Origin of the sequence: Bdellovibrio sp. GT3 (assembly GCF_037996765.1) — a bacterium.
Taxonomy (GTDB): Bacteria; Bdellovibrionota; Bdellovibrionia; order Bdellovibrionales; family Bdellovibrionaceae; genus Bdellovibrio.
Genome location: NZ_JBBNAD010000004.1, coordinates 965980 through 1023650 on the forward strand (window position 1 = coordinate 965980; position 57671 = coordinate 1023650).

Here is a 57671-nt window from a genome sequence, read left to right on the forward strand (position 1 = left end):
CACTTTGTGACAAGACCTGCGCGAATGAGGATTTTGAGCGGGATTATAAAACCCGTCTGCAGGAGCTGGTGCAAAAGGCGATGAAAGAAACGCCCAAGTACGAAGTGCTCTCTGAAGAAGGTCCACCCCATGATCGACAGTTCGTGGTGTGCGTGAAAGTTAAAGAAGAAATCTGGTCCAAGGGGCGCGGACGCAGTAAAAAAAATGCCGAGCAAGATGCGGCGAAAAGCGCTTTAGATGCAAAGTTTAAGGAGACGAATTAGTTATGAGTTATAAAGCAGGGTTCTTGGGATTAATCGGGCAGCCAAATGCCGGGAAGAGCACATTGATGAACTTCCTTGTCGATGAAAAGGTGTCGATCGTATCTGCCAAGCCGCAGACCACTCGTCGTCGTATTTTGGGTATGTGGACCAGCGAAGCTGGTCAGGTCGTGTTTGTTGATGCTCCGGGTTTGATTAAAGCCGAAAAAGGTTTGAATGCATTCCTGGCAAAAGAAGCGGAAGAGGTTATCAGAAATTCGGATGCTCTTCTTGCGGTGGTCAGTGTTGATGAAGCAAAAGCGGATGATGCTGAAAAGATCATCAATCTTGTTGCTGCAGCTAAAAAGCCTTGGATTGGTGTGGTTACCAAAACTGACATCGAAGACAAAGCACATCGTGTTTTAATTCTAAAAAAGATGATCGAGGAAAAAGGTGGCAAAGCCATTTCTGTTTCCGCAAAAACTTACAAAGGCGATCTTGAAGAGCGCGAAGCGATTCTGATTGAGTGTCTGGATATTTTGCCAGCATCTCCGGCACCTTTGTATGATTCCGAGATTTTCACCAACGAAAACGTTCGTGATATGGCTTGTGAAATCATTCGTGAAAGATGTTTCGAAAACCTTCATCAGGAAGTTCCGTACCAAATCGCGGTGCGTATCATAAAATTTGATGAGACTGGAACTTTGCCAAAAATCTACGCTGAGATCCTGGTCGGACGCGAAAGCCAAAAAGCGATCGTTATCGGCAAGGGCGCTACCGTTATCAAACAAATCGGTATGGAAGCTCGCAAAGAAATTGAAAAATTGATGGACCAAAAAGTTTTCCTGGATTTGAAAGTTCAGGCGAAACCAGAGTGGTTTGATAACAAGCGCATCATGAAGGAGTTGGGTTATGTCAATGAATCAGAAGACTGAGTTTGCCCCGAAGGTGGCGATTATCGGTCGTCCCAACGTCGGTAAATCCACTTTATTTAATATTATTACTGAATCACGTAAGGCTGTGGTTAAAAACCAGGCCGGCGTTACTCGCGATATCATGATTGAACCCGTGGATATCTGGGGTAAGCAATTCGATTTGATCGACACTGGCGGTATTACTGAAGCCGGTGACTTGTTTTCCAAATTGATCAAAGAGCAGGTTTCTGAATTCCTGCACTCTGTGGATTACATCATTGCGGTGATGGATGGTCGTGCTGGTTTGATTCCAGAGGATCGCGACATCATCCGCGTGGCCAAGCAAACAGGGAAACCATTCTTGTTGGTTATCAACAAGGTGGACAGTGCTCAAGATGAAGAAATGGCGAAAACGGATTTCTATGAATTCGGTGTCGACATCGTTTCTGCTGCTTTTGAGCAGCGTCGTGGTATCGGTCAGATCCTTGAGTGGGTTGTTGATCAAATTCCGGAACAGGAATTTACTTACGACAAGGGCATGAAGATCGCGATCGTTGGTAAACCGAACGTTGGCAAGAGCTCCATCTGTAATCGTATCCTGGGTGTGAACCGCATGTTGGTTTCTGACGTTGCGGGCACGACTATCGATGCGGTAGATTCACCATTCGTTTATAACGATAAGAACTACACTTTGGTGGACACAGCGGGTTTGCGTAAATCCCGTCGTCGTGAAGAGGATCTTGAGATCATCTCTGCGTTTAAATCCCAAGAGTCTATCCGTCGTGCTGATTTGATTTTGTTGATGGTTGACGGGACGCAAGGTCCCACAGATCAGGACGCGCGTATTATGCAATCCATTCTGGAAGACCATAAGGGCGTGATCGTCGTTGCCAATAAATCAGATATCGGTGGTGCTGAAATCCCTGAATACCGCAAAACATTCCGTGAGCAATGTGAACGCGTATTCCATTTCTTCACTGACGTGAATATTGTATTTACCAGTGCGAAATCAGGTCAGGGTATCGATGACTTGTTTGAGATGATCGAGAAGGTCTCCGAACAAATTAACTTCCGTATCCCAACTCGCGAGATGAATGATTTCTTCTTCGAGACGATCCGTAAGACTCCGGCTCCGGTTTGGGGAACGACGAACGTGAAGTTCTATTACGTCACTCAAACTTACCAAAGACCTCCGGCATTTATCGCATTTGCGAATCATCCGGATGGCGTGACAAATTCATATCGCCGCTTCTTGATTAAACATATCAAAGAGAAATGGGATCTTCACGGATTGCCAATTCGTATCTTCTGTATGAAATCCCGCCGTGGTGCGAACATCGAGGAATAATGCTTAAGCGCGGCTCGTGGAGAACACGTTTTGGATTTTACCTTTTGGCTGTGGGCTCTGCCTGCGGCCTGGGTAATCTGTGGCGTTTTCCCTACGTGGTTGGCGAAAATGGAGGCGGTGCCTTCATTTTGCTTTATGTGTTTTTGTCCCTGGCGGTCGGAGCACCCATGTTGATTGCGGAATTGATGCTGGGTAAAAACACCCGCCGTTCCGTACTTGTGGCAACTGATATGATGGGGCAAAAGACCAATCGGATCTTCCGCTGGGTCGGGCGCATGGCCGTGATCGTCAGTGTTATTGTGTTCTCCTATTATGCGGTGATCAGTGGCTGGGTTTTGCATTTCATAACTCAGTTTTTCGTATCCTTGTTTCTGGATACGGAAGGCGCCACCAATAAAACCAATCTGGCAGCGTTGATGTCCAATGGCTGGTTGCAGGTGATGTTGGCTAGCGCCCATATTTTGATCACGGTTGTCGTGGTTTTAAAGGGCGTGCAAGAGGGACTGGAAAAGTGGATCAGCTATATGATGCCACTGTTTGCAGTTCTGGTTGCGGTGTTGCTGTTCAAATCATTCTCTTTGCCATCAACACCTGAAGTGATGCGCTTCCTGTTTTATCCGGACTTTTCAAAGCTTACTTTGTCTTCTTTGGGACATGCCATGGGGCACGTGTTTTTCACATTGTCCGTGGGTTTTGGAACGATGGTGACGTTTGGTTCATATCTTCGTGAGGAAGACCATGTACCAACGGCAGGCTTTCGTGTTGCCCTGGTGGACACAGTGATTTCATTGTTGGCCGTGGTGATGATCTTCCCAGTGGCGTTTCAGGCCTCCAATGTCCCTTTGACAGATCCTGCATTGATGTTTGAAGTACTGCCCAGATACCTTTTGGGTATTCCAGGCGGGACGCTGTTTGGATTGGTATTCTTTGTTTGTCTTTATCTGGCGGCCCTGAATGCCAGTATTGGTTTGTTGGAAGTTGTGGTTTCCAACGTGGTCGATCGTTATAAAAAAATCGAACGTACCAAAGCGACTTGGTTTTCCGGGGCGGCAGCCTTGACCTTGGCGATCTTGCCGGCACTGTCCAGTTCAGTCTTAAATACAGTTCGTATTTCCGGGCACTCGTTGATTGAGTCGTTGGATTCCCTGTTGATCAATTGGCTATTGCCATTGGTGGCGCTGGGTATCCTGATCGTGTTTTATCGGGGCACGTCCGCGAAAGAAAAAGAAATCAGTTTTATCGACCGCGATAAATTCGTCAGTTATTCGATGTATTCACATTGGATTATGATTTTGAAGTGGGTGGCACCCGCAGTGATAGTAATTGGTTATACACTGCAGGTCATTGCCTGGTTCCAGGAACTCTAATTAGAAATTCATTCCCAGAATAAATAAGAAGTCATAGAAGTCACCGGAAAGATTTTTTTCCAGTTTGTACGAGCTATCCACGATGGTTTTGCTTTCGTCAGAGAAGTTCACATAGTGGTAAGCGGCTTGCAAACCCAGATAGGCTTTTTTGCGCATCAACGGAATTTCCACACCGGCGCCGATATCAAATCCCATTGTTGAGTCACGGCTGTAGGAATCGATGCCGGAAATCGTGTAGGTGCGATAGAACTGTCCAAAACCGCCCAGAAGGTAAGGATTTAAATCTGCCAAACCTCGGGTTACGTTTTGCGTGTTCATATAATATTTCAAGTCAAAGTTGATCGAAGTGATCGATACATTTCCTGTATATGTGGGACCGGGATTGCCGCCGCCGTCTAGGGTGCCAAATTTGACTGCATGGTCGCCAGTTTGAAAACCCAGGGTCATCGCCAGACTCAGGTCAAAAAAGTAGCTTAGATACAAGCCAAATGAAGGCGCCGCAGAATACTGATCAGCGAAGTTGCCGGTAAAACCGCGATAGCCACCAGCAAGACCCACAGTCAGAAAGCGCCCGTTGCGGAAAAAGTTAACGTCAGCTTCCTCATCAGAATCTTCATCGAATTCAGAATAGTCAGAGAATGGGTCAAAGGCCTCATCCGGATCGGATTGAGCAATCAAAAGATGTTTTTGATCTGAGCTTTGAGCTTGGGCATTGGAAGTCAAAGACAACCCTGCCACAAGCAATAATGCCAGAAGGCCAGAATGTAGAATATTTCCGGTGGTTTTCACAGTTCCCCCTGATTGTATTATCGAGTGAAACTGTCAAAAACTTCAGGGAAAATTAGCAAATTGACCCAATGAGTGTACCAGTGTCTCAAAGTGAAACACGGGGTATGTCTAGAGCGGTTCAGCCAGTGCTTTTTCGATGGCTTCCACGACTTTGTCAGAGGAAGGTTTGGTAATCGAAGTCCAGCGTTCAATAACCTGACCCTTGCGATTCACCAGGAATTTTTCAAAATTCCAGCTCACATCCTTAAAAATCAAACCGGGTTTTTGCTCCGTCAGGAATTGATAAACAGGTTGCTTGTCCTTGCCAGTGACCGGTGCCTTATCAAAAAATGGAAACGTACAACCGTACTCTTTCTTGGCAAAAGATTGAACCTCGGTGTTGTCTCCCTTTTCCTGTTTAAAATCATTGGAAGGAAAGGCCAATACAACAAATCCACGATCCGCATATTTTTTGTAAAGCGTCTCAAGATCCTTCAGTTGCGGAGTAAAACCACACTGCGAAGCCGTATTCACCACCAAAACAACTTTTCCACGATAACTGGAAAAATGAATCTTCTTCCCAGAAATATCATTCGCCGAAAGCTCATAAAAACTCTGCAGCTTAACCTCAGAAGATGACTTTTCTTCAGCGTACCCTAACGAAGAAACAAAAAGAGCGACCAAAACAAAACCCATTCCAAGATGTCTAAGCATATTCAGCTCCCGCATACCCCCAAGGCTAAGTCCGAAGACCCCGAAAAACAACTCCAATGAAGCACCCTCCAACTTGAAAGTGCCTCAAAAACCAGCACTTAGTAGGCGAAAGAACCAAAGAGCAGACTGTGCAGCGACCTCCGTGGGCGCATGGATGCGCGAACCCGCCTGCAAGGCGGGCCACGGTGAGCCCGGATGGCGTGTCGCGGAACAGTCTGCTCTTTGGTTCTTTCGCCGCAACCCCGTGCTTGTTAGCGAAGCCCATTTTCAAATGGCGCGGTGCGAATCTTTGACTTGGGAGCTTGATGAATTTCTAATTAATTTGAATATCTTAGCTAGGTTTTGGGGTGTTAGATGGAACTGCGCAGTCCCATAGTTATTGTTTCGGCATTTGGCAGAGGTCATTGGCTGGCTGCGGCCCTTTCACGCGAGGGCATCAAGACGACGCTTCTTGATGTTTCCTCCAAACTTGGTGTGTGGCCTTCTGAAGATTTGGAAGGACCATTTGGTTTTTTCCGAAACGAACGTATCAATGAATCCCAAATGGAAAGACTGTATTCCGATGATTCCTTCGAAGAGTTGCACAATGGTTTTACCATCTGGCTTCCTGAAGGACCGTTAGAGTGCAAGGGGCCTTTGACTAAATTCAAAGTTGATAAGTCATTTCTCAGCCCACAAGTGAAAGAAGTTCTGCTGTCAACTGCCAATGAGAAACTGCAAAGATCCATCAGCCGCAACGTCTCCTCATTCAATTTTGATCAAAGCTGGCTTTTGCATTTTGCGCATCAGTTGGCGGGAACAACCTTTAAGCCGAATGCTTTGGCGGCGACAGAGGGTGAAGCACTGCCGTTGTTTTCTTCGTTCCTTGTTCGTCAGGCCACGCGTGATGGTTTGGAAAAATCATTTGCGTGGTTGCGTGACAAAGGTGTGGATGTCATCAAGCCGCAAAAAATTGTCGATGCCTCTTTTGGGCCCGGCAAGACCGTCACGGGTTTGGAGATCGCTGGTGAGAATCAGGGTTTGCTAAAACTTGAGCAAGTGGTGTGGATGCTTTCCAGTGAAGAAACTTATTTCTTAAATGAACGTCTGGGGAAATATTTTTTCACAGAGGGTCCTCTGGAGTCCGAGTGGTGCTGGGTGCGTTACCGGGTCTCATTGCAGTCCTGCACAGAACGGGACTCTTTGCCGTTGCATACAGTTTTACTGGATGACGTAAATTCACCGTGGACACACGAGAATATGATGGTCCTGCAAAGAACCTCCTCCGCAGAGCAGTTCGATGTGTGGATGCGAATCCCCACGGTTCAGCGTTTCAATAAGGAATATCTGACCAATCGCAGTTTGCGTATGAAAGAGATTCTTTTGCGAAGAATGTCTTTGGCGCAACCGGAAGTTTTAAGTTTCCCGCAGGAATATTATTATACCTACGCCCAACTTGGTGCTCCACGTTTCCCGGTTTTTTCTGCAAAACAGAACTCACGCCGCGGAAGAGTGGCCTATGGGAATCTTCATCTTGATGGACCTGAAGTCTGGCCTCATTTCGCCTGGACGGCAATATTCTCCCGTTCTGAGTTGTCTTTGATGCATATCCAGAACTGGTGGAAAGAAAAACTGCTTAAAGAACAAAAAGAAAGACGAAAGGAAGCCGGTCAGTGATCGATAGATATACTCGCCCTGAAATGGGCCTTATTTGGGATGCAGATCAAAGATTTGGCAAGATGATGCAGGTTGAAGTGACCGTGGCGCAAGTGCAGGCGCAGTTGGGGTTGATTCCCAAAGTGGCGGCTAAGGCGATCACACAAAAAGCGCGCTTCAATGTAAAACGCATCAATGAAATTGAAAAAGAAACCAAGCACGACGTGATTGCCTTTGTCAGTAACGTTGCGGAAAATGTGGGTCCTCATGGAAAGTATGTCCACTTTGGGATGACTTCTTCGGATGTGTTGGACACCGCTTTCAGCTTGCAGGTTCGCGAGGCCGGACAGGTTCTGATGGCTTCTTTAAGCCGTTTGGAAAAATCCTTGTACCAGCTGGTGGTAAAACATGCGGAAACGTTGTGCGCAGGGCGCACTCACGGCATGTTTGCTGAACCCACGACTTTTGGTTTTAAAATGGCGGGATTTCTGACCGAGCTTCGTCGCAACAAAAAGCGTGTCAAAGAAGCTCTGGATAACATGAACATCTGCAAATTGAGCGGGGCTGTCGGAACCTATTCCAGTCAGTCGCCAAAGGTTGAAGCCTTGGTGGCTCGTAAGTTGAAATTGAAACCGGAACCCATCGCGACTCAGGTCATTCCCCGTGATCGTCATGCGGAAATGATTCTGGCTTTGGCAATGGTGGGTACAGGACTTGAAAGATTGGCTGTGGAGCTTCGTCATTTGCAGCGCAGTGATGTGGGGGAAGTGACAGAAGGTTTCACCAAAGGACAAAAAGGTTCTTCAGCGATGCCGCACAAGAAAAACCCCATCAGTGCGGAAAACATCACAGGTCTTTCGCGTTTGTTGCGTGGTTATGCGGTTTCTTCCATGGAGAACGTGGCGTTATGGCATGAGCGTGACATCAGTCATTCGTCAGTGGAGCGCGTGGTGTTTCCGGATGCTTTCATTGTTGCAGACTATGCTGTGCACCGTATGAGCGTCTTGCTGGATGGTTTGGAAGTTAATAAAAAACGCATGCTCGACAACATCGAAAGCTCGCAAGGGCAATTGTACAGCTCTCATGTTTTGTTGGCCCTGGTGGCTAAAGGCATGCGCCGTGAAGATGCCTATGTGTTGGTGCAGCGTCTTTGTCATTCCCTGGGTTTCGGTGAGCACTTGAAGGACAAGTTGATTACCAATGACGAAGCCCGCGAGTTGTTGAAGCCAAAGGAGATCGAAGAGATCTTCACTGGCAAGAAGCATAAGAAGTCCATCAAAGATATCGTGAAAAGAGTGAAAGCAAAATGACACGTTGGAATTTTATTCAAGAAGGTGACATTATCGACGTGGTGGCTCCGGGGTATCCGGTGCAACTTCCTGAAGTGGATGGTGCTCGTGATTTTCTACTGCGCTGGAAACTGCAGCCGCGCATTCCCAAGAATATTATTAAACCCCATTTTCTTCATGCCCACGAAGATGAAATGCGTTTTGCGTTTTTGAAGTCGGCGATTGAATCCAAGGATTCCCGGGTGATTTGGTGTTTGCGTGGCGGTTACGGCAGCAACCGTTTGTTGCCGATGCTGGCAAAACTTAAAAAGCCCAAAGAGGCAAAGTTGTTGATTGGTATCAGTGATATTACTTCCCTTCACACTTTTCTGATTCAAGAGTGGGGCTGGAGTACGCTGCATGCGCCATTGTTGGATCGCCTGGGGCGTGGTTTGGTTTCCCCTAAGCACGAAAAAGAATTGCATAAAATTCTTTTCGGCCAGGAAAAGAACATTGAGTTCAAAAAACTGAAGCCGTTGAATGATCAGGCACGTAACATAAAACTTCTAAAATCCCGCATTGTCGGTGGCAATCTTTCCGTGTTGCAAACCACTTTGGGAACTCCTTGGCAAATTGATGCCAGAAATTCCCTGTTGTTTTTGGAAGATGCGGGAGAGCGTGGCTACCGCATTGATAAAATGCTTGAGCATATGCGCCAGGCAGGGGCGTTGAAGCAATGCCGTGGTTTGATCCTGGGGGATTTTATCGGCGGTAAAGAGCCGGGAACGGATTCAGATAATTTTAAAAAGGTATTTAAACGTTGGTCGGAAGATCTTGATATCCCTGTGTTCCAGGGGTTGGAAGCCGGCCACGATGTTGTTCAGAGACCAGTTCCTTTCAACACTTCATGCGTTTTGCAACAGCAAAGCGGCAAGGTGCTGCTCTCAATTGATACAGGAGGAAAAGTATAATGAAATTTTCAGTTCTGGAAAAGAATCTGATCGCTAAACTTGAAGATCGAATTCGTGACACCACTCCCGGTGTAATGGTGCGCGCGTATCAGGGCGGTCGAATTATTTGTGACGTGGCTGTGGGGAATACCTATGCGTACTACGATTTGGCGAGTGTGACGAAGGTCATTTTCACTCAGCAAGCGATGATGTATGCATTTGAATTGGGTAAGTGGAATTTTGATAGCAAGGTTGTGGATTTTCTTCCGTGGTTTCAATCTCCGGATACAAAGATCACCGAGCTTTTGACTCATAGTTCGGGACTTCCTTGGTGGATGCCTTTCTATCAGGAAATCAATATGAATCAGTCTTTGGATAAGCGTCGCGAACAGCTGCGTGAGATTATCAAAGGTCTGAAAATTGAAAAATCAGAAACGGCTGTATATTCCGATGTCGGCTTTATGGTTTTGGGCTTTATCCTTGAAGTTATTTTTGAAAAACCTCTTTACGATGTCTGGGTGGATATTAAGAATAAATTCTACGCTGGTACGACGTTGGAGTTTCACCCGAATAACGTTTCCACAACCCGCCCTTCTTTGTTCGCACCTACTGAGGAATGCCCGGTTCGTAAGAAATTGGTTCAGGGAGAGGTTCATGATTTGAATTGCTGGTCTTTGGGTGGGGTCTCCACTCATGCGGGACTCTTTGGTAGCATTGATGATCTTGGCTGGTACTCGCTTCATTTGCGTTCTCAGCTTTTGGGGATTGCTCGCTATAGCATTCGCCAGAAAACGGCCCAACTGTTTGCAAAGCGCGCTTTGCCTGAGGGTAAGGGTGACTGGGCCATGGGTTACATGATGCCGACGCCGGGATCCGCAAGTTGCGGCAGTTATTTCTCTTTGGATTCCATTGGGCATACCGGATTCACCGGAACTTCTATTTGGTATGATCCAAAATTGGATATGAGTGTGAACGTCCTGTCGAACCGGGTTTTGTATGGCTCTGACAACAAGGCCTTTGCAAAATTGCGTTCGGAGATTCACAATTGGATTGTAGAAAATTATCGCCGTAGCGGAGTCTAAGGCAGGAGAGAAAATGGATTTGAAACCTGGTAGTCACATTCACTTGATGGGCATTTGCGGTACTGCGATGGCCTCTATGGCCGGTCTTTTGAAAGACCGTGGATTCAAAATTACAGGCAGTGATTCGAATCCGTATCCTCCAATGTCCACGCAGTTGGAAAGTTTGGGGATCACAATTCAAAAAGGATACAAAGCCGAGAACCTTCACCCGAAGCCTGATTTCGTTATTGTTGGGAACGTGATTTCCGCAAACAACGAAGAGGCTCAGGAGCTGGTAAAGCTGGGCGTGCCGTACACGTCTTTGCCTAAAGCGATGGGTGAGTTCATCATCGAAAATCGCGAAAGCATCGTGATCTCCGGAACCCATGGAAAAACCACAACGACGTCGATGATGTCGTGGGTTGCGGAAAATGCCGGTAAGAAACCGGGATTTTTGATTGGTGGTATTCCAAAAAATTTCTCGCAAAGTTTTAAGAATCCCGAAGGCAACTTGTTCGTGATTGAAGGCGATGAATACGACACCGCTTTCTTTGATAAAGTTCCTAAGTTTGTTCATTACAAACCAAAGCACGTGGTCCTGACTTCTGTGGAGTTCGATCACGCGGATATTTATAAAGATCTTCAGGCTGTGAAAGACTCTTTCGCCAAGCTTATGCATTTGATTCCGAAAGACGGGACTCTGCTTGCCTGTGCTGAAGATGCGAATGTGATGGAGTTGCGCAAACTTTGCAAAGCGACAAATTCATTCACTTATGGATTCCACGCTGACGCTGATTTTAAAGCCAAAGTGTTATTCCAAAATGAAAAAGGCGTGGGCTTTGAAGTTCACCATAAAGGTGAAATTCTGGGACCCTACAACATGCAGATCACAGGTGACTACAACATTCTGAATGCCACTGCTGTGGTTGCGATGTCAAAGTGCCTGGGCTTTTCAGAGAACAGAATCCAGATTGCCTTGGAATCTTTTGATGGTGTTAAACGTCGTCAGGAAATCCTGGGGGAGCCGAATGGCATCCTGGTGATCGAGGATTTTGCCCATCATCCAACGGCGGTTCGTGAGACCGTGAAGGGGATTCAGAAAAAATATCCAGGTCGTAAAGTCTTCTCGGTTTTTGAACCTAGAAGTGCAACGTCCCGTCGTAAAGTATTTCAAAAAGACTACGTCGAGGCCTTTAAAGGCTCCCACGAGGTCATGCTTGCCAAAGCCTTTGATCAATCCAAGATTGATGAAGAGAACCGCTTTTCGTCTCATGAATTGGTAAGTGACTTGAAAACTTCAGGCGTCACTGCAGAGGATTTCGATTCCGCTGATCAGATTGTGAGTGCATTAAAGTCCCGCGCCCACCGCGGCGATGTGATTTTGATCATGTCCAATGGGGGATTTGATGGGATCTATACCAAGCTGATGAAGACCTTGGAGTAAATTTTGATTATAAAAAAAAGCCCGGGAGACCGGGCTTTTTTGTTTCTATAATCCAGTGAATTTTATCGTCACGTTGGATGGCAGGAAGTAACCTTTGCGATCGCGCATGATAAAGACTGAAGTGTTGGGATCCGGTTCCAACAAAGTTCTAAGGCGTTTGATTGAAACGTAAATCAGATTGTCATGAACTTCAGGATTGTAGGCGTATCCCCAGACCTTCTCGATCAGATATGATTTTGAAAAGCGGTCGCCCGGATTATTTGCAAATAAATTCAGAAGATCAAACAGGATATGCTGATTTTTGAAATCCACATCTCCTTGAGTGCGGCTTTTCACTTTGAAAGCCATAGTGTCGATGGTGAGATCCGCAGAGTCCGCTTTATTGTGGTCTTTGATGAACTGACTCTTAACCTTTTGCAAGCGGTGAGGGGTGTCGCCGTCAATACCCTTCATTGCCAGAGATTTGTAAACGACAGCCTCACTGTGTTTCCCCAGCGCCTCATAAACCGAGGCCATGTGCACCAGAATGTACACATTCAAATAGTGCAAGGAGTACATCTGTGCTTTTTCGTAAGCTTTCCAAATGGCTTCCAGCGCGTCGTCGGCGCGTTTTTGACTTAGGAAAATATGACTTTTTAAAATCAGACAGCCTGTGTGGATTTCATCCAGCTTCAACTCTTTGGTCAGCAGCAGGGATTTGTCCAGGTACTTCAGGGCTTCAAGAGCATCTTGATTCATGGAAACCATCGCCAGCTCCTGAAGCAGTCGCGAAACTGTTTCCAAGTCCTGGTTTTGTGTGCACTCTTCCAGGGCTGTTAAAAAATATTCCTTGGCAGAAGCAAAATTTCCGACGGACATCTGCCATAGACCGATTACATGCAAAATACGCCCGTGTGTTTCTGTATTGGCCGGATCTTTTTCGTAGGCAAAGAGTTTTCTAAAGTAGGAATTATATTGGTCCAGTGTGCCCATTTCCGAGCTGGCCTGGATGAGATAACGAATTCCCACCAACCAGCTTTGTAAATCTCCAATGGCATCGGCCTCTGAGCATATCAGCTCAGAGTTTTCACATACCTGCGGGTAGTGACCACGCTGGTAGTTTAGTTTTGCCAAATTTAGATTTGCGGAGATTTCACTAAACATAGCGAAAGGTAATAGAGCCAGGTTCGGATTACGTCAAGATCTTACAGAAAGTGAAATCGGAAATCATTCCATTTTATGCGTTACATAAAACCGAACATTCAGGACCGGTTTTCTCAAATTGGGACAGAAAATAATCAGATTTAATTCCTCACTCTAAATATCCGATAAATGGACGTATTTAAAATGGAGAGAGAATGAAACAAGGTTCATGGTTTAAAGGTATCAAGGGTAAGTTGTTAGTGGCTGCACTTTGGCCTCCGGTGGGATTCGCAGTGCTGGGTTTTGTGGCATTTATGGGAGTGAGCTCTCTGAGTGGGATGTTGAACAAATCGTACACTGAAATGATTCCGAATGTGGAATCCCTGGGGCAAATCGAAGGAGGGCGCGCTCGCATCGGACAGTATCTTTGGGGCGCCTTGGCGAATCTTAACTTTGAGAAAAGACGCGATATCTATATCGAAAAGCTGGGACAGGCTCTGCAGGAGTATAAAGATTCAATTGCAAAGTATGAATCAGCTCCGTTTATGCCAGGTGAGGGCGATGTCTATCAACCTATGAAGGTCGGGCATGCAGCTTATGTTGCGAATGTCGAGGAGTTCATTAAGACACTGAAGTCTCCGACTCCTGAGAATTACGAGAAAGTTCGTGCCGCAGCGGCGGAAGGTACCTACCAAGCACAGTCGGTGCTAATCAAGAATACGACTTCAAAACTGAATAAAATGTATTCGGATGCGGTCGTTGCGAATAACCAATTTCAAAGAGCCGAGACTGAAAAAATCTTTAAATGGGTTGTTGGAATCGGTGTGCTTTGTGGACTGGGGGTTTTTGCGGGTCTGATGTTTATTGCATCTCGCTTAAGTAAAAATGTTTCTGAGGTTGTGCATCAGCTTTCAGACTCCTGCGGGCAAGTGAACTCGGCGATCACTCAGTTGACGGAAGCAGGGCAGGGTTTGTCGCAGTCTTCGACGACGTCGGCGGCTTCGCTTGAAGAAACTGTGGCGGCTCTGGAGGAAATGAGTTCCATGGTTTCCATGAATTCAGACAATGCGAAGCAAGCGGCGAGTTTGTCGCAGGCTTCACGTTCGGCGGCAGAGGATGGGGAGCAAGAGATGCAAAAACTTGTGACCTCGATGCATGGGATTTCCCAGTCTTCCAGAAAAATTGAAGAGATCATCAACGTCATTGACGATATCGCCTTCCAGACGAATCTGTTGGCATTGAATGCCGCGGTGGAAGCAGCCCGTGCTGGAGAGCAGGGGAAAGGATTTGCGGTTGTGGCGGAGGCGGTTCGCGGCCTGGCTCAGCGCTCGGCAGTGGCGGCTAAAGACATCAACGGTCTGATCAAGGACTCGGTGAATCAGGTTGAGGACGGATCGAAGATCGCTGACAAAGCGGGTGAGGTATTAAAAACGATCGTGAACTCGATTAAAAAGGTTTCCGATCTGAACAATGAAATCGCAGCGGCAAGTTCAGAACAAACAACGGGAATTCAACAAATCAGCAAAGCGATGAATCAGCTGGATCAAAGCGCTCAGGCAAATGCAGCGTCTTCAGAGGAAATTGCAGCCACGTCAGAAGAAATGTCATCCCAATCCAAACAGATGTACTCCGTGGTGATGGTGTTGTCAGACGTAGTCATTGGCGGGAAGACGGCTAATGCCGACGGAAATGAAGCTCCAGCGGTGGTGGCTGCTGCGCCGAAAGCAGAGAAAAAAACCACTCCGGCGAAAGTGGTTGCGAAGGTTCTGCCAATGAAGCCAGTGCAAAAAGCTGCTTCAAAAAAGGCAAACCATTCAGCAGAAGTAAAAGCCTCTGAAGTGATTCCCTTCGACGACGACACAAGAAAAGTAGGCTCCACCGACGGCTTCTAAAACGCCTAAAAGGCGCCTGCCGGTTTTTGGCAAATCAACGAGTTAAATTTAGTAAAGCTCAGTCGCAAGACTGGGCTTTTTCTTATTTATCCGGACCTTTTTCGGAAGTATAAATATTCTTCTTTTAAGGGCTCTTTCCATTAAAACCTTGTCTGTGGGATCAACCGACTGGTTAACCCATTTCAAAGTAAAGGAATGGGATTCATTAAGTATTTCGTCAGCAAGAATAGGGAAGTGCAATCTTCCTCTTCCAAGTTTCAAATTTAACGTGGAATAAGGATAGCTCTCGGCGCGGTCACAAAGCCTGGCTTCAACTGGATTTCGATAAACATACTTATAGACATTGGTTAAGTAGTGATTTTCATCGATTAAAGTGGGGTGAAAACGACGTCCCCAAAGTTGGTTTTCAATGTTTGCCTTCGAGTTAATACAACGGCTTGTATGACTCATAAGATAATTCATTGCCTCACTAAGATTTCCTTTTGGCGCACGAATAATGAGATGGAAGTGATTGTTCATCAGAACAAACGAAATGATCTCAATACTGTATGCATGTGAAATAAAGAATAAGTAGTCTTCGAAAATCGACCACACCTCCGGCATGGGAATTGGGAAGTAGTCGCGATTCCGGCAGCGGCCGGTGATGTGGAATGGGAGGTCTGTTGAGATTTGGCGATATAATCTGGGCATACTTAGATGGGAAGCAAAAATGAGTGCAGGGTGGGAGTGTGGAGCAATGCAAGGTAAAAGTGAATGTCTGGAATTCGGATGTTTGGCTTTTGGTGGGAAAGGCGGGAACCGGCTGGCGCCTTTTGGATGGGCGGTGCGTTAATTTGGATTTTCGGAGTGAAACGGGGGTGGGTCGTGCGGTAGGGTTTTCGCCTATGTCAGCGAATCTTACACCACTAATGAAGCAGTACTGGGACATTAAATCTGTTCACCAGGATAAAGTTCTCCTTTTCCGTATGGGCGACTTTTTTGAGATGTTCTTTGATGATGCGGTTAAAGCGGCTCCGGTATTGGGGATTGCTCTTACGCAAAGAAATAAAAAATCAGCCGACGAAACTCCGATGTGCGGTATGCCTCACCATTCTGTGGCGGGCCCCATCAACAAACTTCTTGCACACGGTTTTAAAGTTGCGATTTGTGATCAACTTGAGGATCCAAAAACAGCCAAGGGCATCGTTAAGCGTGGGGTGACTCGTGTTTTAACTCCTGGAATGGTTTACGACTCTGATACATTGGATGGCACGAAGCCACACTACCTGGTGAGCGTGGATCAAGACTCGATCAGCTTCCTTGATTCAACAACGGGTGAAGCCTTCTACTTTAAATCAAAAAACTCTCAAGAACTTTTGCGCTTTGTTCAGCTTTTGCCGGTGGCAGAAATTGTTATCGCAAAGGAGCATCAGGCACTGTTGGCAGGTTTAGAGCACATTTTGATCTCTCATCATGAAGAATTGATGGAGACTGAAAATGAGCTGCTGAAAAACGGCGCGCCGGCATCGGCTGCTCGTTTGTTAAGTTATGTTCGCCAATTGTCAGGGGAGGAGTCCTTAAAAACTCTTTCTCCATTTGTGGAAAGAGATCTTGAGCACCGTTTGGAAATTTCCAGCACGACGTTGCGTCACTTGGAAGTTTTCTCAACCTACAAAGGCGAAGGTCTTGGTAGCTTGTTTCATGCGATCAATCGCACTCAAACTTCAGCGGGCAGTCGTATGCTGCGCCAATGGTTAAGTTTCCCTCTTCGTGACATTAAAGCTATCGAAAATCGTTTGAACTCGGTCGAGTTCTGGCGCACCCACATGCTTGAATTGAAACGTGCCCGTCAAATCCTTGGGCAAATGGGTGATATCGAACGCCGTTTGGGAAAAATCTCACAACCTCAGTGTAACGGTCGTGATTTGCTGGCTCTCGCTGGCAGTGTTCACGCAGGTATCAGTGCTCTTGAGGTTTTCGTTCAAGCCAGTGGCTCGACGGCAAATTTCGATAACCTGCGCAATCTTGCGTATAAAATTGAAAGAACTTTGGTCGAAGATCCACCTTTGACAACGAAGCAAGGTTACTTGATTCGTACCGGTGTGACTGCTGAACTTGATGAATTGATCGAGCTTTCCACCAATGCGCAGGCCATGGTCGCGCGCATGGAAGCGGAAGAAAAAGAAAAAACCGGCATCACAAGTCTGAAGATCCGTTACAATAACGTTTTTGGTTATTACATCGAGATCACTAATACTCACAAAGACAAGGTGCCAGCGACTTATCAGCGCAAGCAAACTTTGACCAATGCGGAACGCTACTGCACTGATGAGTTGGTTGAGCTGGAAAGAAAAGTTCTTTCAGCGAACACCAAACGTGCAGATCTTGAGTTTGAGTTTTTCGAAGCGCTTCGTAAAGACATCCTGACTCAATGCCCGGCGCTTTTGACTTTGGCGCATGAATGCAGCGAGATGGACGTGATCTCAAGTCTGGCGTGGCTAAGTCTTGAAGAGAAATACGCACGCCCGCAATTTACAGAAAACGGGTCCTTACAGCTAAAAGCCAGCCGCCATCCGGTGGTCGAGCAAACTGTAAAAACAAATTTCGTAGCAAATGACATCGAACTTCACCCGCACTCGTGCTTGTTGTTAACCGGACCGAATATGGCCGGTAAATCGACATTGATGAGACAAGTGGCTTTGAATGCCATCATGGCACAAATGGGTTCCTTCGTTCCGGCTGATGAAGCAAAACTTCCAATCTTTGATGCGATCTTCACGCGTATCGGGGCCAGTGACCAGTTGTCTGAAGGTCTTTCAACTTTCATGGTTGAGATGACCGAGACTTCGGCGATGTTGAAAAATGCCACACAGAATTCTTTGGTAATTCTGGATGAGGTGGGTCGTGGTACCAGCACATTCGATGGAATGTGCTTGGCGCAATCCATCCTTGAGCATTTGTTGAGCGAAGTGAAGGCGTTAACATTCTTTGCAACTCACTATCACGAATTGACGTCCTTGGATCAAAGTTATGGTCAGATCACCAACTCCCACATGACTGTGGCTGAACGTAACGGCGAAATCCGGTTCCTTCATACTTTGGTGAAAGGTCCAGCTTTGAAATCCTATGGTGTTCAGGTGGCAGAGCTTGCTGGCTTGCCAGCGACAGTCACCAAGCGTGCTAAAAGCCTTTTGCGTGAGATTGAATCCAAACGTGTTCAAGCCAGCAGTCAGCTTTCACTTCTGGACCATGTTGAAGAAACACTTGAAGCAGCTTCACACGGCTCCGTGGAAGTTCCAGTGGTTCCTGAAGGTGTGAAATCTTTGATGGCGGAATTGCAAAAGTATCCATTGTTGCAATCAAGCCCTCTTGAAGTGATGAGCCAGGTTGCCAAGTGGAAAGAAATCGCTGAAAACACCAGCTTGCAATAGGTCCGGAATTGGCTGATCATTTTAGGTATGGCAGCCAAGACGTTTCTCTCCAGTGAACAGCTGGTTCAAGCTCAGGAAATTCTAAATCCACCTTTAATGACACCTGATGGAGATGTCCGTCAGGTGTTTTGTTTTTTCAGCCAGAATTTTTCAATGTGGCTCGGGGCCAAGCTCGAAGAAACTTTAAAAGCCAATCCCTCCTGGCGCGATACACATCCTATTATGCTGGGTTCCTGGGCGCGGGGTGAATTAAGTCCAAAATCAGATATCGATATTTTATTCTGTGGCGACGAAGATAAAGTCCGTGAATTCACCACTCAGTTGCAGGAACAGGGGTTAAAACTTCGTTACCGCATGCCTGCCAATCCGGAAGATTGGACTGAGGGAGTGGAAGCATTTGATGTATTGGCTCTTTTGAAAGCCAAGCCAATGACTCCTGAGGGTGCCCGCAAACTTTTTGAACAGCAAAAAAGAATCTGGTCCAGAAAAAACATGTACCGTAAGGGCCTGTTGAAAGCAGTCAAAGAAGAACGCAAAGCCCGCGAAATCAGATTTGATTCCATCACGAACTATCTGGAGCCTAATATTAAATACGGAGCCGGTGGTTTGCGCGATCTGGAGCAGGGGTTGCAAATTTACGAACTGTTCGCGGAGCGCTTCACAAATCCCGGCCATGCCCTGAATGTTTTAAACTACTATCGGGATTATTTGCTGAGCTTAAGGCAAAAGCTTCACCTTGAAGGTCATGGCGATATCCTTTCCAGTTCCGTGCAGTTTGACCTGGGTAAGTGGATGGGATTTAAATCCCATAAGGATTTCATGCGCAGTCTGCAGCGCGGGTTGTCCCGTGTGAATTTCTATTCAGACTGGATCATCGCGGTTGCTGATGCACCAGAGGAAGTTCTAAAGAAAATTGAACGTTCAGAATTCTATAAACCCGGTGACTTGTTTTCAGCACTTGAAAGAAACTCCAGTGTTTTGATGCAAAAGAAAGTGCGCGAGGGGTTGGATAATCTTATTCCGGTGACGCAGCTTAAGAAGCTGGGAAAGCTTCGCGGTCAGGAATTGAACAATGTTCTTGATGTGAAGGCAAAAGACGAATTCATATTCAGTGTTTTTCGCTCACGTTTGATTGATCGTCTGGTGCCCGAAATCACCCGCCTGGTGGGGTATGTTCAGCATGATCAATATCATCGCTACACCGCGGACTCGCATATTTTGCAAGCTTGCCGCGAGATCAAGCGTGTCTATGCCAAACCCAAAGAGCTGGGACCTTTGCAACAGATTGCAAAAGAGCTGACCAGTTATGACTGGCAGATTTTGACCTGGACGTGCATGTATCACGATCTAGCCAAGGGGCTTGATAGTGGAGACCATGCAGAGGTCGGAACTGATATCGTGGTGCGGGATTTCAAAACCTTTGGCTTTACAAAAAAAATGACCGACGACGTGAAGTGGATGGTGAAAAATCATTTGGAACTGTCGCAGGCCGCATTCCGCAAAAACTCCAAGGACCCGCGCGTATGGCAGGAGCTGCACGATAAGGGTGTCGAGAAAAGCGCACTGAAGCGTCTTGCGATCTTTACAGCGGTTGATATTCGCGCCACCAATCCCGAAGCCTGGAATGAGTGGAAGGGGCGCCTGCTGGCGGAGCTTGTGGAAAATCTGGAAAGTAAAAGAGCACAGGATTACTTTACCTTCCGCACGCTTAAAGCAGAAAAACATCTGCATATTTCCGAAGAGATCTACGAGGAGCTGGGGCCGGTTCTGGTGGACAGCCTTTCCATGAAAGATCTTGTTGAGGATTTAAAAAAAGCAGAGGACTCGGCAGAATCTTTGCCTCCTAAAATTATTCAGACAAAGCGGGGTGAAATCTGGATTCGCCTGCACCAGAAGCGCGATCGCAAGGGTGTTCTTGCGGATTACGTGGGGCAATTTTATTCGTTGGGATTGGGGATTCGTCATGCCTCCATTCATACTTTGCCCAAAGTTGGGGTGTATGACTGGTTTCAAATTACTTCACAGAAGAATCTAAAAACTTTGGAGCAACTTCTAAAAAGCTCCCAGCTGAAAGATAAAGAAATTCCCGCAGTGAAATTTGACAGCATTCAGATTATGAGTGCCCACGACAAGGAATGGGTGATCAGTTTCCGTGGACCAGATCAGGCGGGGTTGCTTGCGGCAGCGGCGAAAGCTTTGAGTGAATTGAACGTCAGTATTAAATCCGCTCGCGTGCACACGTGGGGCCGTCAGGTGGATGATATTTTTATTTTAAAAGCCCAGGGTGAACCAAAGGAGCTGCTGCGCTCTCTTCATGAGAAATTCAATCTCCCGCAGGAGTGATTAACTGACTGCGGGCTTGGAGTTTCGTCCCAGCCAGAACGCCAATAGAGCAACAAGAGTTCCTACGCTGAGCACGATGCAGACGCCATGCCATTGCCCTGCATTCCATGCATAGGATCCCAGAAGCGATCCCAGTGCTCCGCCCATAAAATAAGAAAACATGTAAACAGTATTTAAACGACTGCGAGCATCTGCGCGAAGTGCAAAGACCCGGGTTTGATTTCCAATATGAGCTGCCTGAATACCAAAGTCCAAAATGAATATGCCGATAATAAGGCCGATCAAACTTGCGCCGGATCCCCAAAGAATCAGTACTGAAAGAGCCAGAACACCAAGTCCGATCGCAACACCTGTGCGTGCTCCTTTTTTATCTGATACCCGGCCGACAACGGGAGCAGCCATGGCTCCAGCGGCTCCTAATAAACCAAACAAGCCCACTTCCTTGGCGCCCATCCCAAAATGCGGAGAAGACAGCAGAAAGATCAATGTGGCCCAGATAGAACTAAAAACACCGAAAATCATAGCCCCCACGACAGCGGACTCGCGCAGGATGGGTTCTTCCTTAATCAGTTTACCGATGGATTTGATCAATCCTGCGTAAGATCCCGTGTAGGTGACCTCACTGGCAGGTAAAATGAAGTACAATCCAGCAGCGAGGATCACCATTAAAACGGCAGCGAAATAAAAGACCACGCGCCAGCCGAAAAGATCACCAATAAAACCTGCCAGTGTTCGTGAGCACAGAATGCCGATCAGCAGCCCGCTCATAATAATGCCAATAACTTTTCCGCGGTTTTCATTGCTGGCGAGGTGGGCGGCAAAAGGGATGATCAACTGTGGGACCATCGTAAATAGTCCAATCAACAAACTTGCGATCACCATGACCCATAAACTGTGGGCCGTCGCCGCCAGAATCAATGCCGCTGTCACCGCAAGGGACGTGATGACGATAAGCTTGCGTCGCTCAAACATGTCGCCCAGGGGAACCAGAAATAGCATCCCCAAGGCGTAGCCAACTTGGGTGAGTGTCGGAATGATGCCGACCTCTTTGACTGTGACGCCGAAGTCTTTTTGCAACTCTGCCAGCAAGGGTTGGTTGTAGTAAAGATTCGCAACGCTTAAGCCTGTGGCGATGGCCATGATCCAGACGGTGGTTGCAGACAGTTTGTTTTGAGATGTTGAATCAGACATAGGTGCAAGCTCGCTCATGAAGGGAAAAGTAAAACACCCACTTTTTGGGTGGGTGTCTTTAAGTGACTAGTTCGATTTTTTCTTAGGGGCGCCAGTGATCCCTGTGTGGTTGCGCCAGTTGTATGTTGGGTCAGTTTTGGTTCTGTTGTGCCAAGCTTCCCATTTCTTTTTAGGGAGCTTGTGGGATACATTTCCTTTTTCGTCGAAGATATCTGGATCTTTGCCAACTAGAAATTCAAGTACGGATTTCATGATACCCATGTGCGCTGCTCCTTAAAATAATACAGGAGCCAGTATAAAACAGGATCTCCCATGGGGGAATAGGAAATCCTGCTGATTAATGCATTGTATTAAGAGCGTGGATTTGCACAAACGTCGATGATATCCAGACCGCGTTCTTCAGAAACTTTACCTGCGCCTTTGTAGTGGTTAAAGCATTGTTGTGCAGCCACACGGTAGGCGTCTTCATAGCTTTGAGCTTGTTTTTTGATCTCGAAGGATTGTCCAGAAAGCTTGTATTTAAACGTATATTCCTTTTGGACTGCATCTTTAGAGATCCAGGCAAAAGAGCTGCAAGAGTAAGCTAGTACGAAGATAGTTAAAAGTGCTTTCATAAATCCCCCTTGAGATTCGTTATTGTCTTGTTACTGATAGGTAAAGCACGGGGCGTGCCAGAGGATTGCGCATATAGCCTAAAAATACCTTGGTAAGTATCTGAAATCCCTGATCTAATTGGTCTCAATTTGAACCATGCCGGGACCCTGTTCAGAAGTGAGACGGGTGACGTGAATGGTGCAACCCATGTTAACGGACTAGACAGGGAGATCGCGGCTTATGAGAAGCTTTTGGAAGCAGTTATTTGTAGCTGTTGTATTGGTATTTACGGGTACAGCGGCCTCGGCCCAAACTATCGTGATTACTGACATTGATGATACGGTTCGTCCCCAGTACGTGCAGGACCTCTCGGATTCTGCCAAGTACGTATTCGACAAAGACAGCCTGTTTTTGGGAATGAGTGAACTTTTGAATGTGGTCGCCAAGGACGCCGAGGCTCGGGTATTTTATGTGACCCGTGCACCGGAATGGTTGTTGGGAAATACCCACCGGGAGTCTTTGGCCAGAGGTCGATTTCCAGGGGGAGTTTATTTCCCGCGCACGGTGCATTCCAAGGATAAGCACAAATACAAGGTCATAGAGGAGATCATCGACAAGACCCGTCCTGCTGACGTGATCATGCTGGGGGACAATGGCGAGGCGGATCCTGGCGTCTATAACACCATGTCGATGATGTATCCTGGGGTCCGCTTTCATCAATACATCCGCAACGCCTATAACACCCCTAAGTACGGTGGTGAGGGAACTTCGCTTTACCTGGGACAGCAGTTTTTCGTGACTCCCATTGAGGTCGCTTTGGATCTGCAAAGACGGGGTTTTTTGAAAAATTCTTCAGTCCGGTCTTTAGTTGATTCCTTGGTACCCCGAATTGTGGCAGAAAAGGGGAAACCCAAGCGAGGCGTGATGGCATTTCCCTACTTTGTGACATGCCGGGATTTTTACTGGTCATGGGATCAGGAAATTTCTGTTTACCCTTCGCTTTTGGATCTTAAAGCGAAGATTGAAAAACGCTGCAATAATTAATGATTTTAAAGTACCAGTTACCGCAAGTTTACCAAAACCTTCTGCCTCGTGAAATCCTGCAGTTCGAACCCCAGGAAACGAAGGCGACTTGCGATACTTGTGCAATGTCACGACCTCGCGAAAAGGGCACGATCCACTATCGCGAGGATTTGAAGTGCTGCACTTTTCATCCGTTCATTCCTAACTTCATGGTAGGAGCGTTGTTCAACGATCCTAATGCCACTGAAGCTCATCGTATCTTCCGCGCTAAAATGGCCAATCGTGAATACGCTTTGCCAATTGGAATGGTAGCACCCGTAAAATTCCAGGTCGCCTTCAATAACCGTGAAGAGGGCGATTTTGGTCAGCGCGAAGACTGGCTGTGCCCGTACTACAACAAAGAAAAATCAAACTGCAACGTGTGGAGAAACCGCGGCGTTGTGTGCACGACGTTCTTCTGTAAAAGCTCTTACGGCGATCGTGGTATTGAATTCTGGGATCACCTGAATAATTACCTTTGGTATGTCGAGCTGGCGCTTTTGGAAGAAGCCCTGGTGATGCTTGATTTTTCACCACGTCAAACAATGCAGTTATTGGATTATCACAACCGCACGGACGGCACAGCGGCTGAGAAAAAGTCCTGGAGCATGGACGAAAAGAAGCACAAAGAGCTTTGGAATGGCTATCACGAGGATCAGGAAGGTTTTTACAAAAAATGCTTTGAGATCGTGTCAAACTTGGATAAAAAAGCCTTCCACGAAATGATCGGGGAGCAAGGTCAATCCTTAGAGGAGACTTTGTTTGAGATCATCCCAACGTTGAAAGTGATTTAAGATGTCTACAATCCAGGAACGCCAAGCAAAAATCATCTCTGACTTTTCTGCCTTTACGGATTGGGAAGACCGCTATAAAAAAATCATCGAAATGGGCAAGTCACTTCCTGCAATGCCTGAAGAATTCAAAACAGAGCAAAACATCGTAAAGGGCTGTCAGTCTCAAGTGTGGCTGCATGCTGCGATGACTGAAGACGGCAAGATGAACCTGGTTGGTGATAGCGACGCATTGATCGTTAAGGGTCTTGTGGCGCTGTTGTTGAAGGTCTACTCGGGCGCAACGCCTAATGAAGTTTTGATGACACCTCCGGAGTTTTTACGAGCTTTGGGTTTCGAAGGCAATCTTTCTCCAAGTCGTGCGAATGGTCTGCATTCCATGTTAAAGCAAATCAAGCTTTACGCGACAGCGTTTGATTACATGTTGAAATTAAAAAAGTAGTTTGCAGTCTGATTTTTAATCGTAAATATTGCGCGTTCTTCATTTCCACATCCGATTCGGATGCGGCAGCGCAGTGGGAATGGCGAACACTATTCCATTCAATCCGACAAACTTTCTTCTGAACACGGTGAATTCGACGGTGAGTTCTATGCGCACAAATGTTCTATTTTTGGTTATTGAAAATGGCCCAAATTGATTCATTTAAATGCGACCATGTTTATCCGATAAGTTCGTGATGAAAACTGGATTTGAACTAGTGTCTTTATCTGTAAAATATCCGTTTCAAAAGGTCTGGGCATTGAAGGACGTGAGTCTAACGATTTCACCCGGAACTTTTACCGTTGTACTTGGTGCAAATGGAAGTGGAAAATCTACTCTTATTAAGTGTCTCGCTGGCTCACAGCGGTGGACCCAAGGAACTTTGAGTTTGGACGGACGATCAAGGGCAGTCGACAATACGAATTTCAATGCACAACAGATATTGGTATCTGAAGATATCATTCTACCAGACTTCACAATAGCAAGATTGGTGCATACCTATCAAAAAATCTGGACCGATTTTGATCAATCAACTTTCGAGAGAATTATGAAATACAGTAATCTTGCGAGAGATAAAACTCCTAAAGAATTATCACGGGGTCAGAGAGTTTTATTACAGTTTGGGTTAGCCTTAGGAACTCAGGTTCCGATCATACTGGTGGATGAGGTGACTGCGACATTGGATCCTTTTGTGAGGAGAAAAGTAGTCGAGGAGTTAGATCAACACGCAAGACGTTCCGGTACTGTTGTGATGGCTACCAATATTGCATCTGAGACCCAGCACGTAAACTCACAATTAGTTTTGATAAACAATGGAATAGTATTTAAGACAGGTGAGCATCATCAAATCAGGCAGCAATTCGTTAAAAAATATTTTGAAAATTCAAAAGTAGATAATATGAACCCACTTTGGGTCGAAGTGAGTAGAGATGATGAAGGAATTTTTGCGGTAACGGAGCGCGAATCTAAGGAGGGTGGAGATTCTGCTCTAGTAACGCTCGAGGAGATGTTCACCTACCTTGTTGAAAAGGCAAAGAGATGATTTATTTCATTTTTCAACGAATGAAAAACGTCTGGCTCGCTATGTTGATAGTAGTTGGTCTTTCGCACGCTGTGCATTCAATCTCAACTGCGTTTGATGTTTTTGGAGTCATCGGTGTGATGATTTGCATTTCAGTGAGCTCGCCAACTAATTGGCTGCTAGTCTTGCCGTATTCGCGTAGAAAGATTATGGGATGGTTTGCACTGGACTCGTTGGTTGCGACGCTTTCAGCGGTTCTTTTTTCAGCACTTATTGCAATTCCATTTAATCTTTTCCCGGTTGATAAAGAGTGGGATGACTCCTGGCCTCAGTATTTTACGTGGGGAAGTGTTTTCTTATTTTGCGGACTGGCGCGATTTAGCTTGCCTATTAAGCACCAAGGTCCATTGAACTATTCTAATATCCTCAGAAAGCGTCTAATTTGGGTAAGTTCGATTGTAGGAATTGGGGGAGTGTTGCTCTTTTACTTTGGCAAGCAGCCGTTGTTCTGGCTCACCTTGTCTTTGTTGTTTGTAATCGTTGTCCCATTGATAAGTTATCAAGGGCTTGTTCCTCCTTCATTTTCGTTAAAGCGGTTTCGTAATCGGACTGCTGGCGTTTTTATTAGTTTATTGATTGCGATTGGATGTTACGGACTTTGGATGATTTACATTTCGCCTGTGAATAAATATAGTGAATTGGTCTTGGGGATGATGGGAGATTTACGCGTTCCAATTTCGGAGCCAAGAGCGTTGGAGTTACTTAAACACCCGAGTGTGGGTGAATCCAAATATTCACTTTATCTGAATGAAAGTTTCGGATCTGGGCTAACACTTGTTGATGTTAAAGCAAAGGCAGAAAAGTGTAACCATGCGGATTGTTTTGCTCTAGCTACAGTGATGTCGCGTTCTTTCAAGGAAGGAGATAGACTTGAAATTTTTGCGGCTATTCTAGGACGATGTGGACTTAAACAAAGCCCATCAACATATGTTTACTGTAATACTAAAATCGAAGAGAAATACGTTGATGAGTTGTTTAATGTACTTGCCAAATCATCTGCCATAGAGGCCTGGTTGCAATCGGACAACGTTAATAAAAGGTTCGCGGCACTTCGATGTCTGGAGTCCATTGGTGCCAGCATAATTCAAATGAAAGAGATCGATTCGATCATTGAAAAATATAATGATATTTCCTCTTTTGAAGCAAATAGACTGATTTCCTTTCATCAACCACGGAAGTTAATTTTTCAAGCTAAGTGCAAAATCGATAAAACAGATCTCCTTTGTGCAGAAAAGGCCGATTTTTGGATATCAACAAAAGATTCAAAAGACCATCGCGACTAGATATTTGTTTGTAAACTGCCCAATTCATTGCAGATACATCATTTCTGCACCCGCTACGGGTGCGGCAGCGCGCATTGTTTGTGCACCGCAAATATTCAGAAAATGCTTCCCTATTTCATTTTACAGTCTTCAACGTCTTTCGCGCTGACAGTAACTCCCTCGACTGATTTACCTGCCATCAACGGATCCACACAGTCTTTCCAGAGTTTCTTTTTGGCGTTACGATCGCCGCCGACGAAGCCCGCAGCTTCGCAAGCTGATTTTACTTTCTGACAAGGTCCGGTTTTGCCACCGTGTCCTTGGCCGCCACCAAATCCTCCGGGATTTGCGTTCGCAGTCACAGTTCCAAACAATGCAAGAGTGATGAGTAGTGTTTTCATATTTCCTCTGAAATTAAAAAGGCAATCCGAAGTGGATTGCCTTTTTGTTGATTGCTAGACAGTCGAACCAAAGGTTCGCCCCACTATACAGTAGCGTGAACTCTGTGAGTGTCGTCCATGTCGTCAAGGTAGTTCAGGAATTCTTCAACGTCTTTTCTTTGGGCGTCGTTAAGTTCCGTGATGTTTTTAGCTTTGTAAGACAATTCTGATTTAGTGACTTTCCAACCGCGCTTGATCAAAGCATCACGAACAGAATCAAGATCTGTAGAGCCCGTGTAGAACTCGTAAGAGCCTTCGTCTTCGCCAGGGCCTACTTCGTTGGCGCCTGCTTCGATAGCTTCTTCATCTGGATCGAATGTTCCAGGTTTAGTGCCTTCCAAAAGACCCACGTGTTCAAACATCCAAGCAACGGAACCAGTCTCACCCATATTGCCTTCATGAGATTTGAAAGCGTGGCGCATGTCTGGAGCTGTTCTGTGTTTGTTGTCTGTTTGGCATTCTACGATCACGCCGACGCCATGAGGGCCGTAGCCTTCGTACATCAACTCTTCGATGATCTTGCCGTCATCAAGAAGGCCTGCGCCTTTTTTGATCGCACGATCGATTGTATCATTCGGGCAGGATACTTTTTTAGCAGCATCGATTGCCAGACGAAGACGAGCGTTGGCTGCCGGATCTGGGCCTCCAACTTTGGCTGCGACTTGAATCTCACGCGCCAATTTTGTGAATATTTGACCCTTTTGTTGGGCTTTCTCTACTTTACCTGCGGTTTTCCATGATTTTCCCATGGTTGAATTTCACCAAATCACGAAGTATTTGGCAAGCGAGGGAGCTGCATGTAAAACGCTTCCTATGTTGACCTTTGATATTGCCGATGTTTGGACCAAAATTAATCAGATTGAGCAGTCATGTGAGGAGGCCTTTAAGCTAAAGACCCCTTATTTGGCGCCCAGGGATCCAAATCGCGATATTGACTTGCTGCATCCAAAATACCACCCTCCCAAAAAGGGATTTTCGACCATCGAAGGCCAGGCTCGTATGCTTCATGACCTGGCCAGTATCGAGCTTCAAGCCATGGAGTTGGGGGTGCGCACACTTTCCGAATTCCCTGACGCCCCTGAGGGTTTTAAAGAAGAGCTGATTGCGGTGACGGTTTCCGAAGCCCAGCATTTGCGCATGTGCCTTGAAGGCATCGAAGCCCTGGGGTTTAAGTGGGGAGACTGGCCAGTGCATGCAGCTCTTTGGTATGCCGTAGCGCCCGAGGATACTCTGTTGGATCGAATCTTGATCGTACATCGTTATCTGGAAGGCAGTGGTCTGGATGCAGGTGACACCTTGATTCGTCGCCTGGAAGGAACTTCCGGCAAAGAGAGTATTCAAAAAATCGTGAAGCAAATCAATTTTGAAGAGATCGGTCACGTGGACTTCGGTTCGCGTTGGTATCGCGAGATTTGCCGTCTAAATAAAATCGACTCAACTGTGGATTTTCCAAAGCGTATGGATGATCTTCGTCATCGTCTGCCTAAGCGTGTGGAGCCGATCAACCGCATTCTGCGCGGAAAAGCGGGTTTCACTGATGAAGAAATTCAGTATTACGAAAATCTGCGGTTGGATTTTATCAATCCCCTGGCTGTATCTACACAACGTTAACATGAATTCAGAATGCATTTCGATGGTCTTTGTTGATTGAAACAATGACTTTCACTTCGAGGACGGTACACTTTAGAAATGAAAAGTGTGTTCATCCTTGTTTGCTGCATTCTTCTGACATCGGTTTTCTCAATACCGACCCGAGCAGCTCCGGCTCGTACCACGCAGGTGTCTCAAGCTTGTGAGAGAAACTATACTTTTGGTTTGATCACCGTTCCACCAATTTACTTTGTGCAGTCCGGAAAGAAAAGTGGCCTGGGTTATGAGTTTTCAATTGAGGCCATGCGCAGGCTGGAATGTCGATTCACGGAAAAAGTGGGGGTTGTTTCGGCTTTGATGAATTCATTTACCAATAACAGATTGGACTTTCTAGGGCCTCTGACTGACAAAGTTGCATTTAAGAATTCGGAATTCATCGGACTCTGGAATGCACCAAGAATATTGGTAATAAAAAAAGCAAATATAGATGTGAAGGCGAAAAATCTTGAGGCCTATATTTTTGATTCGAAGCTGGTCTTTGGTACTCTTATCGGCGGGAACATTTATTACCATGAAGAAGAAATCAATACTCTAAGGAAAAGCAATCGCGTACGTCCCTATGCAGGTGGAGAAGATATCGTTAGAGCTTTGCGGGCGGGAAAAGTCCAAGCCCTTATTGCGGGTCCTTACATTCTTGGACACTACTTTGATAAAAAAGAGCTCGCTGAAGATTATGTTCAAATCCAAGGGAACGGAAATCCATTGGAATGGGGATTTCATCTTTCAACGACACGACTGAATAGCGACGAGCGGGGTCGGTTGAGAAATGCTTTCTTGAAAATGAAGGAAGATGGAACAGCTGAGCGGATTCAAAGTAAATACAAGCAATTTGAATTTCAGGATCGGGAATAGCCGGAATAACTGTGGATGTTTGACATTCAGCAAAATACATCTACCATACAGGTATGACCGGTATTTTAATGAACGTGTTTTCACTTCTATTCACCGTGAATGTGTCGCTGGCGCAGGATTCTCTGCCGCAGAAAAGCACTTGCGAAAAGCGTTACGTTATTTCATTTCAAGATGATGCCCCGGGTTTCTTTATTGATAAGAATAATAAGAAGAACGGAACTGCTTACGAACTTTTGTTGGAAATTGTTCGTCGTCTTGGTTGTAAATCCACGGAACAGGTAAATTCCTATCTGATCGCTCGCGAAAATATGGTCAGAAATAAAATTGATATCTATGCACTGGGAACACCTGACGATAGATTCGCGAAATCCGCCGAGTTTGTGGAGATGTACCGAATTCCCAGATATTTGGTGGTGAATAAGAGATATGTAAGTGGCGAAGCCACTATTGAAAGTGTTCTTGCGAATCCCAAGGTTAGCTTTGGAAATGTGCTCGAGGGGCGACTGTTTATTAAGGAATTGGAAATGAAAGCCCTGGTCGCTAAGCATCGTTTGCGGGAGTATCCGGGGCCGGGCTTGGTGTTTAAGGCGCTTTTGGATGGGCGCATTCAGGCAACGTTCAGTTCCCCGGCATTTAATTATTATTATCTGACGACGGAGAATCGAATGCAGGACTTTTACTCCATTGAGGACGTTAAAGGCGAGCCGATTATTTCTGGATTTCATCTTTCGAAGAAAAGACTGTCAGAAAAGGAAAGAGCTGAGATCCGTAAAATTATCACGGATATTCGTCAGGACGGCACACTTGCAAAGATCGTGAAGAAATATGTGAACTCTGAGGATTTAAAGCACTATCAGCCGCTGACTCAGTAACCGTAGATATCACGGTTAGAACAATTCCAGATATTCTTCATCTGGTTGCCGCGGATCTTGAAAGTTTCAGCCAATAAGAAACACTCAGGACGGGAGTTCAGCAGGCGCTGTTTGTTGTCGCTCCAGCAATACCATCTCATATCGTCAGCATTTTCCGGATCGGGATTGCGGTCGGCAAAATAGTCACAAATGTCCGGAGACAGGACCGTCTTGTTTTGAGTGAGGCAGCTCCACTCCTGACCCAATTGATATTGGCTGCTGGTTTCCGCTTTCAATATGCAAGAAGGCAGTCCTGGCGTGATTAACAGTGAGTATTTGTATTGATTTAATACTTCACGGGCACTCATGAAGACGCGTGCCTTCAGAAGCGGATCTGCTGTTTTTAAAACCATTTCCAGAAAGTCCATGTCCTCAAGGCGCCAGAAAGGTTTCATGACCTGCAACGCAATCGTGCGTTCATACTCCTTGTCGGGGGAGGCGATTTTGGTAAATAGAAACGTCCTGGTGTCCTCGTTGAGCTCTGAATAACAACCCAATGTCAGCATGAAATAAGGGGACCTCGCAGACAGTTCACGCAGGCGCAGGAAAGACATGTTTTGAAAGCCCGGCTCGTCGCGGATGATGCCGCAAATCTGGCGAACTTTGGCGTAGTTCATAGTTTGACCATAGGCTTTATCCAAAAGCATACGAACTTGCATGTCGCGGGAAAAAGGATCTACAAGGCCCAGGCTTGCAGAGACTTGCATGACATCATGCTGGATGGTGACAAGCTCTGTGTTGTTGGCTTTAATTTTTGCCAGGGATTTTTTAATAATGTCTTTGCTGACGGAGTCAATTTGCCCGGCAATGGTGTCACCGTAAGAAAGCTGGCTCGCAAGAGAGTCAAAGAAAGTGGTGACTTTGTTTTCCTGGGCAATTTGAACGACGGCTTTGCTTTGTGTTGCTTTGTCGTCCGAGCGAAGTGCGCAGTATAATCCACGGTCTTCGGGAGTTACCGCTTTCCAGGGAGTGGTCTCACGGAAAGACTGTCCCTTGAAGGCCGCCGCCAATTTTGCATTTGGAGCAGACGAGAGGTTGTCCAGGTGAGAGTTGTAGTTGCCAACGCTTTTTAAATATCGATTCAAAATAGGTGCTGCATATTTACCCAAAGGACCGGTGCTGTAGAATCCATAGAGTTTTGTCGTGTCAGGGAATATTGAAGCAAATCTCTTTTCAAGACTGAATCCCTGTTGGGCATAGCGCGATGCCACGACTTGCTCTGCAAAGTCCAAGGGAATGCCGTCGTTCAACAGAACATTCAGGTATTGATCAATAGTGCGGTGATCTCTTTTTTGAGACGCCAATGTGTTGCACCCCATCAGGAAGACTTCCTTGGGATTTTTCAGGATCCCCGGGCAGGAGTTGTCGCAACTGGATTTTTCCATTTGTGCTATGTCGATGGTTTGCGAAGTTCCTTCGCCAAAAAACAATCCACCAAAATGACCCGAGATCAAAAGGACATCGCATTGGATGCCACTTCTGCAGGCCTGCTGAAACCAGCGGGGGTCTTTGTTGTCAGGTACAAGTTCTACGAATTTGAAACCCTGCTTGGTTAGAGCTGCTGCAAAGGTGGCGATTTCATCGTTGGAATTAAGAGTCATGCTGCAAAATGTTTTCGCAGCATGAGCCGTTGAGCTCACGAGTAAAGCAGTCAATATCAACGTTTTTACCAGTGAATTGAGTTTCATATTGATTATTTGGAAGCGGTTTTGATGGTGCACGTATAGTTAGTGGGTGTGCCGCCAAATTGCAGTTTTCTGCATTCAATCGTTGAGTTTGTGGCATCAACTGATGTGACTTTGATAGCAGGGTAATCAGACTGATCGATTGAGATGCTGGAATTGCCTTGGGAAGATGCTAAAAGGGATTCTGTCAATATGGCTGCATTGCTGTTGCTGTAGCCTTCAAGTGTCACCTCTGCGCCGAAAGCTGATGAAGCGAGAAATGAAATGGTTAAAGCCAATGCGATTGTTTTCATATTACGAACTCCTTAATTTTAAGTCTAAAAAGGGGGCTCTTTATCACTTGCAATTAAGGTGCTGGAATGTGCTGGAATAGGCTTGATTTGATAGCTTTTGTACTGTCAAAGATGCCCAGAAAGGGCACCCTGTTTTTGGATCCTAATCCAGACTCTCGTCTTCCTCAAGGAAGCGCCATTTACCCTCTGGAAGCTTACCCAGGCGGATATTCCCGATACGCACACGTTTTAGCCCCGTGACCTTAAGGCCCACAGCCTCACACATACGGCGAATCTGGCGTTTCTTACCTTCCTTAAGAACAAAGCGCAGCTGATCGGCATTGATCCACTCTACGATGGCAGGTTTTAACTCTTTGCCATCCAGGGAGAGGCCGTGCCGAAGAAGTTTTAATCTATCCTCAGGCAATTGTCCTTGAACGCGAACGATGTACTCTTTTTCAAGCTTCGTTTCTTCGTTGATGATCTTTTTGGCGATACGACCATCCTGCGTGAATAGCAAGAGCCCCTGGGAGTCGATATCAAGGCGGCCTGCGACCGCAATCCCTTTAAGGTGTTCGGGCTTCAGGCGTTGTTTTGATTCGCCAAATTGGTTCTCCTGAGTGATCAGGCGGATCGCAGGAATGTATTGTGGTTCAGGCTGAGCGGAAACGTAACCTACGGGCTTGTTTAAAAGAATCGTGGCCAGGCGTTTTTGTTGTTTTAGCGCCTCGGCTTCCAGAGTGATTTTCGCATCAGGATCCACCTTGGTGCCCAATTGATCAATCTTTTGGCCATTTACCATAACCAGGCCCCGGGAAATATAATCATCCGCTTCGCGACGGGAGCAGATGCCTCTTTCAGCCATCAGTTTCGAAAGGCGTACTTTTTCTTTTTCTTCACTCATGGCTGGATCTCCGTCCAAATGTCACTGGTTTCATAGAGTCGAATATGGCTGATCAGGCTCACTGGCAAATGCTCTTTCAGCTTTTCCAGAAAATACAGGGCAATGTTCTCTGTTGTTGGGATCGTGGTTTTAAACTCAGGAATCACAAAGTTCAAGTGTTCATGATCCAAAACAGATGTCAGGCTTTTTAAGAGTCTTTTATACTCTTCAAGCTTCACTTGAATCTCGCCATCGGTCAGATAGAAACCCACTTCAAGTGTGTAGTTGTGGCCATGCCCGTGTTCAGTAAAACATCTGCCGAAGTTCTTAAGGTTTTCCTCAGAACTCCATAGGGGCTGGTGATAAAGATGGGCAGCGGAAAATCCGCTCTTTAAAGTTAAAATCATGTCAGTGTGATGCCGCCATCAATTGTCAGGGTTGCACCCGTGGTCCAGCTGGATTCCTGGCTTCCCAGGAAGTAAATGGCTTTGGCGATTTCTTCCACAGTGCCGATGCGACCCAGTGGCTGCATCGGGTTCATTTTGGAGACGGCCTCTTTTTTTTCAGACTCACCCAGGGCGTTGAATGGATGTATTGGTGTGTCCACGATTCCCGGTGCGACGGCATTAACACGAATATTAAACGGTCCACCTTCAAGTGCGTTGCTTTGAGTGTAATTGATCATGGCAGCCTTCATGGCAGAGTAAGCTGATGTGGCTGCTGTGGGTTTTAAGCCCAAAGAAGAGGAGACGTTGACGATGGAGCCACCACCGTGCTGTTTGAAGTAGGGGAAGAAGGCTCTGGTTAAACGCACAGCACTCATCAGATTCACATCGAACTCTTTTTGCCACAATTCATCGGTGCCTTGCTCTGTCGAGTGCACATCAAAGATGCCGGCGTTGTTTACTAAAACTTCCACGCGGTGAATATTGGTGGAAAGGATTTCGCCAATGCGTTTATTAAGGGCAGGGACATCTGTCAGGTCACAACTCATTAAAGAGGCCCCTGAGCGACATTGCACAGCGACTTCAGCCAGGCGGTCCTTGTTGCGACCCATGAGGTAAACGAAGTAGCCGTTCTTGCCAAAGTGAATGGCGGTGGCTGCTCCGATTCCGCTGGAAGCCCCGGTGATAACGACTGCTTTTTTCATGTTTTCCACCCCTGTCTCAAAGTAAGACTTATGCTAGCAAAAGACTTCGCCGATAGGAAGTCATGTCATTGCGCGAAGCCGCTTCTATTGGATTAAAATACTTCATTTTTGGGACTGCTATCCTAGTGGCCTTTTACGGGCATTTTTAGCATCACCCCTGGATCTGCTTCCGAATAGGTGATTCCTTTTGCAAACGTGCGGAAATAATCATCATACATGTGATAATAGCCATCGTCGCCCGAGGACGTGCCCCAGCTGTTTTTGATTTTCCATTTTAAAATTTTACCCGTTCGTGGGTCGCGCTCATATCCGATTATTTGCACGGCATGGCCGCCATCATTTTTATTGAATTGTTCACGCAATTCGCGAGTTAAAGGCTTTGCATAGGTGGGCGTATAAAAAGCGCGTATCGACATAATGCCTGTGGACTTGTCGACGTACTCTGCATGGTGTTCGTAAGCCAGATAGACCATTTGACCGCGATCAATCAGTTGGGTCGCTGCCGACTCCACTGACGCCAAATCTGTATTGATCTTTGTGTCGCCTTTTACTTGCTCCGCATAGGTCATGCCTTTTCGATTTGCCATAATCACCATTTGTGTTTGTGGTGCCTTCAGGAAAGCGAAGTATTCTTTGGCAAAGGAGTGGGGGGTCCACAGTGTTCCTTGGAATGAAAATTCAGTTGGCAGTTCTCCGACGAAGTCATTAAACAATGATTTTAGCTGGGCTTCGCCATGCGCCAGGATTTTGCTTTTCTGTTCTGGTGTTTCCGCTTTGGCCGTCGCAGCTTTGGTGCGCGCAATAATGTTTTCCAGATACTCTTTCATTTTTTGAGCAGTGGGATTTTTATAGTATTCAGTTTTTGGTGTCCAAACCCCTTCAGGGATCAGCCCGAATTCCAGAATGCTGTCTTTTGAGTTAAGGGAGCCGGCACCCAGTTCAATTCCTGCTTTATTGTCTTGAACGCGCATTTGCATCAGCGAGCGGCTCAAGAGCTGCTTCGCCCCCAGGTAGTGATTGGAAAGGGGTAATACATCGCCAGTGCGGCGGGTGTAGTTCTTTTCAAGGGAAGCCAGCCAAGAATGCAGATGGCAAGTGCCGAGGTTGCATTGGTTTTTGATGTCCACTTCTTGCGAAATCTCTTTAGTGTATTGAGTATTATGTTTGAAGTCGGGGCGCATATTTCCCCAGGGAATCCCGGAAAAGATATGAGCGCAAACCGGGGGTTGCGCATTTACGGCAGAGAGTTGTCCATATGTTAAACATAGGAATAATCCAAAGACCTTCATAAAATGACTTACGCCGAATTTCCATTTCATGCTTTTTTAAAGGAGCAAGGCGGGGGCCATGAGGCTGTATCAAAGTGAGACGGCCCGTGTGCGTGGCAGAAATAAAAAAAGCCAGGATGGGAGTCCTGGCTTTTAACGGATTGGATTTTGAAATGCGAACGGTGAATTAACCGGCTTTGCGCGCCGTGAAGTGATAGAACTTCTTATCGAAGTCTGCCGCTCTAGCGCCTTCTTTCGTCAGCAAACCCTCTTTGAACCACGTGAAGTGTTCTGCGCAGAAGCTGGCTTTTTCAGCTTTCTTTTTGCAGCCTTCGCCACAGCATTTTGATGATTCAAGGGAAATAACGTTATTTGGAATTTGCTTTTCGAATTTTTTGTCAGCCATCTTGTGACCTCCAGTTGTAAATCTTAAGCTGGTTAAATGTCTTAAGACATAGATCTTATCGGCGTTGGTCTAACCGACTTGAGTCTGTCTGGAGAAAGATTCGAATAACTGGACCATGGTATTACATGGTCTCAGGTTGATACGCTAATGGCGATTTTACGACTAGATAAGTTGCATGAACGCAAAGTGATCGACGGGTTTGGAAAACAAATATCCCTGTCCATACTGTGCACCCAAAGTTTCCAGCACCAGGGCTTCGTCCTGATGTTCGATCCCTTCGGCGATGATTTCAAAATCCATTTCGCGAGCCAGGTAGATAATGCCACTGACCACGGCTTTGGATTTAGGATCACTTAAAACCTTCATCACAAACGAGCGATCAATTTTCAGGTAAGTGATCGGCATTTGAGTCAGGTACTGCAAGCTTGAAAAGCCTGTACCGAAATCATCGATGGAAATTGCATAGCCATGTTGGCGACATTTATGCAAAGTCTCCAGGGCCAGAACACCATCCATCATCACGCGCTCGGTGACTTCCAGTTTGATATTCTTGGCATCCAAACCCTGCTTTTCACGAAGATCTTCCAGATTCTCCAAGAAGTCAGAATGCGTAAATTGCCGGCCCGAGATGTTGATACTCATCATGAACTCGTCGGCTTCCTTCTTTTTGCCTTTTTGTAGTAAATGTTCCTGAATAATTTTTAGCTCTTTCAAAGCGGCGCTGATGATCCAATGACCGATCGGAATTACCATGGAGGAGTTTTCAATGACATCGATGAATACATTTGGCGAGATCAAACCACGTGTTGGGCTTTTCCAGCGCAGCAAAGCTTCGCAACCGATAATTTTACGGCTTTTTAAAGCCACGATCGGTTGAAAAAACAGTTCAAATTCTTTGTTTTGAAATGCTTGGAAAATATCATTTTCCAGTTTAATTTTTTGTAACGCCTCGGCGGCGCCATCATCTCCAGCCACCATGCTTTCGATTTGCAAGTCGGCGACCTTAAGGCCATTGCCCATATTGGTGTTGGTGCTGCGACGAAGCCTTTTAAGTAAAACACGCATTAATAATTGAACAACCGTATCCGCCATTGAGATGCGCTCTAAAAGCTGCTGTTTAGTGACGATGGAAAGGCGCACGTCTTCAAGGGCCCGTACCGAGGCCGAGCGGTCCTGGGAGTCGATCAAGGACATTTCGCCAAAGATTTCACCTTCGCCCAAAATGGAAATTGGAATTTCTTCCTGATCTTTGGTGATGAAAATAAGCACTCGGCCTTTTTCGATAATATAGGCGCAATCGCCAGCATCACCTTCAGTAAAAACGATCTGCTCTTTTAGGATATCCACGGATTGAGGTAACATTGTCATATGGACTTAGTTTAAGGTCGTGGATGTAGTTGCGACAAGTCCAGCTGATTCATTTGGTTCAATTTCCACCCGATGAAATCCGGTTTGATCAACATTGCGAAATCAAAGGCTCCCATGGGGATAATCAGATGCTGATCCATCAAATATTTCACCCCTGTGAGACATAATTTTTTCTGTTCGGGGATTTTCTCTGTATTTCCCAGTTGCGTGAGTATTTGATCGTATTTTGGATCCTTCAGCTGAATGTAATTTTCAGAACTCTGGGTGCCGAAAGTCTCCAATGCGGCTAGACAAGTGGGGCGATCCAGGGAGACACCTTTGCGAAACACCGCTGGGGGGGCTGAATGCAGTTGATTGATGAAGACTTTATTTTCTTTGCTTTCAAGGTGCAGGCTGATTCCCGCGTTTTTCAGCCACTGCGCCTGCATCCATTCGGTGGCGCGCTTGTGGTCCTCGCCTCCCAGGGAGGAAAATAACAAAGTGTAGGTTTTACTAGTTTTAACTTTTGGAACTTTCTTTAAATCAAAATCAAAGCAAGGAGCTTTTTCCGGGAACCAGGAGTCGGGCAGGCCTGCGCATCCGGGGCGGCCCTTGGCGGAGAAAAGTTTTTGCAGTTCCGGATAGTTAAGGGAATAAGTCAAAGCTTTGCGGAGGTCCTCGTTTTGGCGCAGCTCCGGCCCGAAACCAAGATAATCAAAACGAATCACCGGGATCCAATGAAAGTCAGAACGTGTTTTGGATTTTGGAATGAAAAGTGTCGGAAGTCGGCGCAGCAGGTGGAGTTGATTTTTTTCGTATAATTGCAGGGCGACGGTGTCTTCTTCAATGAATAAAAACTCGACCAGGGGACGTTGTGGATGACCGCCGCTATATTTGAAGTTTGGTTCAAGAACGATTTTCTGTCCTTGCAGCCACTCTTTGATTTTGTAGGGGCCCGAGTAGACTTTCAAATCCTCTTTGGTTGGAGCCAGGAGAAAACTTGCCAAATTATATTCAAAATCAGGGGCTTGGCCCTGGAACTCAAAGCGAATAGTAAGTGGGTCAGGAGTGCTGACTCCGAGCGTGTCGGGCTCTTTCAGGTCTTTGTAAATGTCTTCGGCATTTTTGATTTTAAACAAAAGGTCCGCACGAGGTGCGGCAACTTTTGGGTTGAGCATTTTTTTGTATGCTCTCAGAAAGTCTGCGGAAGTCAGCGGGCTTCCATCGCTCCATTGAAGATTTTTGTTCAGCTTGCAGACCAGGGCTCTGGATTTTTCCCGGGAGCATTTGCCCAGATCCGGAACCAGTCCTTTTTGGTTGTCATAGGTGTAGATGTTGCGAAACAGATTTGAAAGCAAGTAAGACGATGCTGAAGTTTTCTGACGGTTGGGGTCCGTCTGGGTCGGCTCGCCAGATAGATGCAGGCGAAAAACAAAGGGCGCTGACTTTGAATCAGCACCCTGGGTTTGTAGAGAAACTAAAAGTAAAAATGCCGAAAGAAAGAGTTTCATCCGGATATTTTGCGATTGAACTGACTATTTGTCCAATTCCATTTTAGCGATCGTTTGAAGTTGCATATTAGTCGTACCTTCGTAGATTTGACCAATTTTTGCATCTCTCCAGAACTTTTCAACTGGGTATTCTTTTGTGAATCCGTTACCGCCGAACAAATCGATCGCTTTCGAAGTGATCTTTTCAGCTGCACGTGAAGAGTAAAGTTTTGCCATCGCTGCTGATTCGATGAAATCAAGACCCGCGTCTTTCAAACGAGCGGCATTGTAAACCATCAAACGAGCTGCTTCCAATTCAGTACGCATTTCTGCCAATTGGAATTGAACGCCTTGGAAGTGAGCGATAGGTTTGCCGAATTGCTCGCGACCTTTAACATAGTTCAAAGCTGCCTCGTAAGCACCTTGAGCGATACCGATCATTTGAGCGCCGATACCGATACGACCTTCATTCAATGTTTCGATAGCGATTTTGTAGCCTTTGCCAACTTCGCCAAGTACGTTTTCTTTTGGTACTTCGCAGTTTTCAAACAACAATTCACAAGTGGAAGAAGCACGGATACCCAATTTGTCTTCTTTTTTGCCGACTTTGAAGCCTTTGAAAGATTTCTCAACGATGAACGCTGTGATGCCTTTGTAGCCTTTAGCCATGTCGATGTTTGCGAAACAGATGAATACGTCTGCTTCGTTACCGTTTGTGATCCAAAGTTTTGAGCCGTTCAAAACCCATTTATCACCTTTATCTTCTGCTTTAAGTTTCAATGCGAATGCATCAGAACCAGATGAAGATTCAGACAACGCGTAAGCACCAACCCATTTGGAAGCCATTGCGCCCAAGTATTTTTCTTTTTGCGCTTCTGTGCCCCATTTAAGGAATGCGTTTGTAGTTAGAGTGTTTTGTACGTCAACAAGTACAGAGACTGAACCGTCTACGCGACCGATTTCCTCAACAGCCAAGCAAGCCATTGTGAAAGTGGAGCCTGCGCCGCCGTATTTTTCAGGAGTTTCGATCCCCATCAAGCCCATTTCAAAAAGCTTTTTCAGGATGTCTTTATTCATCTCTGCTTTTTCGTCCATGTGTGTCACATGGGGTTTGATTTCAGATTCAGCGAAAGAGCGAACCGCATCGCGGAAAGCCGTTTCGTCTTCAGATAGTACTGTCAAAGCTGGACGTGCGTTTGTTACGTCAGACATGTTTTCTCCTGGTTCGTTAATTAACAAGTCCGAAGACCATACTGATTTCACGATTTTTATTCAAGGACTGGGTCGGACAAGAGCATTTCTCTTAACGAGCTGTGTTATGATGATTGCACTTATTATGTGCATTTGACGTCTCACACTAGACAAGGGTCTAGGTTTGCCGTCTAATCTTTGAAGGTAAATATATGGATATTGCAGAAATTGGCGCCAAGATTGGCATTTATTTTATCCCGTTCCTCTTTGCATTGTGCTTTCACGAGTATGCGCATGGATGGGTCGCACGCCTTCGTGGTGACAACACGGCGGAGCAAATGGGTCGCCTTTCCATGAACCCGTTGGTTCATATGGATATGGTCGGCACGCTTATTCTGCCATTGGTATCTATAGTATTGGCAACACCGATTTTCTTTGGGTGGGCCAAGCCTGTTCCTGTTAATACGCGTAATTTGAAAAATCCCCGTGTGGATATGTTTTGGATTGCATTGGCGGGGCCGCTTTCCAACATTCTGCTTGCGATTGTGGGCGCAGTGTTGATCGGTGTGGTCGCCAAGTATTTTGGTGGCGTGGTTTATGCCAAAGGAATGATTGAGATCCTAAAAGCATTTTTGCTGACAAATTTGTTTTTGGCGTTCTTCAATATGATCCCGCTTCATCCATTGGATGGCGGTAAAGTGCTCGCAAGATTTTTGCCGGCACAGATTAATTATAAATTAGAACAGAACGAACACATCACCAGCATGGTATTGATGGGATTGGTATTGACGGGTGCTTTGCGCATTCTGGCAGTTCCGGTTTTTTGGAGTGCACAAAGTTTACTTACGTTGGCGTTGGGTGGTTTCGGAATTTCCTAATAAGGATTTTCGTACATTCAGCACGTTTTGGTAGAGGGGACCATCTTCATGAGTATTACAGTTCAATTGCCCAAGTTTGAGGGACCTCTGGGCTTGTTGCTTTATCTCATCCGCAAGGAAGAGATGGATATTATGGATATCAAAATCCATGAGATCACAAAGCAGTACCTTGATTATATCCGTTTGATGAAGGAACTGGATTTGGAAGTTGCCGGTGAGTTTATCGCCATGGCTTCCACATTGATTCAAATCAAATCTCGCATGCTTTTGCCACAATACGATGAAAATGGCGAAGTGATCGAACAGGAAGATCCACGCAAAGAGTTGGTTCAAAAACTTCTTGAATATCAAAAGTATCAGGAAGCGGCGAAATTGCTTTATGACCGTCCTTTGGTGGGGCGTGATGTTTGGTTGCGTGGTTCCCGCGAAAGACTCGACGAAAAAGAAGACGAAATCATTCTTGAGGACAATGCCTTGTTCTCGTTGATTTCCTCGTATCGCAAAGTTTTGCGTTCTGTGAAAAAGAAAGTCCATCAGGTTGCAGCGAAAGCGCAATCCATTTCCAGCCGTGTGTTGGAGTTGAAAGACCGTCTTTTTGTGGGTCAAAGAGTGACCATGATGGAATTGGTGAATGCCACTGAAGACCGTGCTCGTCAGGCGTTGATCACATTCCTGTCATTGCTTGAGCTGGGTAAAATGGGTTTCGTCGGTCTTTATCAGACTGAAGTTTACTCTGACATTTGGGTCGATACTAAAAAACCAATCGAAACAGACGTTTTGTCCCGCGTAGAGGAATACGACTCTATGGGTTCAGACAGAATTGCTGAGCAAATGATGGCAGATGCTAAAAAAGCAGATCCAACAGAAGATCTTTTGGATGACAGCCTTGATGAAGCTCAAGTTGAGCAATCAGCGCAAATGAGTTTCGGTGAGACACCAGTTGATTTCACTACGGGCATGTCTGACCTGACAGCAGAAATTGCTGGTATGGATGCGGAGTTGGATTTCTTGGAGGCCGCTGAGGGTGAAACTTCAGAAGCGGTAGAGCTTGCCTCTGATGAAGAAATCCTGGCAGCTGAAGGGGAGTTGTTCGCTGATACGACTGCTGAGGAAATGGTCGCTGAATCTGAAGTGATTGTTGATTTGGCCGAAGAAGCTGTAGCAGAGCTTGAAGAGCAGCTGGAAGTTGTTACTTTTGAACCGTCAGAAGAAGTGGCTGTAGTGGCTGCTGAAATGGTTGCGACGACTGATGATGTTGTTGCTGAATCTGAATTAGTTTTTGAAGAATTTATTGATACTGATCCTAAGACTGAAGCTGAGGCGTAGAAATGTCTAAGAAGAAAAATAACTCCAAAAAGAACAAAGAAGTTTTAGACACAGAAGTGATGGACAATGAGCTGACTGTGGCAACTGAAGTTGCAGCAGACGAAACAGCTCCGGAAATGATTGCAGATGAAGCTGATGCTTCTGAAGAACTGAACGAGCTTGATGGTATCGAGTCCGATGCATCCATTTTTCTTCAAGAAGAAGAGGAGTCTGAGGGTTTCTTGCCAGAGGCTTCTGATGAAGAAACTGCCGAAATGGAAGCTTCTGAAGAAACTTCAGATGATGTTTCTGTTGAAGGTACAGAGCTTGATGGCTTTGAGTCAGCGGATATCGAAGAAGTTGAATTCGTAGATGAAGACCGTCTGGAAAGTATCGTTGAGAGCGTCTTGTTTGCTTCTGATCGCCCGGTTTCTTTGGCCTCTTTGAAATTGCTTTTTAAAGGTACAAACATCAAAGGTGATAAACTTCGCCGCGTGCTGGATCAATTGGCAGTTGAATATGCTGGTGGCCGCCGTGGGGTGACTTTGGAAGAAGTTCCAGGTGGTTATCAGTTGCGTACCAAAGTCGACAACATGGACTTCCTAAAGCGCACTTTGAAAGCTCGTCAATTCAAGCTTTCCGGTCCGGCTTTGGAGACTTTGTCCATCGTTGCTTACAAACAACCGTGCGTGAAGTTCGATGTGGATGAAATTCGCGGGGTGGAATCAGGTCACTTGTTGCGCGCTTTGATGGAAAAGAATCTGGTTAGCTTTGAAGGTAAATCAGATCTTCCAGGTCGTCCTATGCAATACGGAACTACTCGTAAGTTCCTTGAAATCTTCGGTCTAAGATCTTTGAAAGAGCTTCCAACGCTTTCTCAAATCGATGAGTTGTTGCCGGAGGGTATGGATGAGCAAATGGCGGAAGAAAAACCGACATTGGCTTCCATCACAGATTCATTGGTGGCAACGGGTGTGGATACGGTTAGCTATTCTTCTGGTGAAGAGGAATTGATGAAGATCTCCTCTCAACTTGAGGAAATCTCGACGTCTTCTGACTTCTTTGCAGAAGAAAAGCGTCGTCAGGCTGAAAAGCGTGACCTTGAGCGTGCACAAAATATCCGTGATGCTTTGGCGATGGATGAACCCGTTCCAACTCGCGATGTGAATTGGTTGAAAAAATACGACGAGGCTTTGGCGGCAGGAACGACTTTGGTGCAAATCAAAGCTGAAGAATCAGCGGCAAAAATGGCGGCCTTCAAAAATGGTTCTGCTGGTTCTGCTGAAGTTGATGGTCAGGAAGCCACTACTGGAGACAGCCAAGAATCCACCGTTGGTGGATATGCTGCTGACAATACAGAGGCATCTGAGGAATTGTCCGCTGACGCTGAGTTAGAAAATGAATTGACTGAAGCCGAAGAAGCTTTCGACAATGATAGTGATATCGAGATGGCTTCTGACGATCAAATGTACGCTGATGGTGAGGACGAGGAGTCATCTGAGGAAGATGAACTACCGTTCTACGGAGAGGCGGACGAGATCGATGGCGAAGGTGAAGCCGTTACTTAAGATCCTGGCAAGTGTCTGGATCGTTTATAATATCGCAGCATTAATGGTGATGCCCAACGTAAGTTCTTACTTTGGGCGTGTAGCCTCCAAATATGTCGGGCCCTACGCGAATCTTGTAGGGCTTAATGCCGGATGGAATTTCTTTTCTCCGGACCCGGCTCATCCCATGTATCTTAAAGTCAGTGTAAATTATCCGGCGAATGAAGATGGTTCTTATCGTGATCCTTTGTTCACGACCTATCCGCCACCTGACGAGGAAAATAAAGTCGCAGGACTGACCAGAAAACGCGAGTGGGCGGTGATGCGCTTTATGGTGATGGATCCACGCCGCTTGCGCCAGATTTTTGGACCGTGGTTGTGTCGCCAGTATCCAGGTGCTGAAAGCATTGATATGGAGCATGTGGTGGAGACTTTGCCATTGCTGGATGAGGCGGCCTTCAATAAAGACGTCAATCTGCTTGATATGTCCCAGGAGCGTCGTTACGCCAGAGCAGCCGTGCGCTGTGATGGTACGGGTGACGAGGAGAGCTTATGATGAATCTTAAAGCTAATCTGAAAAAAGCCTGGTCCTTATGGGATAACTTTTGGTTTGCTCCGCAAAATCTTCTGGGCCTTGCATTCATGCGTATCGTTTTGTGTGCAACGTTGCTCTATATGAGTGCGATGCGCTTTTACAATATGCAGTTTTTCACTGACGAAAGCTGGGTTTCCAAAGCCAATGCTTTGTTGATATTGCCAGAGTTGGGGAGACCGGGTTTCAGCTGGAATTTCTGGCCGGATTCAGCGAATTCCCCGATGCTGACTGTGTCGGTGGTTTTGTTTGCGCTGCTAATATTGGGAATTGGTGGTCGGATTTTGATGGCTTTGGCCTGGGTGATAAATGCAGGATTTATCTATCGCAATTATCCGGTGAACTTTGGTGCTGATGTGATCGGCGCCTTGTTTTTGTTTTACATGATTTTCACCAACTCCTGCGAGCGCTTGAGTGTTTTGAATCTATTCCGCGAAAAAAGAACCTTCAAATCGTCAGATGCTATTTCAAGTATGATGATCCGCATGATGCAAGTGCAGATCATGGCGATCTATGCCTATACGGGATGGGAAAAACTTAAAGGGGCCAGCTGGTGGGATGGAACCGCACTTTGGAGTGTGCTTGCAAACCCTCAGATGACCACTATGGATTTCAGTTTTCTAAGGGAAATCCCCTGGGTTATTCCGGTGTTGGGATATACGACCATTCTTTTTGAAGTCTATTTCCCACCGATGGTGATCTGGCATAAAAGCCGCCACCTATGGCTGTTTATGGGATTGATGATGCATTTGGGGATAGGGATCTTCATGGGGTTGATGCCATTTGCGACTGTAATGCTTTCCACCTACTTCTTATTCCTAAGCCCTATCATGTTGCAGGAAAAAATCGTCTCAAAACTGGACTTCTCCAGAAATTGATACAGTTTTAGGCGCTCCCTCATTTATCCTAAAGGTACGGGGGAGTTTCTATGAAAACCGATTTTAACAAATTCGCGACGTGTTTCGCGTTGATGTCGTTACTGGCGTCTTGTGCACCGGTTTCGGAAAACTCCCTTTTGTCTTCTGATGCTTCCAATCCTGATTCTCACAGTTTGAATTCCACGCCGCTTTCAACAGAACTTCAGCTTGTGGCGGATGTCTACAATCTTGGTGCGGCAACGTCGACCAAGGCTGTGGAGTTAAGTGGTGCGTGCTACACGTCCACTTATCCCACACATAGAATCACGGCGACTGTGAATGGTGCGAACGTCGCTGCTGCAAATATCTTTGATATGTCCAGTTCAACAGCCACAGGGTACGGAACCTGCCGCAATGGTCGATTTAATATCGTCCTTCGCGGCAATGGGCTTGCAAGTGGTGCAAACAATATCGTTCTGTTGTTAACGGGCTATGATGCGCAAAGTGTGGCAGCAACGAGCGGCAATAGTTATGCTCGTTACTACGTTATAAGAACAGATTAAAATCATCCCGTAGTTTCTTCGGGGCTTCTAGATTTTTAGAATCAATTAAAATTGTGCCTTTGAGTTTCAACTCTCGAATGTGGGAGGCGCGTCTTTGTGGCGGCAGTCCTGGGGAAGTCAATTCCTGCAGGGTGCTGTTAAAAGGTGTCTTTAAAAGGTTCTGCTCTTGCAATGAGTTTTCTGTCATTGCCAGCAGAATTTCCATGGCAAGATCCTGTTTGTCAGAAGCTTGCGGGATTGAAGCTCCCCATACCAGCAAGGCACTTAAATCATCCTGAATGGTCAAATCAGGGGTGGCCTCATTCAGTGGCATCTCGGCAGCACCATCGCGTTTTTCATTCGTGATAAGTTGATCCAAAGGCAGTGTCAGAATCTTTTTCTGTTGCAGCAAAGAGAGCCAGCCTTTGTCCTGCCAGATCGAGAAATGCTTGAGTAGCAAGTCCTCGTCGTTAAGCAGGAATAGGGTTGTGGCTTTTTTGTCTTTAAGGAATTCCTCGAAAGACACATTATTGGTGGTTCTAAATCCCGTCTTCATCCAGTAAAGAGGGTAAAAATAAATATTCCGGATGGTGCTGACTGGAGGAAGAAAGTCCGCAGCAATTTTAGCAGTCAGCGGGTTTTCCAGGCTGGAAGCCAGTAGATTTTGCTTATTCAAAGTATTGGCCCAGTAATAGGGTAAAAGCAAAATGTCCTGAGCAGGTGATGCAATCACTTTCGCCTGAATGGAATTCCAGTCGCGAGTGACGGTCACTTCAAATTTTATGCGTAAATTGTTTTCGAGTTGAGCCTGTACACTTTTGGGGAAGAGAGACTCATCTGTAATCAGGATGCGCACCTTGGTGGGACGCAGGATGTAGTCTTTGGAAATGCCTTGGGGCAGGTATCCGTGTAGGAAACCCACCCCCATGCATACTAAAAATAAAAATATCCAAAGAAAATTAGAACGCCTCATCGAAGGCTACCGAGCCGCTGATACCAGTTTGGTATGCAGAAACACGTCTTTCAAAGAAGTTTGCAAGTTCTTGCATGTCTTGAAGCTCCATGAAGTCGAACGGGTTTTTCACGTTGTAACGAGGAGCAATGCTCAAGCTTTCAAGGCGTTGGTCTGCGCAGTATTCAAGATACTGACGCATGTCTTTTGGAGAAAGACCAGCCACACCCAATTGCAAAACGTCATTCGCAAATTCCATTTCGCATTCGATAGCGTCTTCAAGCATTTGCACAACCATGTCTTCCATTTGAGAATTGAAAAGATCTGGTTCTTCTTGGCGAGCTGTTTTGATAACTTCGATCGCGAATGCCATGTGCATAGACTCATCACGGAATACCCAGTTTGTGCCAGATGCAAGACCTTGCAACAAACCTTTAGAGCGCAAGAAGTATACGTATGCGAAAGCTGCATAGAAGAACAAACCTTCAACGCAAGTTGCGAAGCAGATCAAGTTCATCAAGAAGCGACGACGGTCTTCTTTTGTTCTAAGTTCGTTCAACTCATTGATAGAGTCGATCCATTTAAAGCAGAAATCTGCTTTCTTTTTGATAGAAGGGATGTTTTCGATCGCAGCAAATGCTTCCGCGCGTTCATCTGGATTTGGAATATATGAATCCAAAAGCGTCAGATAGAACTGAACGTGCAAAGCCTCTTCGTATAGTTGACGAGACAAATACATGCGACCCTCTGGAGAGTTCACGTGTTTGTACAAGTTCAAAACTAGATTGTTACCAACGATAGAATCACCCGTCGCAAAGAATGCCACCAGGCGAGAGATCAAATGTCTTTCTGCCGGAGTCATTTTTGAGTGAAGGTCTACAAGGTCTGTAGAGAAATCGATTTCGTCTACAGTCCAAGTGTTCTTGATACCGTTTTTGTACATTTCATACATAGTTGGGTATTTCATTGGACGAAGAGTTAAGTTAAAGCCTGGATCTAAAATCATAAAAAGTCCCTAAAAGTTTTTCCGGCGAATGGCACCGGCGCTCTTTTTCGAGCTGAAAGCCCCCCTCGGACTTTCAGCTCTGCTCAGCTTTCGCCGAGTTTACTGACAAGCTTCGCAAGCCTCTGGATTTTCCAAAGAACAAGCGATCACTTCTGAGTCAGTGTATGTTTTCTTCGCTTCAGCCACAGTTGCCTGTGCTTCGGCTTGGATCGCTGTTGCTGCATTCATAGTGTTTGCAGTTTCAGCGGACATACCCATACCGTTGTTGGAAGACTTCACAGTAGTCTTGGCGATTTTAGTCGCCGGACGAGAGCGAAGGTAATAAGTCGTTTTCACACCTTGTTTCCATGCATACATATACATAGAAGAAACTTTACCGATTGTTGGGCTTTCCATGAACAAGTTCAAAGATTGAGCTTGGTCGATGTAAGCGCCACGAGCTGCAGCCATTTCAATCAATGACTTCATCGGAACTTCCCAAACAGTGCGGTACAATTCTTTCAATTGTGGCGGGATCGCCGCGATTTCATCAATTGAACCATCGTTCAATTTGATTTCGTTGCGAAGATCTTCAGACCAAAGACCCATCGCTTTAAGATCTTGCACCAGGTATTTATTGATCTGCATGAACTCACCAGAAAGTGTTTCACGTTTGAACAAGTTGGATACTTGAGGCTCGATCGCTTCGTAGCAACCTACGATAGAAGCGATAGTTGCTGTTGGAGCAATAGCGATCAACAAAGAGTTGCGCAAACCGTGTTGTTTGATCTTCGCTTTCAAAGCGTTGAAACGCTCTGGTTGAGAAGGCGTCACACCCCAAAGGTCGAATTGCAACAAACCTTTAGCTGCACGAGTTTGCTCGTAAGCACCATGGGCACCGTGTTTTTCAGCCAGTTCGCAAGAAGTCAAAAGAGCATTGTAGTAGATCTCTTCTTGGATTTTCGCTGACAATTCACGAGCCGCTTGAGAGTCAAAAGGCAACTTCAACAAGAAGAATGCATCTTGAAGACCCATCACACCCAAACCAACTGGACGCCATTTGTGGTTGGAGTCTTTAGCAGTATCGATAGGGTAGAAGTTGATATCAACAACGCGGTCCAAGTACTTCACAGCTGTACGAACAGATTTCGCCAGTTTTTCGAAGTTGAACTGACCATTTTCAACGTGTCTGCCAAGGTTTACAGAACCCAAGTTACAAACTGCTGTTTCAGAGTTTGAAGTTACTTCCAGGATCTCTGTGCACAAGTTGGAAAGATGGATCACATTGCCAGCTTCACCGGTTTGGTTGGCTTTCATGTTGGAAGCATCTTTAAATGTCATCCAGCCGTTACCAGTCTGCGCAAGAGTTTTCATCATGCGAGAGTACAGGTCGCGAGCTTTGATTTGTTTTGTGTATAGTTTTTCCGACTCTGCTTTTTCAAATGCAGCTTCGAATTCTGGACCGTAAGTATCAACAAAATGAGGAACTACGCGTGGGTCAAACAAAGACCACATGCCATCAGTTTCAACACGTTTCATGAACAAATCTGGTACCCAGTTTGCCAGGTTCAGGTTGTGAGTACGTTTAGCTTCGTCACCTGTGTTGTCGCGAAGTTCAAGGAATTCTTCAATGTCTGCATGCCAAGTTTCCAAGTACACACAAGCAGCACCTTTACGTTTACCACCTTGATTAACTGCAGACACCGAAGAGTCCATAGTTTTCAACCAAGGAATGATACCGTTGGAGTGACCATTTGTACCTTTGATCAAGGAACCACGAGAGCGGATACGAGAGTAAGCTACACCAATGCCGCCTGCGAATTTGGAAAGCAAAGCGATGTCAGTGTACTTTTTGTAGATAGCTTCCAAGTCATCAGTTGGAGAATCCAAAAGATAGCAAGAAGACATCTGAGGGCGCAAAGTACCAGAGTTGAACAATGTTGGCGTGGAAGCCATGTAGTCATGAGAAGAGATCAAACGGTAGAACTCGATAGCTTCATCAACTGTTTGAGCCAAACCACAAGCCACACGCATAAAGAAGTATTGAGGTGTTTCAAACACCTGGCGTGATGTTGGGTTTTTCAACAAATAGCGATCGTAAACAGTTCTAAGACCGAAGTATTCAAAACGGTCTGTGCGGTAAGGCTCGATAGCCGCGCAAAGAGCTGCTTTGTTGTTATCCACGAAGTTTTTAGTGTCTTCAGACAACAAACCAGCTTGGTAGCCGAAGTTAACAGAGTCTGCAAAAGATTGAATTTTTTGAGAGCGAACTTCTTCGTCTACATACGTGCTCAAAAGGCGAGCCGCAAGGCGAGAGTATTCTGGCTCTTCACCGATCAACAAAGAGGCGGTGGAAATACAAAGATTATCCAACTCATTTGTTGTCGCGCCATCATATAGACCACTGATAGCTTTAGTAGCTACGCGAAGTGGGTCTACTTGAGTTAGACCTTGGCAATTACGAGTCACACGTTCAACGATCTTCGTTACGTCGACTGGTTCAAGAGTTCCGTCTCTCTTTTTGACTCTCATGATGTGAGCTGTTGTTTCCAACATGATGCTATCCCCTCTGCCCAGTTCCTTTTGGGCAAAAAAATCCCCCGTCGCACATTGCCCCTCGCAAATGTCCGTCGTTGGTTCTATATAATGATGTAGATTGGTTGAGACTGAGTTGCTAATCCTTAGCTGAGTCTGTTTTAAGTCGCTGAAACATAATGTTTGGCTTTGCAGCCTTCACATAATTTGCTTCAGAAAAACGTCTACTACCTCCCTGTTGTACCCCTATATCTAGGGGTTGGTCCCGGGTGCCTCATCAATAAGGCGGGTATCGATCTCAATTCAACTTTGTAATTCTTTCTGGGAAGTTGCAAGAGTATTTTTTAAAATAACGCCAATTTTTTTGTGACGTTGCTCATCATTTAAGCAGATTTATTCTTAGTATTGACTCGTCTGTCCTGCGAAAAAGAGTGGCAAATCTCACGGTTTCTCGAGGGTAAAACCAAGGTCTAGGTGTTTTAAGCGGATTTTAGGGCCTCTCGCCTGAAATTTACCTGTCGTGATCTTACAGAAACTTAAATTGTGCAGAAACTCAGCACGGAGTTGCGTCCACGCGGCGAGATTTTTTTAGCAAAACTGCCTGCGCGCTTAAATCTAAATCCGTCGCGGCTTTGAAAAACTGCGATTGATAAGAGCCTTGTGCTCTAAGGTGATCGATAATCGCCTGATGCGTGCCCATTTTATTTTTCGTCCAATCCGGAGCCACCAACTCATCCCAACGAGACGAATAAGCAGCCAGACGGTGCAAGGCAAAGCGCGGGGAGAGATGTTGCAGGAACAGCTCCACACGGCGTGTGTAGGTCTCCTGATCAATCGGTGCAAACTCACCACGGTGGTAGATTTCCTCCAGCGGTGTGTTCTTTAATACATGCAGATTGTGAAGTTTAACATTGGTAATAGGCAGAGTGTTTACGATCTCCGCCGTTTTCACAATTCGTTCATCAGTTTCGCCCGGGCTGCCAAAGATAAGATGAATTCCCAGATCCACCTTGGTGTTGTCAGCAATCTTGTGAATTGCCTCAATAGCCGCTTCAGCCGTGTGTCCGCGGCGCATGAATTCCAGCTCATCGTTGAAAAAACTCTGAACACCCATTTCGACGGCGACAAAGGATTTTTCATTGTACTCGTTCCATAAATCCAAAACCGCCTTGGACAGGCAATCCGGGCGAGTCCCCAGAGTGAAGCCTTTGACCCATGGATAAGAAAGAGCAATATCAAAGTTATTACGAAGTGCTGAAACTTTCGTGAATGTGTTGGTGTAGGCCTGGAAATAGATCAGGAAGGCTTTGGCTTTGTATTTGTGCGCAATGTGCTCGTGGTACTTCTCGATTTGTGCGCGCAACTCCATGGTCATGGCTTCAGCGTTGGCAGCGGATCCCCAAACATCGCAAAACACGCAGGTTTGCATGCCTTTAAGACCCATGCGATTGGGACAATTATCCACCACGGTGACAGGGATCTTGTAGACCTTCTCACCAAAGAGATGATTGTAGTGTTCACTGATAGTGTGATAGGGAAGTCCCAACCAGCCTTTTTCCATAGAAGGTTTATGGGTGTTATTTTGCAGGAAGTCAATGTTTGAGGGTAAACCAATGAAATCATGGCAGGATTTGGGCTTTGAGATCGAAATCACAAAGGATCTGAGCCCTACTTTGCGTTTACTGCAGTCCCTGGATCCCGAGAAGCCCTATGGGGAATCCATGCACCATTCTGGCGGCGCCAGTATCGAGACAACTCACTTGTATGGCAGTGTGGCTCGGGATGTCCTGCAAAAGACTGACAATCCTCATTTTATGGTGGTGGGTTTGGGGCTTGGCTATATTGAAATGAATATTGCGCGCGAAGCTCTGCTTGCCGGGAAGACGGTGGGTTTGATTACCAGTTACGAAGCTATTTCTGAATTGCGGGAATTCTTTTTTGATTGGCTTCATGGCAAAGTTGAAAACCTGCTTCCGGAAGTTGCGTCTATTTACGATCAAGCCTTGAAGCATGTTTTGAAGGGAACCGAGATTCCTGAGAATGAGTTAAAGTCTTTCTTGAGGAAACACTTCCAGTCGGCATCTGACATTCACGGTGCGATGACTGCAGAGATGACATTTCTTTCTCGTTATCATGGCTTTTTTTACGATGCCTACAGTTCAAAAACCCATCCCCACCTGTGGGAGGAGAATTTCCTGAACAGACTCCTTCTGGAATCAGCGGAGTCGCAGTGTTCACTATCAACTTATGCAGTTAAAGGAACACTTAAGCGGGCGCTCAAAGCGAACGGTTTCGCGGTCATCGAACGTGAAGGTTTCTTTACAAAACGTGGCTCGACCTTAGGTGTGAGATCTTGATATTTAATTAATAAACATAATTTGTTTGCGCGAGAGCGGCAGTTGCTGGTTAATAAATATTAGCAATGAAAACTCTTTTTCTGGTTCCATTCTTAATTGGTATTTTATCTGTCGCTCAAGGCAAAGAAGCCCGCTTGGTGACCTTTCCAATTCCTTTGATGGTGGAGGGTGAGCAGGAAGGGTTGTTTGTTAATTTGACCAGGGAGATTGCACAAAGAGTCCCGGTGAAATTCAAAGTGGATATCGTCAAGTCCAACCGGGCAAAGCTGGAGTTTTTCAACGGACTTGCAGCAGGTTATTTTCCAGGGATGGACAACTCCACTCCCAAAGATGCGCTTAAGACTGTGCCCTTTTATGTGCGCACAAATTATATTTTCTATCGCGAGAATAAACCATTTCAAAATCTGAAAGACCTGCGCGGCAAGAAAGTGGGACTGACATTTCGCTACCACTATCCCCCGCAAATTCAAAGTGACACAAAAATCGACTTCACCTACGCCGATGACGATGTGACGAATATGCGTCGCCTGAGTGAATCCATCATAGATGCTTTTATCGTTGAGGAAAAATCGGGATTAAGAGCGTTGGAATTGAGTCGCGCCAAGGGAATCAGCTACAATAAGGACAACCCTGTTTCCAGTCAGGATTGCTATTTTGCATTTCGTGATAATGAAGAGGGGCGTGTGCTGGTTAAGGAATTCAATTCTGCTTTGCTCAAGATGAAGGAAGATGGAAGTCTGCAGAAGATTCTGAAGCTTTCAGAATCCTCTGCCGTTAAAAAGACCAATTAGTTAGCCAGGGGAATTGGAACCAGGTCCACCGCGAAGCGAGCGCCTTCTTTGTAATCGTATTTGATATCACCAGAAAGCTTCACAGAGTTTGAGCTGTTGTCATATGTCCAGCCGCCGTTGATTCTATTCGCAATCAACTGACCTTTGCCTTGAGCCAACAACTCCGCAGTGCCGTAACGTACACGAAGCATCAATTTACCAGACTCGTCCACACGAGGGATTTGAGAAAGGTAGATTTGTTTGGCCAAAGTCTTCACTGTGATTGAGTCACCCATGCTGCCCAATTCCGTACCGAAATTAGGGGAGATAATGCTCATGATAAATTTCTTGCGAATTTCCTTTTCAGTGCCGTTGCCTTGATTCGCCAGGACGATGGCTTTTTCAATGTTCGCTGGACCAAATGGTCCGCAACCAGAAATTCTTTTCTTTTTATCCGGAGTAAAACACTCAGGGTGGTAGTCAGGGCGAACGCGCAAACCGAAGTCTTTGTTTGTGTCAGCGTCGTTTTTGTCCACAAGCACGCCGTAAACAGAAACCTTGTCTTTATTGCCACCTTTGAAGTCGATCAAAGTTTGTGCGATTTGCTCTGAAGTGATGTTGGATGAATCATCTGCATCCGTCATAAAGATCACAACCAATTGAGCGTCATCACGGAAGAAATCCTCATTCGCTGCGCCACGACCATTTTTTTGCAAAGCCGCAGTTAAGGGAGAAAAGAATTCTTCAACTTCAGGACCACCTTCAGCATATGGTGCGATACCGATTTTCAAAGTATTCGCCAATACAGCTGCAGAGTCCTTTTTAGTTACGAAGCGCTCTTGAGTGTCTGTGCCTGCAACGGTTTTTGTGAAACGCAGATCACCCATTTGGTAAGTGTCTTTCTTGGCTTTGGCAAAGCGCTCAGAACTATCCCAAGTCGAAATAACGCCGATATGGTAATCGATCATTTTATTGCTTGTGATACCGTTCGTGAAACGGTTTAAGTTCTTGATCAAATTCGCTTGCGCCGTTTTCATGGAATCAGAGTTGTCAGTTACAAACAAGATGTCAACGCGAGGGTTGAAATCAAGCTGACTTTGACCACCGTCTTCAGTAATCCAGGAAAATTGCTGAGCAGGTACATCAGGATAAACCGGAATTTCAGTTTTCTCCTGCACAAGTTCTTTTTGCGCCAGGATCGTTCCCGATTCCTGTGCGCACGCGGAAAGAAGCATGAAAGCCGACAGATAAATACAAAGAACTAAAAGTGGTTTCACATTTTTCTCCTAACGTTTTGTGCGCAGGACTTGGTCACAACGTCATATTTATCAAGTTCATCAACCCAAGGACGTCCATCGTCTTTGAAAACAAGAAGGTCCGCATTGGTTTTTTTGAATTCATTTTCCGTGAACATGGATTCAGCCATTTGCTGATCCGTATGCACGCGTTGAATGGCTTCAACTTCAACCAGGTTCAGCTTGCCGATGATGCGTTTGTTTTCAGCCGTCTCATCCGCCGCCAGTTGCTGAAGGCGTACTTTCATTTTTGCGAAAGCTTCTTTGTTCACCTGATCAAGCTCTGTTTGCAAAGTTCTTTGCGTGTTGTTTTTCGCAAGAACTTCCATGCCTTTTTGGCTTACTTTGAAGCGCAACATCTGTTTTTGCAGTTCCATGTCCTTATAGTAAAGAACCGGAAGCTTCAGCAAGGACTCGCCAACTTCATTGGCTTGAAGAGGGAATTTATCAACTTTCTTAAGGACGTTCAGGAAGGAGTCATTGAAACCGTTCTTGGAAAGATCCTGAACAGAGGCAACGCGGTCTCTTTGTTTTTCCTTAAACGCCTGAGTCGTTTTGAAAACAGATTTGTAATCACAGATTTTTAGGTTAGCCAGGGATTGCAGGAAGTAAGCTTCCGCATTCACAACTTCACCAAATTGGGGGCTGATCAAAGTTTTGGATTGTGCCAAAGCTTTTTCAGAATCATTCATTCTGAAGTAAGCCCAACCTTTTTCCTCAACAACCTGGAACCAGTAGTCAGAACCACGAGGGATCTGATTGTAAAGGTTCATGGCTTGTGAGTATTGACCTTTGGCGAACTGCTCACGAGCTTGTTTGATTTTCGCTTTGATTTTTTCATCTGCAGAGGAATTCAAAGTCTTGGATTCAAGATTTTTGAAGTTCAACAGATTCAAAGTCGTTTTACCGCTTTTTTCAGATAAGGATTTTTCCAGGGAAGTTCCCCAGTCATTAACTGAAAAACGCTCAGCAGCCAGTGCGTTGTGACCAACACCCAGGACTGTGACCATCATTAGTTTGGAGACAAAGGATTTTCCGGAAATCATAACATCCATCCAAAGCCAAGGTTGCCTGTGACAACGTTCAAGTTACGGTCGCCAGTAACTGGTTTGTCAGTGTAGTTCAAATAACGGATTTCAGCTCTTGCTGTCAGGCTTTTTGTGATCCAGGCACCAACACCCAAACCCGCCGTGTAAACAGCAGTGGATCCGCTGGACAATGTGATTTGTCCGCCACCACCAAGAAGGTAAAGGTCGAACTGAGTCACGCCCACATCCATAAAGCTGGTTTTACCGTAGATGGGGTACCAGTTCAAAACAGCCATGACTGCGTTTTCTGGATAGTCGATATCAACGGCGTACGCGCGGCCACCAGCCTGGTAATTGGCTTTAGCCTGATCGAAGATGCGCTGACCTTCTGGCGACAAAGAGTTGCCGAAGTCATAGTATCTTGCCCCGATAGACCAGCGTGGAGTGATGTGGAAATCCGCCGCTACTCCCAAAGCCTGAGTTTTAGTGTAAGCATCGCCACCGAAATTCATTCCGTAGTTAACACCAACCTCAAGACGGTTTCTTCTGTCAACAATGCGCTCCTGAACGATGCGAGAGCGGCTTTCAGACTTGATATTTTGCGCCATGTTCATCAATTGCTCGTTGCCGCCCAATGAATCGATGTCGTTTCTGACATCGGAATTGTCGTTTGCACGCGCCTGTTGAGAAACCGGGGCTGCAGATTTTTTAGCAGTCTTTTTGGAAGCTGCTGCGAAGGAGTTTTGCGCGCAAAGTGCAAGAACCAATGTTAGTGAAAGAAGTTTGAAGTTTTTCATAACTATTTCGCCTCCGCAGTTTTAACAGCTGTTTGAGCTGGAGCCGCACATAGACCTTTGTCTTTGGCAGCTTTAACCGTTTTCAAAGAGTAGTCTGTCACATCACTGATACGACCATTCAATGTGCTGGTCGCAGCCATTGGGATGGAACCCTTCAGAGTTTTTGAAGTCGCATCACAAGGAACTTCCCAAGTCAGCGTGCAATCCTGTTTGGAAGCACCCACTGAAGAGGTTACGCATGCAGCTTGTGGATTGCCGGGAAGAGTTGAAGATTTTGTTTCCACGTTAACAGCAGCATTTCTGTTGTTGGAAGAAGCTGAGAACTGAAGAACGATTTTTTCGCCAGGGGAAACTTCCAGGCCTTGTTTGCCCAAACCAGAAACGTCAAAGCGGGGAGCTGTGATAGTTTTTGTGTAAAGGATTTTAGCCTGAACAAGAGTTTCTGGAGCTGAACGGCCGTTAGCGCCGTAAGCTTTTACGCTGAAGCGAATGCGAGTGCCATCGGCTTGCAACATAATAGTGCCGTCTTTGTTAAGCTGTGGTTGAACTGCGATATTTTTAGTATCGAAGATATAGCTTACTTTCCATTTTGAATCGCCAAGGTATTCCGCATCTTTTTTGTTGATGTCTGCGATCACATAGCGAGAGCCATCAAGTTCCTGATAGTCTTTGCCAGTTTGGATAGCTGCGCCATCGTAACTGATAACGACTCGTGGTTTTTGAGTTGATTTACCATCGATACCTGGAAC

General features: G+C 45.9%; 55 protein-coding genes (2 of these 55 only partly in view). 28 read left to right on the forward strand and 27 right to left on the reverse strand.

All coding sequences use genetic code 11. The annotated features are described in order from the left end of the window. The 4 genes in view from rnc to AAAA73_RS06300 are tightly spaced (at most 2 nt apart) and all read left to right on the forward strand, a layout consistent with a single transcriptional unit that may run on beyond the window. Positions 1-263: the 3' portion of a ribonuclease III gene (rnc, locus tag AAAA73_RS06285; RefSeq protein WP_340597337.1), read on the forward strand. Its footprint begins 427 nt before the window's first position; 263 of the gene's 690 nt are visible here — the last part of the coding sequence; its start codon lies beyond the left edge, outside the window; it ends in the stop codon at positions 261-263. Between the two features lie 2 nt (positions 264-265). Further along, a complete protein-coding gene (gene era, locus AAAA73_RS06290; RefSeq protein ID WP_340597338.1) occupies positions 266-1174 on the forward strand; it encodes a GTPase Era in 909 nt (302 codons plus the stop codon). Further along, positions 1152-2501, forward strand: coding sequence for a ribosome biogenesis GTPase Der (der, locus tag AAAA73_RS06295; protein WP_340597340.1), 1350 nt, complete (start codon positions 1152-1154; stop codon positions 2499-2501). Before era ends, der begins: the two co-directional genes overlap by 23 nt. Then, a complete protein-coding gene (locus AAAA73_RS06300) occupies positions 2501-3868 on the forward strand; it encodes a sodium-dependent transporter (RefSeq protein WP_340597341.1) in 1368 nt (455 codons plus the stop codon). The genes der and AAAA73_RS06300 overlap by 1 nt, the downstream gene beginning before the upstream one ends. Here AAAA73_RS06300 and AAAA73_RS06305 read toward each other — a convergent pair whose 3' ends face one another. Next, on the reverse strand, positions 3869-4657 hold the full coding sequence (locus AAAA73_RS06305; protein WP_340597342.1) for an outer membrane beta-barrel protein: 789 nt from the start codon (positions 4655-4657) through the stop codon (positions 3869-3871). Positions 4658-4765: 108 nt separating this feature from the next. After that, complete coding sequence (locus AAAA73_RS06310; protein WP_340597343.1) at positions 4766-5350, reverse strand: glutathione peroxidase; 585 nt, start codon at positions 5348-5350, stop codon at positions 4766-4768. 354 nt (positions 5351-5704) lie between these two features. On the opposite strand from AAAA73_RS06310, the gene AAAA73_RS06315 reads away from it, so the two are divergent. The 5 genes from AAAA73_RS06315 to mpl are packed head-to-tail and all read left to right on the forward strand — an operon-like array spanning position 5705 to position 11708. After that, a complete protein-coding gene (locus AAAA73_RS06315; protein ID WP_340597344.1) occupies positions 5705-7006 on the forward strand; it encodes a hypothetical protein in 1302 nt (433 codons plus the stop codon). Then, entirely contained in the window at positions 7003-8295 is a 1293-nt protein-coding gene (gene purB, locus AAAA73_RS06320; protein WP_340597345.1) for an adenylosuccinate lyase, read from the forward strand. The genes AAAA73_RS06315 and purB overlap by 4 nt, the downstream gene beginning before the upstream one ends. Continuing rightward, positions 8292-9224, forward strand: a complete 933-nt coding sequence (locus AAAA73_RS06325) for a S66 peptidase family protein (RefSeq protein WP_340597346.1) — start codon at positions 8292-8294, stop codon at positions 9222-9224. The genes purB and AAAA73_RS06325 overlap by 4 nt, the downstream gene beginning before the upstream one ends. After that, positions 9224-10285: a serine hydrolase domain-containing protein gene (locus AAAA73_RS06330; RefSeq protein WP_340597347.1), complete on the forward strand. Its 1062-nt coding sequence runs from the start codon at positions 9224-9226 to the stop codon at positions 10283-10285. The genes AAAA73_RS06325 and AAAA73_RS06330 overlap by 1 nt, the downstream gene beginning before the upstream one ends. Positions 10286-10298: 13 nt before the next feature. Continuing rightward, positions 10299-11708, forward strand: coding sequence for a UDP-N-acetylmuramate:L-alanyl-gamma-D-glutamyl-meso-diaminopimelate ligase (gene mpl, locus AAAA73_RS06335; RefSeq protein ID WP_340597348.1), 1410 nt, complete (start codon positions 10299-10301; stop codon positions 11706-11708). Between the two features lie 45 nt (positions 11709-11753). Here mpl and AAAA73_RS06340 read toward each other — a convergent pair whose 3' ends face one another. Then, positions 11754-12851 carry a helix-turn-helix domain-containing protein gene (locus AAAA73_RS06340; RefSeq protein ID WP_340597349.1) on the reverse strand — a complete coding sequence of 366 codons (1098 nt, stop codon included), beginning with the start codon at positions 12849-12851 and terminating at the stop codon, positions 11754-11756. A gap of 194 nt (positions 12852-13045) precedes the next feature. On the opposite strand from AAAA73_RS06340, the gene AAAA73_RS06345 reads away from it, so the two are divergent. Beyond that, the gene (locus AAAA73_RS06345) at positions 13046-14722 is read left to right on the forward strand and encodes a methyl-accepting chemotaxis protein (RefSeq protein ID WP_340597350.1); all 1677 of its coding nucleotides are present in this window, start codon (positions 13046-13048) and stop codon (positions 14720-14722) included. A 48-nt stretch (positions 14723-14770) separates the two neighbouring features. On the opposite strand, the gene AAAA73_RS06350 is transcribed toward AAAA73_RS06345, so the two are convergent. After that, positions 14771-15412 (reverse strand): transposase, encoded by a 642-nt coding sequence (locus tag AAAA73_RS06350; protein ID WP_340597351.1) that lies wholly within the window; start codon positions 15410-15412, stop codon positions 14771-14773. Between the two features lie 194 nt (positions 15413-15606). Between AAAA73_RS06350 and mutS the strand changes: the two genes are divergently transcribed. Beyond that, the gene (mutS, locus tag AAAA73_RS06355; RefSeq protein WP_340597352.1) at positions 15607-18132 is read left to right on the forward strand and encodes a DNA mismatch repair protein MutS; all 2526 of its coding nucleotides are present in this window, start codon (positions 15607-15609) and stop codon (positions 18130-18132) included. 27 nt (positions 18133-18159) lie between these two features. Beyond that, complete coding sequence (locus AAAA73_RS06360; protein WP_340597353.1) at positions 18160-20475, forward strand: ACT domain-containing protein; 2316 nt, start codon at positions 18160-18162, stop codon at positions 20473-20475. Here AAAA73_RS06360 and AAAA73_RS06365 read toward each other — a convergent pair whose 3' ends face one another. The 3 genes from AAAA73_RS06365 to AAAA73_RS06375 form a co-directional block, all read right to left on the reverse strand. After that, complete coding sequence (locus AAAA73_RS06365; protein WP_340597354.1) at positions 20476-21666, reverse strand: MFS transporter; 1191 nt, start codon at positions 21664-21666, stop codon at positions 20476-20478. Positions 21667-21732: 66 nt separating this feature from the next. Beyond that, entirely contained in the window at positions 21733-21927 is a 195-nt protein-coding gene (locus AAAA73_RS06370; protein WP_340597355.1) for a hypothetical protein, read from the reverse strand. Positions 21928-22016: 89 nt separating this feature from the next. After that, entirely contained in the window at positions 22017-22280 is a 264-nt protein-coding gene (locus tag AAAA73_RS06375) for a hypothetical protein (RefSeq protein ID WP_340597356.1), read from the reverse strand. A 220-nt stretch (positions 22281-22500) separates the two neighbouring features. On the opposite strand from AAAA73_RS06375, the gene AAAA73_RS06380 reads away from it, so the two are divergent. The 5 genes from AAAA73_RS06380 to AAAA73_RS06400 all read left to right on the forward strand — a co-directional run bounded on the left by AAAA73_RS06380 (position 22501) and on the right by AAAA73_RS06400 (position 26958). After that, positions 22501-23304 (forward strand): phosphatase domain-containing protein, encoded by an 804-nt coding sequence (locus AAAA73_RS06380; protein WP_340597357.1) that lies wholly within the window; start codon positions 22501-22503, stop codon positions 23302-23304. Between the two features lie 104 nt (positions 23305-23408). Then, the gene (locus AAAA73_RS06385) at positions 23409-24116 is read left to right on the forward strand and encodes a hypothetical protein (RefSeq protein ID WP_340597358.1); all 708 of its coding nucleotides are present in this window, start codon (positions 23409-23411) and stop codon (positions 24114-24116) included. 1 nt (position 24117) lies between these two features. After that, entirely contained in the window at positions 24118-24555 is a 438-nt protein-coding gene (locus tag AAAA73_RS06390) for a SufE family protein (RefSeq protein WP_340597359.1), read from the forward strand. Between the two features lie 235 nt (positions 24556-24790). Further along, positions 24791-25636 (forward strand): ABC transporter ATP-binding protein, encoded by an 846-nt coding sequence (locus tag AAAA73_RS06395; protein WP_340597360.1) that lies wholly within the window; start codon positions 24791-24793, stop codon positions 25634-25636. A 20-nt stretch (positions 25637-25656) separates the two neighbouring features. Then, a complete protein-coding gene (locus AAAA73_RS06400; protein ID WP_340597361.1) occupies positions 25657-26958 on the forward strand; it encodes a hypothetical protein in 1302 nt (433 codons plus the stop codon). A 110-nt stretch (positions 26959-27068) separates the two neighbouring features. Here AAAA73_RS06400 and AAAA73_RS06405 read toward each other — a convergent pair whose 3' ends face one another. Further along, entirely contained in the window at positions 27069-27338 is a 270-nt protein-coding gene (locus tag AAAA73_RS06405) for a hypothetical protein (protein ID WP_340597362.1), read from the reverse strand. A gap of 83 nt (positions 27339-27421) precedes the next feature. Next, the gene (locus AAAA73_RS06410) at positions 27422-28126 is read right to left on the reverse strand and encodes a YebC/PmpR family DNA-binding transcriptional regulator (protein WP_340597363.1); all 705 of its coding nucleotides are present in this window, start codon (positions 28124-28126) and stop codon (positions 27422-27424) included. Here AAAA73_RS06410 and AAAA73_RS06415 point away from each other — a divergent pair. From AAAA73_RS06415 to AAAA73_RS06425, 3 genes are all read left to right on the forward strand, one after another. Next, positions 28125-28988, forward strand: coding sequence for a DUF455 family protein (locus AAAA73_RS06415; RefSeq protein ID WP_340597364.1), 864 nt, complete (start codon positions 28125-28127; stop codon positions 28986-28988). The two genes, AAAA73_RS06410 and AAAA73_RS06415, sit on opposite strands and share 2 nt — an antisense overlap. Positions 28989-29066: 78 nt before the next feature. Next, on the forward strand, positions 29067-29879 hold the full coding sequence (locus AAAA73_RS06420; RefSeq protein ID WP_340597365.1) for a transporter substrate-binding domain-containing protein: 813 nt from the start codon (positions 29067-29069) through the stop codon (positions 29877-29879). A 53-nt stretch (positions 29880-29932) separates the two neighbouring features. Beyond that, positions 29933-30751, forward strand: coding sequence for a substrate-binding periplasmic protein (locus tag AAAA73_RS06425; protein WP_340597367.1), 819 nt, complete (start codon positions 29933-29935; stop codon positions 30749-30751). On the opposite strand, the gene AAAA73_RS06430 is transcribed toward AAAA73_RS06425, so the two are convergent. The 10 genes from AAAA73_RS06430 to AAAA73_RS06475 form a co-directional block, all read right to left on the reverse strand. Continuing rightward, a complete protein-coding gene (locus AAAA73_RS06430) occupies positions 30745-32478 on the reverse strand; it encodes a hypothetical protein (protein WP_340597368.1) in 1734 nt (577 codons plus the stop codon). The genes AAAA73_RS06425 and AAAA73_RS06430 overlap by 7 nt on opposite strands. Positions 32479-32483: 5 nt before the next feature. Further along, positions 32484-32768: a hypothetical protein gene (locus AAAA73_RS06435; RefSeq protein WP_340597369.1), complete on the reverse strand. Its 285-nt coding sequence runs from the start codon at positions 32766-32768 to the stop codon at positions 32484-32486. 142 nt (positions 32769-32910) lie between these two features. Continuing rightward, positions 32911-33651 (reverse strand): pseudouridine synthase, encoded by a 741-nt coding sequence (locus AAAA73_RS06440; RefSeq protein WP_340597370.1) that lies wholly within the window; start codon positions 33649-33651, stop codon positions 32911-32913. Continuing rightward, on the reverse strand, positions 33648-34037 hold the full coding sequence (locus AAAA73_RS06445) for a 6-carboxytetrahydropterin synthase (RefSeq protein WP_340597371.1): 390 nt from the start codon (positions 34035-34037) through the stop codon (positions 33648-33650). The genes AAAA73_RS06440 and AAAA73_RS06445 overlap by 4 nt, the downstream gene beginning before the upstream one ends. After that, positions 34034-34780, reverse strand: a complete 747-nt coding sequence (locus AAAA73_RS06450; RefSeq protein ID WP_340597372.1) for an SDR family NAD(P)-dependent oxidoreductase — start codon at positions 34778-34780, stop codon at positions 34034-34036. Before AAAA73_RS06450 ends, AAAA73_RS06445 begins: the two co-directional genes overlap by 4 nt. A gap of 122 nt (positions 34781-34902) precedes the next feature. Then, entirely contained in the window at positions 34903-36099 is a 1197-nt protein-coding gene (locus AAAA73_RS06455; protein ID WP_340597373.1) for a C1 family peptidase, read from the reverse strand. 136 nt (positions 36100-36235) lie between these two features. Then, positions 36236-36454 carry a hypothetical protein gene (locus AAAA73_RS06460; protein ID WP_340597374.1) on the reverse strand — a complete coding sequence of 73 codons (219 nt, stop codon included), beginning with the start codon at positions 36452-36454 and terminating at the stop codon, positions 36236-36238. A gap of 162 nt (positions 36455-36616) precedes the next feature. After that, positions 36617-37822 (reverse strand): EAL domain-containing protein, encoded by a 1206-nt coding sequence (locus tag AAAA73_RS06465; protein ID WP_340597375.1) that lies wholly within the window; start codon positions 37820-37822, stop codon positions 36617-36619. A gap of 11 nt (positions 37823-37833) precedes the next feature. Further along, the gene (locus tag AAAA73_RS06470) at positions 37834-39312 is read right to left on the reverse strand and encodes a peptide ABC transporter substrate-binding protein (protein WP_340597376.1); all 1479 of its coding nucleotides are present in this window, start codon (positions 39310-39312) and stop codon (positions 37834-37836) included. A gap of 24 nt (positions 39313-39336) precedes the next feature. Continuing rightward, a complete protein-coding gene (locus AAAA73_RS06475; protein ID WP_340597377.1) occupies positions 39337-40503 on the reverse strand; it encodes an acyl-CoA dehydrogenase in 1167 nt (388 codons plus the stop codon). 191 nt (positions 40504-40694) lie between these two features. Between AAAA73_RS06475 and AAAA73_RS06480 the strand changes: the two genes are divergently transcribed. Genes AAAA73_RS06480 through AAAA73_RS06505 form a run of 6 tightly spaced genes read left to right on the forward strand, consistent with a single transcriptional unit; the run spans position 40695 to position 46224 of the window. After that, positions 40695-41360 (forward strand): site-2 protease family protein, encoded by a 666-nt coding sequence (locus AAAA73_RS06480; protein ID WP_340597378.1) that lies wholly within the window; start codon positions 40695-40697, stop codon positions 41358-41360. Between the two features lie 48 nt (positions 41361-41408). Next, entirely contained in the window at positions 41409-42686 is a 1278-nt protein-coding gene (locus AAAA73_RS06485; protein ID WP_340597379.1) for a segregation and condensation protein A, read from the forward strand. Positions 42687-42688: 2 nt separating this feature from the next. Then, a complete protein-coding gene (gene scpB / locus AAAA73_RS06490; RefSeq protein ID WP_340597380.1) occupies positions 42689-44233 on the forward strand; it encodes an SMC-Scp complex subunit ScpB in 1545 nt (514 codons plus the stop codon). Continuing rightward, positions 44208-44768: a hypothetical protein gene (locus AAAA73_RS06495; RefSeq protein ID WP_340597381.1), complete on the forward strand. Its 561-nt coding sequence runs from the start codon at positions 44208-44210 to the stop codon at positions 44766-44768. Before scpB ends, AAAA73_RS06495 begins: the two co-directional genes overlap by 26 nt. Further along, a complete protein-coding gene (locus tag AAAA73_RS06500) occupies positions 44765-45682 on the forward strand; it encodes an HTTM domain-containing protein (protein WP_340597382.1) in 918 nt (305 codons plus the stop codon). The genes AAAA73_RS06495 and AAAA73_RS06500 overlap by 4 nt, the downstream gene beginning before the upstream one ends. Before the next feature lie 50 nt (positions 45683-45732). Next, complete coding sequence (locus AAAA73_RS06505) at positions 45733-46224, forward strand: hypothetical protein (protein ID WP_340597383.1); 492 nt, start codon at positions 45733-45735, stop codon at positions 46222-46224. Here the strand turns inward: AAAA73_RS06505 and AAAA73_RS06510 are convergent. The 4 genes from AAAA73_RS06510 to AAAA73_RS06525 form a co-directional block, all read right to left on the reverse strand. Further along, positions 46208-47125, reverse strand: coding sequence for a hypothetical protein (locus AAAA73_RS06510; RefSeq protein WP_340597384.1), 918 nt, complete (start codon positions 47123-47125; stop codon positions 46208-46210). The two genes, AAAA73_RS06505 and AAAA73_RS06510, sit on opposite strands and share 17 nt — an antisense overlap. A gap of 37 nt (positions 47126-47162) precedes the next feature. Next, the gene (locus AAAA73_RS06515) at positions 47163-48161 is read right to left on the reverse strand and encodes a ribonucleotide-diphosphate reductase subunit beta (RefSeq protein ID WP_340597385.1); all 999 of its coding nucleotides are present in this window, start codon (positions 48159-48161) and stop codon (positions 47163-47165) included. Between the two features lie 99 nt (positions 48162-48260). Next, a complete protein-coding gene (locus AAAA73_RS06520) occupies positions 48261-50696 on the reverse strand; it encodes a ribonucleoside-diphosphate reductase subunit alpha (RefSeq protein WP_340597386.1) in 2436 nt (811 codons plus the stop codon). A gap of 532 nt (positions 50697-51228) precedes the next feature. After that, on the reverse strand, positions 51229-52236 hold the full coding sequence (locus AAAA73_RS06525) for a TIGR01212 family radical SAM protein (protein ID WP_340597387.1): 1008 nt from the start codon (positions 52234-52236) through the stop codon (positions 51229-51231). A gap of 52 nt (positions 52237-52288) precedes the next feature. Here AAAA73_RS06525 and AAAA73_RS06530 point away from each other — a divergent pair, with 52 nt between their 5' ends. Together AAAA73_RS06530 and AAAA73_RS06535 are read left to right on the forward strand one after the other, a co-directional pair. Then, positions 52289-53032 carry an MnmC family methyltransferase gene (locus tag AAAA73_RS06530; RefSeq protein WP_340597388.1) on the forward strand — a complete coding sequence of 248 codons (744 nt, stop codon included), beginning with the start codon at positions 52289-52291 and terminating at the stop codon, positions 53030-53032. A 65-nt stretch (positions 53033-53097) separates the two neighbouring features. Further along, a complete protein-coding gene (locus AAAA73_RS06535; RefSeq protein ID WP_340597389.1) occupies positions 53098-53823 on the forward strand; it encodes a substrate-binding periplasmic protein in 726 nt (241 codons plus the stop codon). Here AAAA73_RS06535 and AAAA73_RS06540 read toward each other — a convergent pair. The 4 genes in view from AAAA73_RS06540 to AAAA73_RS06555 are tightly spaced (at most 2 nt apart) and all read right to left on the reverse strand, a layout consistent with a single transcriptional unit that may run on beyond the window. Continuing rightward, positions 53820-55079, reverse strand: a complete 1260-nt coding sequence (locus tag AAAA73_RS06540; protein WP_340597390.1) for a hypothetical protein — start codon at positions 55077-55079, stop codon at positions 53820-53822. The two genes, AAAA73_RS06535 and AAAA73_RS06540, sit on opposite strands and share 4 nt — an antisense overlap. Continuing rightward, entirely contained in the window at positions 55076-56143 is a 1068-nt protein-coding gene (locus AAAA73_RS06545) for a hypothetical protein (RefSeq protein WP_340597391.1), read from the reverse strand. The genes AAAA73_RS06540 and AAAA73_RS06545 overlap by 4 nt, the downstream gene beginning before the upstream one ends. Continuing rightward, positions 56140-56922, reverse strand: a complete 783-nt coding sequence (locus AAAA73_RS06550) for an outer membrane beta-barrel domain-containing protein (protein ID WP_340597392.1) — start codon at positions 56920-56922, stop codon at positions 56140-56142. The genes AAAA73_RS06545 and AAAA73_RS06550 overlap by 4 nt, the downstream gene beginning before the upstream one ends. A gap of 2 nt (positions 56923-56924) precedes the next feature. Beyond that, positions 56925-57671 carry the 3' portion of a putative Ig domain-containing protein gene (locus tag AAAA73_RS06555; protein ID WP_340597393.1) on the reverse strand. 633 nt of this gene lie beyond the right edge of the window, so the window shows 747 of its 1380 coding nt (coding positions 634-1380); its start codon lies off the right edge, out of view; it ends in the stop codon at positions 56925-56927.

Excerpts from the sequence above, each read along its gene's own strand:
- era (WP_340597338.1), top strand. The coding sequence starts at position 266 with ATGAGTTATAAAGCAGGGTTCTTGGGATTAATCGGGCAGCCAAATGCC.
- der (WP_340597340.1), top strand. The coding sequence starts at position 1,152 with ATGTCAATGAATCAGAAGACTGAGTTTGCCCCGAAGGTGGCGATTATC.
- AAAA73_RS06300 (WP_340597341.1), top strand. The coding sequence starts at position 2,501 with ATGCTTAAGCGCGGCTCGTGGAGAACACGTTTTGGATTTTACCTTTTG.
- AAAA73_RS06310 (WP_340597343.1), bottom strand. The coding sequence starts at position 5,350 with ATGCTTAGACATCTTGGAATGGGTTTTGTTTTGGTCGCTCTTTTTGTT.
- AAAA73_RS06315 (WP_340597344.1), top strand. The coding sequence starts at position 5,705 with ATGGAACTGCGCAGTCCCATAGTTATTGTTTCGGCATTTGGCAGAGGT.
- AAAA73_RS06325 (WP_340597346.1), top strand. The coding sequence starts at position 8,292 with ATGACACGTTGGAATTTTATTCAAGAAGGTGACATTATCGACGTGGTG.
- AAAA73_RS06330 (WP_340597347.1), top strand. The coding sequence starts at position 9,224 with ATGAAATTTTCAGTTCTGGAAAAGAATCTGATCGCTAAACTTGAAGAT.
- mpl (WP_340597348.1), top strand. The coding sequence starts at position 10,299 with ATGGATTTGAAACCTGGTAGTCACATTCACTTGATGGGCATTTGCGGT.
- AAAA73_RS06340 (WP_340597349.1), bottom strand. The coding sequence starts at position 12,851 with ATGTTTAGTGAAATCTCCGCAAATCTAAATTTGGCAAAACTAAACTAC.
- AAAA73_RS06345 (WP_340597350.1), top strand. The coding sequence starts at position 13,046 with ATGAAACAAGGTTCATGGTTTAAAGGTATCAAGGGTAAGTTGTTAGTG.
- AAAA73_RS06350 (WP_340597351.1), bottom strand. The coding sequence starts at position 15,412 with ATGCCCAGATTATATCGCCAAATCTCAACAGACCTCCCATTCCACATC.
- mutS (WP_340597352.1), top strand. The coding sequence starts at position 15,607 with ATGTCAGCGAATCTTACACCACTAATGAAGCAGTACTGGGACATTAAA.
- AAAA73_RS06360 (WP_340597353.1), top strand. The coding sequence starts at position 18,160 with ATGGCAGCCAAGACGTTTCTCTCCAGTGAACAGCTGGTTCAAGCTCAG.
- AAAA73_RS06365 (WP_340597354.1), bottom strand. The coding sequence starts at position 21,666 with ATGTCTGATTCAACATCTCAAAACAAACTGTCTGCAACCACCGTCTGG.
- AAAA73_RS06370 (WP_340597355.1), bottom strand. The coding sequence starts at position 21,927 with ATGGGTATCATGAAATCCGTACTTGAATTTCTAGTTGGCAAAGATCCA.
- AAAA73_RS06375 (WP_340597356.1), bottom strand. The coding sequence starts at position 22,280 with ATGAAAGCACTTTTAACTATCTTCGTACTAGCTTACTCTTGCAGCTCT.
- AAAA73_RS06380 (WP_340597357.1), top strand. The coding sequence starts at position 22,501 with ATGAGAAGCTTTTGGAAGCAGTTATTTGTAGCTGTTGTATTGGTATTT.
- AAAA73_RS06385 (WP_340597358.1), top strand. The coding sequence starts at position 23,409 with ATGTCACGACCTCGCGAAAAGGGCACGATCCACTATCGCGAGGATTTG.
- AAAA73_RS06390 (WP_340597359.1), top strand. The coding sequence starts at position 24,118 with ATGTCTACAATCCAGGAACGCCAAGCAAAAATCATCTCTGACTTTTCT.
- AAAA73_RS06395 (WP_340597360.1), top strand. The coding sequence starts at position 24,791 with ATGAAAACTGGATTTGAACTAGTGTCTTTATCTGTAAAATATCCGTTT.
- AAAA73_RS06400 (WP_340597361.1), top strand. The coding sequence starts at position 25,657 with ATGAAAAACGTCTGGCTCGCTATGTTGATAGTAGTTGGTCTTTCGCAC.
- AAAA73_RS06405 (WP_340597362.1), bottom strand. The coding sequence starts at position 27,338 with ATGAAAACACTACTCATCACTCTTGCATTGTTTGGAACTGTGACTGCG.
- AAAA73_RS06415 (WP_340597364.1), top strand. The coding sequence starts at position 28,125 with ATGGTTGAATTTCACCAAATCACGAAGTATTTGGCAAGCGAGGGAGCT.
- AAAA73_RS06410 (WP_340597363.1), bottom strand. The coding sequence starts at position 28,126 with ATGGGAAAATCATGGAAAACCGCAGGTAAAGTAGAGAAAGCCCAACAA.
- AAAA73_RS06420 (WP_340597365.1), top strand. The coding sequence starts at position 29,067 with ATGAAAAGTGTGTTCATCCTTGTTTGCTGCATTCTTCTGACATCGGTT.
- AAAA73_RS06425 (WP_340597367.1), top strand. The coding sequence starts at position 29,933 with ATGACCGGTATTTTAATGAACGTGTTTTCACTTCTATTCACCGTGAAT.
- AAAA73_RS06430 (WP_340597368.1), bottom strand. The coding sequence starts at position 32,478 with ATGAAACTCAATTCACTGGTAAAAACGTTGATATTGACTGCTTTACTC.
- AAAA73_RS06435 (WP_340597369.1), bottom strand. The coding sequence starts at position 32,768 with ATGAAAACAATCGCATTGGCTTTAACCATTTCATTTCTCGCTTCATCA.
- AAAA73_RS06440 (WP_340597370.1), bottom strand. The coding sequence starts at position 33,651 with ATGAGTGAAGAAAAAGAAAAAGTACGCCTTTCGAAACTGATGGCTGAA.
- AAAA73_RS06445 (WP_340597371.1), bottom strand. The coding sequence starts at position 34,037 with ATGATTTTAACTTTAAAGAGCGGATTTTCCGCTGCCCATCTTTATCAC.
- AAAA73_RS06450 (WP_340597372.1), bottom strand. The coding sequence starts at position 34,780 with ATGAAAAAAGCAGTCGTTATCACCGGGGCTTCCAGCGGAATCGGAGCA.
- AAAA73_RS06455 (WP_340597373.1), bottom strand. The coding sequence starts at position 36,099 with ATGAAATGGAAATTCGGCGTAAGTCATTTTATGAAGGTCTTTGGATTA.
- AAAA73_RS06460 (WP_340597374.1), bottom strand. The coding sequence starts at position 36,454 with ATGGCTGACAAAAAATTCGAAAAGCAAATTCCAAATAACGTTATTTCC.
- AAAA73_RS06465 (WP_340597375.1), bottom strand. The coding sequence starts at position 37,822 with ATGACAATGTTACCTCAATCCGTGGATATCCTAAAAGAGCAGATCGTT.
- AAAA73_RS06470 (WP_340597376.1), bottom strand. The coding sequence starts at position 39,312 with ATGAAACTCTTTCTTTCGGCATTTTTACTTTTAGTTTCTCTACAAACC.
- AAAA73_RS06475 (WP_340597377.1), bottom strand. The coding sequence starts at position 40,503 with ATGTCTGACGTAACAAACGCACGTCCAGCTTTGACAGTACTATCTGAA.
- AAAA73_RS06480 (WP_340597378.1), top strand. The coding sequence starts at position 40,695 with ATGGATATTGCAGAAATTGGCGCCAAGATTGGCATTTATTTTATCCCG.
- AAAA73_RS06485 (WP_340597379.1), top strand. The coding sequence starts at position 41,409 with ATGAGTATTACAGTTCAATTGCCCAAGTTTGAGGGACCTCTGGGCTTG.
- scpB (WP_340597380.1), top strand. The coding sequence starts at position 42,689 with ATGTCTAAGAAGAAAAATAACTCCAAAAAGAACAAAGAAGTTTTAGAC.
- AAAA73_RS06495 (WP_340597381.1), top strand. The coding sequence starts at position 44,208 with ATGGCGAAGGTGAAGCCGTTACTTAAGATCCTGGCAAGTGTCTGGATC.
- AAAA73_RS06500 (WP_340597382.1), top strand. The coding sequence starts at position 44,765 with ATGATGAATCTTAAAGCTAATCTGAAAAAAGCCTGGTCCTTATGGGAT.
- AAAA73_RS06505 (WP_340597383.1), top strand. The coding sequence starts at position 45,733 with ATGAAAACCGATTTTAACAAATTCGCGACGTGTTTCGCGTTGATGTCG.
- AAAA73_RS06515 (WP_340597385.1), bottom strand. The coding sequence starts at position 48,161 with ATGATTTTAGATCCAGGCTTTAACTTAACTCTTCGTCCAATGAAATAC.
- AAAA73_RS06520 (WP_340597386.1), bottom strand. The coding sequence starts at position 50,696 with ATGTTGGAAACAACAGCTCACATCATGAGAGTCAAAAAGAGAGACGGA.
- AAAA73_RS06525 (WP_340597387.1), bottom strand. The coding sequence starts at position 52,236 with ATGGAAAAAGGCTGGTTGGGACTTCCCTATCACACTATCAGTGAACAC.
- AAAA73_RS06530 (WP_340597388.1), top strand. The coding sequence starts at position 52,289 with ATGAAATCATGGCAGGATTTGGGCTTTGAGATCGAAATCACAAAGGAT.
- AAAA73_RS06535 (WP_340597389.1), top strand. The coding sequence starts at position 53,098 with ATGAAAACTCTTTTTCTGGTTCCATTCTTAATTGGTATTTTATCTGTC.
- AAAA73_RS06545 (WP_340597391.1), bottom strand. The coding sequence starts at position 56,143 with ATGATTTCCGGAAAATCCTTTGTCTCCAAACTAATGATGGTCACAGTC.
- AAAA73_RS06550 (WP_340597392.1), bottom strand. The coding sequence starts at position 56,922 with ATGAAAAACTTCAAACTTCTTTCACTAACATTGGTTCTTGCACTTTGC.